Raw genomic sequence first — 57,671 nt, 5'->3', positions numbered from 1 at the left:
TGAGCCCGTTTTCTGTATATTTTACTTCCGTACTCCTGTAATTGTTCATTGTAAACACTTAAAGTGGTCTTGTCAAACGTATGATTTACGGCGAAGTATTTTAATAGCGAATTTCTTTGGGCAAGTGTTTTGTTATACTTGATTAGATTTTGGAGGTATTCCTTGTCCGATTGGGAAATGACCCCATCCATGAATTTTCTACGGGTTTCACTGCCTTCAATAATAAGGTCTCGATCTGCTGGAGATATAATGACCAAAGGAAGGAAGCCTATATGGTCCGAAAATTTATCATAGGCCTTGCCATTGCGTTTGATTATTTTTTTCATGCCTTTTTTAAGGCTACAAAGAATTTTTTCTTCCCGGTCATTCTTTAGGAACTCTCCGTCAATTACAAAGAAATCTTCCCCATGTCTAATATTTTGTGTGGCAACTGGGTTAAAATAGCTTTTGCCAAAGGCCAAATGGTAAATAGCGTCCAGAACATTGGTTTTGCCAACCCCATTATCCCCTACAAAACAGTTGATTTTGGAATCGAATTCGAAATTTTTCGAAGTAAAATTTTTGTAATTAATCAGGGATAATTTCTTTAGAAACATTTGGGCTCGTAAAATATTTAATTTCTATTTGGTCCAGTAAACTATAAAATATCCAAAAATAACGAATAAATACACGTTTGGTTTTGGATAAAAACTTTATTTTTGCGCGATTAATAAAATTCAAAAATGGCAACTTACAAGAAAAGAGGTTTTAAACCAAAAAATAAAGAGGAGGAGATTTTATTGGATGAGCAGGAAAGTACAACTGCAGAAGTCTTTAGTTCATTGGATGAAGGAGCGTCCAGGTCTGAAGAGTGGGTATCCAAAAATCAGAATTACATTCTTGGAGTAATTGGGGTAATTGCCGTTGCCGTTTTAGGGTATATGGCATATTATCAATTTGTAGAAAAGCCTAAAGAGGCAAGTGCTGCCAATGAGATGTTATATCCACAACAGTATTTTGATGAGGCATTGGCTGCTACGGCCCAAAAGGATTCTTTGTTTACGCTGGCCTTGAACGGAGCAGAGGGTAAATATGGTTTTCTGGATATTATTGAGGAATATAGTGGCACTTCGGCTGCAAATTTAGCCAAGTATTCGGCAGGAATGGCTTATTTGAATATGCAACAGTATGATGAGGCTATTAAGCATTTGGAAGGATTTTCCTCTGATGATCTTATATTAGGGGCCATTGCAAAAGGCGGACTTGGTGATGCCTTTCTACAACTAAACCAGCCTGAGGATGCCTTGGGATATTATGAGCAGGCCATAGCCCATAGTTCCAACGACTTTACGACCCCTAAATTTTTATACAAGGCCGGTGTAACTGCCTTGGAGTTGGATAAGAAAGATAAGGCCTTGGGCTACTTTGAAAGAATTAAGGAAGAATTTCCTACAGCTGATGAGGCAAGGACTATAGATGCTTTTATAGGTAAGGCAAAAAAAGACTAACATATGGCTACGGCTAACAAGAATTTATCGGCTTACGATAAGACGACAATCCCAAATGCGAAAGACCTTCGGTTTGGGATTGTTGTTTCTGAATGGAACGAAAGTATTACGGAAGGACTGTACCAAGGGGCTATAGAGGCTCTTTTGGATTGCGGTGCCCAAGAAGGGAATGTGCATCGATGGAATGTCCCTGGAAGTTTTGAGCTTACCTTTGGGGCAAAAAAAATGATTGAAACCATGGAATTGGACGCCGTTATAGCCATTGGTAGTGTAATTCAGGGTGAAACCAAACATTTTGATTTCGTTTGCGGCGCAACTGCCCAAGGTATAATGGACCTGAACGTACATACCAAAGTGCCTGTTATTTTCTGTGTGCTTACGGACAATACGATGCAACAAGCCATTGATCGCAGTGGTGGTAAGCATGGTAACAAAGGTGCTGAAGCCGCTATTGCAGCCATAAAAATGGCCAGTCTGGGTAAGTAGCTCCATCTTTTTCCTAAAATATTCTATTTTGAACTCCCCATTGATGTGTGCAAGTTGATTGTTAACATTTTTTGGCAGGGGATTTAGCGCATTTTTTTTGAATTTAAGTAACTTTGAAACAATAAGGATTATGGGAAAGTTTTCAAAATTACGTAAAAACAAAAAGTTTAATTACAAGCCTCGTTACTTTGATGATAAAGGTGAGGGGAGTCCTTTTAAAATAGAGCACAAACTGGATAAGTATAGGCCCACTATGGATGGGCGTAGAGGTATTAAGGGTAAGTTTGGCAGGGCTATGGACGACCTAAAACGAGGTGGCACCCAAAATCAAAATATAAGGACCATTATTATAGTGGCGATTTTAATTCTTATTTTTCTATATATCATAGATTTCGATCTATCTATTTTCATACCTAAATAATGGCGGATATTATAAAACTTTTGCCAGACCATGTAGCAAATCAGATTGCTGCAGGGGAAGTGGTACAACGTCCAGCATCGGTTGTAAAGGAACTTATGGAGAATGCCATAGACGCAGGAGCATCCACCATTAAATTGATTATTAAGGACGGTGGTAAAACACTAATCCAGGTTATTGATGATGGGGTGGGCATGAGCGCTACCGATGCCCGATTGAGTTTTGAACGGCATGCTACCTCCAAAATTCAAAAAGCCGAAGACCTATTTAATCTGCACACAAAAGGGTTTAGGGGAGAGGCATTGGCCTCCATTGCGGCTATAGCCCATGTGGAAATGCAGACAAGGACAGAAGCGGATGAAGTGGCCACTCATATTAAAATAGAAGGTGGCAAGGTGGTTTCCCAAGAAGTTACCGTTGCCCCAAAAGGGACTTCCATGATGGTGAAGAACCTGTTCTTTAATATTCCGGCCAGGCGTAACTTTTTAAAGTCCAATCACGTAGAACTCCGGCATATAATAGATGAATTTCAGCGGGTGGCCTTATCACATGCCACTATTGGCTTTCATTTGTACAATAATGGCAGCGAACTTTTTAACTTGCCAGTAAGTAACATTAGACAGCGAATTGTTAATGTTTTTGGGGGGAAGACCAATGAAAAACTGGTTCCTGTTACGGAGGAGACACAAGTGGTGCAAATTAATGGTTTTATCAGCAAACCACAATTTGCCAAAAAGAGTAGAGGAGAACAATTCTTTTTTGTAAACAATAGATTTATAAAAAGCCCCTATCTACACCATGCCATTTTAGGTGCTTTTGAGGGGCTAATAAAAAAGGAAAATCACCCTGGATACTTTTTGTATTTAAACGTGGATCCAGGCTCTATAGATATTAATATACACCCTACCAAAACAGAGATAAAATTTGATGACGAGCATACGGTTTACGCTATTTTGCGGTCTACCGTTAAACATAGCTTGGGACAGTTTAATGTAATGCCTTCCTTGGACTTTGAGCAGGATCAAAATCTGGAAACGCCCTATGGTTATAAGGATAAATCCGTTGAGCCGCCCAAAGTAATCGTAGATGCGGGTTTTAATCCGTTTAAGGAAGATGTAGGTGCTGTCAAGAAATCAAGCTTCCAAAAACAAAATAATAAGGATTGGGAAAGCCTATATGTAGGTATGGAATCCAATATTGGCAAGAATTCTGATTTTAGTAGTGTTAGTTTTGAATCGGACACCATTACAGGTTCTATATTTGAAAATAAAAAAGAGTCCGTTGATACAGGGTCCACCACTTTTCAATTAAGGCGAAAGTATATTGTGACCACCATTAAATCTGGGATGGTTGTCATAGACCAAAGTAGGGCACATCAACGTGTGCTTTATGAAAAGTTTTTAAGAAATATAACGGTTAAGGAGGCTGTGAGCCAACAATTGTTATTTCCGTTATCTTTAACCTTTTCAAAAACTGATTGTGCTATTATTGAAGAAATTCAAGATAGCTTAACCACAGTTGGTTTTGTTTTTGGAGGTATTGGGGATGAAGAGGTTACAGTTACCGGACTGCCCCTGTCTGTGCCCGAAAGTGAGGTGGGGATTATTTTAGATCAACTTATATCGGACTACCAACAAGATTACGTGGTAGAAGGTTTTTCCCAGACCGATATACTTTCCAAGACCTTGGCCAAATCCCTGGCCGTAAAAACAGGGGAGCTATTGGACAGTGATTCCCAATTGGCGTTGGTGAACGATTTGTTTGCCTGTAAGGAATCAGAAGTTAGTCCGTTTAATAAACCAATATACGTCACCATTACGGAAGACGACATAGATAAAAAATTTATATAAATGGGTAGAATTACCGACGCAGTAAAGCATTTGATAATTATTAACGTTCTGTTTTTTGTGGCAACACAACTATACGGGGATCAAATGTACCAATGGTTCTCGCTGTGGTTTCCCAAGAACCAAAATTTTGGTTTTTGGCAAGTGGTATCCCATATGTTTATGCACGGCGGATTTATGCATATTCTATTTAATATGTATGCGCTTTGGGCATTTGGCTCGCCATTGGAGCGGATGTGGGGCAGGAATAAATTCTTCTTTTTCTATTTTTCCGCAGGAATAGGGGCTGCATTGATCCATAGTGGGGTCAATTATTATTATGTGAACCAGGGAGTAGAGGCTTTGGTAAGTTCTGGTGTTCCCAAGGATCAGATCATGGAAATTATTTCGGCTGGTAAGTACAGCCCTGATTGGTATAATTTGGCTCCAAAAGATATCATTGATAACTTTTTGTCGGCTTTTAACACCCCTGCAGTTGGGGCTTCAGGAGCTATATATGGGGTTTTGGTGGCATTTGGAATGTCTTACCCCAACAGTGAACTGTTTTTAATGTTCATTCCTGTGCCGGTAAAAGCTAAATATTTTATTCCGGTGCTAATTGGTCTGGATTTGTTCTCTGGGGTTACAGGTTATTCTATTTTTGGAAACGGCATAGCGCATTTTGCCCACGTAGGGGGAGCCTTATTTGGGTTCGTTATGATGTGGTATTGGAAAAAAAATCAATTTAACAACAATAGATGGGATAGGTAATGGGCAATCAAAGTATTAGATATTATTACAATAGGCTAAACATTGCAGAAAGGATCATAGCCCTTAACGTTGTGGTGTTTATTGCAAACGGCCTTCTTAAAATACTCTTTGGGTTTTCTGGTATTGCCCAATGGTTTGAACTGCCCAAAGACTTTTTCCACTATCTGGGACAGCCCTGGTCCTTGGTGACCTATTCTTTTTTTCATGCGGGCCTCGGTCACATTTTTTGGAATATGCTGATGCTTTATTTTGCAGGTAGAATATTTTTAAACCTCTTTGATAACAAGCGGTTTCTGAATGTATATTTCCTAGGAGTTATCCTAGGTGGACTCATCTTTTTATTGAGTTATAATATATTTCCTGCCCTATTGGGGATCAATACTTCTTTGATTGGGGCATCTGCCGGGGTAACGGCTGTACTTATATTTGTTTGTGCCTATTTGCCAAACCAAGAGGTGCGGATTGTTTTTTTTAACGTTAAATTGTGGCATATAGGGGTCTTTGTGGTGTTGTTGGATTTGATCCAAATCTCGCTGGGTGGAAATGTTGGCGGGCGATTGGCTCATCTGGGTGGAGCCGCTTTAGGTTATTTTTATGCAAAACAGCTTATGAAAGGAAACGATATTGGTAGCGGGTTTGCCAAAATGGTAGATGCTGTGGCCAATTTGTTTAAGCGAAGTGAGCGAAAAGCCCCTATGAAAACGGTATACCGCAAAGAAAAAAAAGGTGCTGGCAGGAGCGAAAATTATGATAAGGAAAGTCGGCAACGTAAGATAGACGCCATTTTGGATAAGATAAGCAAGTCTGGCTATGAAAGCCTTTCCAAGGCAGAAAAGGATTTTTTGTTCAAAGCCGGAAAAGAATAATTTGTGAAGGGTCTAAATATTCTAGATAGATTCCTATTTTTCCTTAATGCGGTTTTGGCCCTATTATTACTTATTTCCTGTGCGGTTCCCCAGATACCGGTAGCCCAATTTCCATACTTTTCCATACTTAGTTTAATGGTGCCTTTGCTGGTACTGTTCAATATTGCTTTCCTAATGTATTGGGTTTTAAAACGCAAGAAACAATTGTGGTTATCGGCTGTGATATTGTTTTTGGGGTATACCTTGCTGGGAACCTTTTTTAAGTTTAAGCTGTCCGAGGTCCCTATCCAAAATGGAGACCTTAGTATAATGACTTTTAATGTTAGAGGCTTTAATAAGTATGAATGGATAGAGGATTCATCCATAGGGGATCAGATATTGGACCTGATTGTTTCCGAAACCCCAGATATTTTATGCATACAGGAATTTAGTAGAATTCGGCATAGACAACTAAAGAAGACGTACGATTATATCTATACCACCGATTACAAATTGGCTAGAAAGAAGACAATCCAGGCCATTTACTCTAAATATCCCATTGTCCAAGGTGGATCATTGGATTTTCCGGATAGTTCCAACAATGCGCTGTTTGCAGATGTGGTGGTGGATAAGGATACACTAAGGGTGTATAACCTTCATTTAGAGTCACACAAAATAATACCCAGTGTAGAGCGAATATCGGGCGAGCCTAAAATGAGGTTGTTCAAAAGGCTTAGTAAATCCTTTGCCAAACAAGGGCAACAGGCAACCATAATTAACTCGCACAGAAAAGCATCTCCCTATAGGACCATTGTCTGCGGCGATTTTAATAATACGCAGTTTTCAAATGTGTATAAGGTGATTAAAGGAGATATGCTGGATTCCTTTATAGAAAAGGGTACGGGTTATGGAAGAACCTTTAACTTTAAATATTATCCGGTTCGTATCGATTTTATTATGACCGATAAAACGCTGGAAATAGTGGCGCACAAAAACTATGATGTAAAACTATCCGATCACTTTCCGGTAATGGCATCGGTGAAATTGGACTCTGTATTGCCCTAATCCAAATGTTTTACAGTCTGTGAGGTCGTAGTCACTCCGGGAGGCAGTTCTATAATTTTAAAATTACGAAATTGGATTTCGGCTCCTTCGGACTCAAGACAGAGATATCCTTTTTTTATGGAAGACCGACTAATGCCATTCACAAATTTCCCGTTAACGGATAATTTGATGGTCCCGTCTACACAGACCACTTTGTAGGAATTCCAAAGTCCTTTTCCCAGGGCCCGGTTTTCAACAGACTTGCTTCTACTCCCCCTAGGGTTGTCAGGGACGGTATTTACGCCTCCAACCCCAAAGAGTTCACCATGGACATAGGCTATAGGTGGTTTTTTGCCGTTTCTCGTATTCTGGTTTACCCAGTCCAGTTCCAGCATTTGTACTTCTACGCCTCCTGGTAGGCGGTTTTCCTTTCCGGGTATGGCATCACTCCAAACAAATACGCCCGAATTGCCTCCTGCCTCCATATGCCGCCATTCTACAAGTAGGATAAAGTTTTCATATTGTTTTTCAGAGCGCATAACCCCTATTGGTAAACCTTTGCAAATAAGGGTGTCTCCCTCTTTTTTCCAAGTGTCCTGGTACGTATTTACATTGATCCAATTTATAGGTTTTTCCGTCATGGATCCTTGTTTGGACAAGTCGTCCAAGTTTATTTCCGTACCAAAGGACAGTGTTGTATCCTGGGCATGGAGTTTGGGAATCATGCTAAAGAGCAGGGTGAGTACGGCGAAATATGTAATGGACTTCATGGTATGATGGTTATGTTTATTAGGTCGATTTTTCAGAGATTTGGGCCTTATTCATCATTAGGGTTCTAAGGCTTCGCTATGCCCGGCCATTACAATTAGATAAAAGTCGTCTGGCCCGGTATGGCTATTGGTGGTGTAGGCCAATTTAGGTCCCAATGATATTGGTCTACACTGGGGCCTAGGACTTCTTTGGAATTAAAGGCCTGGTCCCAGCTAATGGTTTGCCCTGTATACCCTACCATTCTCGCCCAAATGGCCAGCATGGTACTTGTGGCCATCCAATCACCATTGTTTATGGGCTCTCCTTTTCGGATGGAGGCAAAGAGCTCATCATGTTCTGTTTGAAACATATTGTTGCGTTCTCCTTCAAAGCTCCATTTGTTCTTGCCTGTAATATCATATCGGCGTCCTATATGGACAATGGCCGTACCTTCGCTTCCAAATACTTCCACACTATTTTTATGGGAGGTATGGCTTTGTTGTCTTGTAAAGTGATAACCCTTTGCTCCGTCTGCATATTCAAACTCTACGGCAAAGTGGTCAAATATATTGCCATATTTTTTATCGGTACGTACCTGTCTGCCACCTGTTCCCGTTGCACTTACAGGCATTTTGTCGCCCATTACCCAGGACATCATATCCAAACTATGGACTGCCTGTTCCACTATAAAATCGCCCGACAGCCAATTGTAGTAGTACCAATTTCTCATTTTGTAGGTCATATCGGTCCAATGCGGTTGTCGCTCCTTATACCAGGCTTCCCCTCCATGACGGAAAGTGGTAACTGTTCTAAGGTCTCCTATTGCACCGTCTAGTACACGACCAAATATGGCCCTATTGGCATAATCGTATCTAAAACAAAATCCGGATACCAGGGATAGCCCCTTTTCCTTGGCTTTTTTGGCCGCTGCCATTACCTTATGTATTCCCGGGGCGTCTACGGCAACCGGCTTTTCACAGAATACGTGTTTCCCAGCATCTACAGCGGCTTTTAAATGATCCGGTCTAAACGCAGGGGGCGTGGTTAGGAGTACTACGTCTACGTCTGTGGCCAATACCTTTTGGTAGGAGTCAAAACCAATAAACTTGTTTTTCTTTTCTACTTTAATTTTTTCTGGGGCCAATTTGGATAAGGCTGCGTGAGCCTGTTCCAAGCGGTCTTCAAAAACATCTCCCATGGCGTATAAAATTACATTGGGGTCGGCCTCCAAGGCCTGTGCCGCAGCTCCTGTACCGCGCCCTCCACAGCCTATTAGGCCAACCCTGAGGGTATTGTCTTTTTTAAGGCCTGTAGTGGCCATGGACACAGAAGGATAGGCCAATGTGCTGCCTAATAGTGCAATTCCCGATTTTTTTATGAATTCCCTACGTCCGCCTTGAAGCGATTCCTCTAATGTATTATCTGTCATGGGTATAGAATAAGATTAAAGCTTTAGTCTTTATATTTAGAATCACCTAAGCGGGATAAAGACCTTGGATCTATGTTTATTTTGTTTATTTAATATAATTGCTATACAAAATAGTGATAATATTTTAAATTTTCTAGGCTGATAAATGGCACTGATAAAAGATGTGCAGATAAGGTAGACAAGGGAGTTTTTGGTTGATTGCCATAGAAATTGGTTGCATGTATGGAGGGGGGATTACTTTGGCGAGTCCAGGTTTACATGAGGTAACAGTCTGCAGTATCTGCCAAGATATGGATCATTAGGGCTATACCAAATACCCTAGTTTTATTGGGTATAAGCATAATAAGATATAGAGCTATTGCCCAATAGGTGTGCAAGGGATGAAAATTGATGCTACAGCGGTCAGGGGAAAATATGGGATTGGCCAATAGGTGGTCCAGGTCTATTAAGATCCCGGCCAGAAGAATAATTGTAATTTTTAGGCGGTTTTTCTTATAAAAAGATAAACCAATTATAATAGGCACTATAAAATGAATTCCGTAATGCACAAAAAACCTAAGCATTTGGAAAGTCTATTTTTAGGTCTTTTAGGTAGCTAAGGGCATTGGTGCCCTCATTAAAAAGTAGGTCTAAGACACTTAGGTTGGGCACAAAGTTGTTCCTGTCATTAAATACTTGTACATAGGGAGGTTGGTCTATTGTAGATTTGGTTTTGGAATTTACCAAATGTCGACCATCAATCATGTCTACGGTATGCAGCTCGTAGGTTTCCGTCCTATCCATGGGCATACTTATCTGTAGGCACGCACAGATAATCTCGGTACTCCGTAGGTTAAAATCCATCAAGGACTCTACTTTTGTTTGGTAAAGCGGGGCAATGTCATCTTCATAGAACTCAAAAAAAGGGGAGGTCCGGTAAGCCGTTTCCAAGGTGCGCCAGTGTTGTCGTTGCCATGGGTAATCGTTGTCTACCTGTACTTCTGCATACTTCTGCTTGCCCTTTTTTTTGCCAATGTGCTTAATTGGAATATTAAGCATGTGTGCTCCCTGATCGGTACAAATATAACATCGGTTGCGATAGGTTTGTTTTTGGTAATTATCATGTACCTCCCAACAAATATCGTGCTGTACAATCGCGGCAAAATTGGCGATATTGAGAAAATAACCAGGGTGAAGAAGTAGTTTCATGGCGTAATTTGAAAATGTATCAATTTATAAATTGTTTACTATAACAATTGGATGTATAAAAACCAGAATCGTCTAATTGATGCACTCAATACTTGCTAGATTAGTTACTTTCCACCTTCTTCTTTTTTCTAAAGAAGTCATAAGCAAACCATGCGGCCAATACTATTAGGAAGTACTTAAAGTAGGAGGTAGGTTCCCCGTCGCCGCTGACAGTGGTAAAAACCCTGTCCCAGCGAACCTTCCAATTGGACATTCCATCGTTGATACCGTCAATACTCATCCATATAAATATGGGTGTGCCAACTATGTGGTCTTCGGGGACATAACCCCAAAATCGGCTATCTTCAGAACGGTGTCTGTTATCACCCATCATCCAATAATAGTTTTGTTTAAAGGTATAGGTATTGGCAACCTCCCCATCTATTAAAATTTGATTGCCGTTTACCTGAAGTGTGTGCCCTTCATATTCCTTTATGATTTTTTCATAAATAGGTAGTACCTCAATGTTTAAGGGTACTGTCTTTCCCTGCTCGGGAATATATAAGGTGTTCATGTTGTCTACAGTACCGGTATGGCTGGCATCTTGTGGGAAAACAGAAGTATCGGGATTTTTGTAGGCAAATTTATCAATAGCGCTAATGCCGGCCTGTCCGGTATAATTTTTAGCTTCCTCTTCGGTCAAGTTAAAGAGGGCCATATTTTTCATGTCCTCGCTCTTTAAATATTCTGCTACTTTTTGATTGCTTATATTTCCGGCATAATAGGTATAGGAAGAATCGGATTTAATTCTTTCCAAGCCCATGGCATGAATAACTTCGGTTGCTCTTTCTTGTTCCAAGGAGCTGTTGGGTAGCCTAACTACGTTTCCAGACAAATTTTTTCTTCCCAGCAGTTCTATGGCATCATTGGAAAACTGTCCCTCTACCGTAACCGTATGCAGAAATTGTGGTTTAGCCCTATAGGGTAAGACCGTTTTTTTGCCGTTGATATATACATATCCGTCTTTGATGGATAGGGAATCACCAGGAACCCCAACACATCGTTTTACATAGTTCGATTTTTTGTCTATGGGCTTTCGTACCCCTTTTTGTTTTTTAAAGAATTGATATACGGTATCTGCTGGCCAACTAAAAACAACAATGTCGTTCCTTTTAATTTCTTTAAAACCAGGCAGCCTCATATAGGGTAACTGTAGTTTGTTCCAGACAGAAGTCCTGTAGGTGGCAGGGTCTACGTCGGCAATATAGGATCTTGTTTTAAATATGGGCAGGGTGTCGTGTACCATGGGAGCTGCCACAGTGGTCATGGGTACTCTGGCGCCATAGTGGAATTTGCTCACAAATAAAAAATCGCCTACCAAAAGGGTTTTTTCCAAAGAACTGGTGGGAATCACAAAGGGTTGAATCAGGTAAGTATGCACCAAAGTGGCTGCAACGATGGCAAAAACTATGGAGCTCACCCATTCCCCCAAAGCAGTTTTGGGATGTATGTCCCTGTTTTCAATATAATTAACCTCCTCAAAGTAGTTTACATAGTATATGTACAATCCCAAGGTCAAAATGGCCAGCCAAGTGTCCATTAAACTGTTTTTGCCAAAACTTCTAAGGGTTTCTACCCAGACTACAGGGAACATCAATAGATTAATAATGGGGATAAACAGCAATATGACCCACCATTTGGGCCTATTTATTATCTGCATCAGTACAATGGCGTTATATACGGGAATTGCAGCTTCCCAAGCCTTTCTTCCTGCTTTTACATATAATTTCCAGGTGCCTAAAAAATGAATAAGTTGAATAATTAGTATAAAAATAATCCACTGTGTGCCGTTCATATTGGTATTTATTATTTAATAGTCGTTGGTAAGAGAATCTTCATCAAAGGTTAAGTCAACCTAAATGGCGTATTGTTACGGTCTTTAACTAAGGTTTAACACGTCTTTCATGGTGAAAACCCCTGATTTGCCAACAATCCATTCAGCGGCTATGACTGCTCCCAGTGCAAAGCCCTCCCTGTTATGGGCGGTATGCTTAATCTCTATGCCGTCCACTTCACTATCATAGGATACGGTGTGGGTTCCCGGAGTATCGGCAATACGTTTAGCTGTTATGGGTATTTCCTGTTCCCCGGCTTCATCCAACTTCCAATTGGTGTAATCAGTTTCATTTATTACGCCTTCAGCAAGGGTAATAGCCGTTCCGCTTGGGGCATCCAGTTTTTGGGTATGGTGAATTTCCTCCATGCTAACGTTGTATTGTTTTAATGGGGCCATCATTTTGGCCAAATAGGAATTGAGCTCAAAAAATAGGTTGACACCCAAACTAAAATTGGAAGCATAGATAAAAGCACCATTTTTTTCTTTACAGAGGTCCACGGCATTTTGGTAGTCCTGCAACCATCCTGTAGTACCCGATATTACAGGGATATTATGCTCCAAGCAGTTTTTTATATTACCATAGGCCGCATTGGGCATACTAAAATCAATGGCAACGTCAATTTCGGAATAATTTATTTCCGTAGTGTCTACATCTACTTTGGCAACAATGGTATGGTTTCTTTTTAGGGCGATCTGTTCAATCATTTTTCCCATTTTCCCATATCCGAACAAGGCAATATTCATAAATTAAAACTTAACGGTTAATGCCATTCCATAAATAGGCTTGGCGGTTATTGGATCCAAATCCAAAAAGGGCTTGAAATCCATACTTAGGTCGTCGTCAACGTTAAATTGCTTTAGATGGGCATCAACATTGGCATCAACAATATTTAGGGCATACATGCCTATAGTGATCAACAACCAAAGGTCGCGATCCTCTTGATATCTTTCTTGGGCATCTTCCAGGGCTTCGTCCGAAAAGTCGGGATCGGAGCCTGGTTCATTGGGAGCTCCCAGGTCGTAGAATTCATCATCGGTAAATCCGGCCTGTCTGCGTTTAAACGCCGTTCTAAACCTGTCGTAGAGGTCGTCGTTGTATATGTAGGCGTATACTCCGGTTCCCATTACGGCGTATACAATAGGTACTTTCCAATAGCGCTTATTATATATTTGTCCTAGACCAGGAAATACTGCCGAATAAAAAGCGGCTTTGCTGGGAGCCAATGGATTAATGGCCTTTTTCTTCACTTTAATCGTATCCACTACGGAAACGCCCTCTTTTTTCAGGGCGGTTTGCACGGAGTCTGAAGCCTGGGTATTATTTTCTTCTTCCTGGGCTAGTCCTACGGATATGACAAGAAAACATATGGCCAGTGATACAAAAGATTTATTCACCCGTAATCAATTTTTTTAATCGATCAAATTCTTCTTTGGAGTGGAAGGGGATGGTAATTTTTCCTTTACCTTTTTCAGAAGCCTTAATATCTACTTTGGCAGATAAATACTCGGTAAAGGTTCCTAGGTTCTTGATTACGAAATCTGGGTTTGAGGTAGATTTTTTTTGATTTTTTCCCGATACAGAATCGTTTTGGTTCGTATCGGTCTTTCCCTCTTGGTACTCTTTGACGGCTTTTTCCGTATCTCTCACCGAAAGGTTTTCCCCAACAATTTTCTCATATAGGGCAATCTGGTCTTGCTTTTCTTCAACATTTACCAAGGCCCTACCGTGGCCCATACTTACAAAGCCGTCCCTGATCCCTGTTTGTATGATGGGGTCTAAACGCAATAAGCGCAAGTAATTGGTAATGGTAGACCGTTTTTTGCCGACCCTTTCGCTCATCTTTTCCTGGGTCAGTTGAATTTCATCTATCAGTCGTTGATAGGATAATGCAATTTCTATAGGGTCTAAATCCTGTCTTTGAATATTTTCAACCAAGGCCATCTCAAGAGATTCTTGGTCATTGGCAATACGGATATAGGCCGGGATGGTTGCCAAACCCACCAATTTGGAGGCCCTGAACCTACGTTCCCCGGATACCAACTGATATTTGTTGAAATCTAATTTCCTTACTGTGATAGGCTGAATAACGCCCAATTCACGAATAGAGGAGGCAAGCTCCTGTAATGCATCATCATTAAAGTTTGAGCGGGGCTGAAAGGGGTTCACATCAATGGACTCCATTTCCAATTCCACAATATTGCCCACTACTTTATCGGCGTTCTTATCCGTAGCCGATTGTATATCGTTGTTAGGGTCTTTTAATAGGGCCGATAAGCCGCGGCCCAACGCTTGTTTTTTTACTGCTTTCGCCATTATACTGTCTCCTTGTTTTTCACAACTACTTCATTGGCCAAATTTAAATAATTGGCAGCTCCTTTACTACTGGCATCGTACTTAATAATGCTTTCTCCATAACTAGGCGCTTCACTAAGCCTAACATTTCTTTGGATAATGGTGTCGAATACCATTTCGGAGAAGTGCTTCTTTACCTCTTCCACTACTTGATTGGATAGCCTTAACCTGGAATCGTACATAGTAAGTACCATGCCTTCAATGTCAAGTGCTGGATTATGGATTTTTTGAACACTTTTAATGGTATTCAATAATTTGCCCAATCCTTCCAAGGCAAAGTATTCACATTGAATGGGAATCATTACAGAATCTGAGGCAGTAAGCGCATTCAATGTAAGCAGTCCAAGTGAAGGGGCACAATCTATTAAGATATAGTCGTATTTATCCTTCAACTCTTGCACCGCATTTTTCATCATATATTCCCTATCGTCCTTATCCACCAATTCAATCTCAATAGCTACAAGGTCTATATGCGCAGGGATTAGATCCACATTGGGAGAGGTGGTCTCAATAATTAGGTCTTCGGCAGGGGTGGTATGCTCCAGAAGTTGATAGGTTCCCAATTCAATACTTTCCACATCCAAACCTAATCCTGAAGTTGCATTAGCTTGGGGGTCGGCATCAATTAGCAACACTTTTTTTTCCAAAACACCTAAAGAGGCGGCCAAGTTTACCGAAGTAGTCGTTTTTCCAACGCCTCCTTTTTGATTAGCAATAGCAATTATTTTGCCCATTATCATAGTAAGTTAGGGGGTAAAAATACGATTATTTACGTTGTTATAAAATGTATTTTGTTAACACAGGGCAAATAACTCTTCTCTTTTCGTTAAACTGCGTTAAAGTTTAAGTGGTTTTACCACCAACCTATTAAAAATAAGTAGTTTTTTCAGGCCAATGAGATATGTATTTAGTAGCCTGTGTAAAAGTTGGTGTTAAAGCTTTAAGATATCCAAAATTTGGATGGCCGTGTCACTTATTTTTGTACCTGGCCCAAAAACGGCCACAGCACCTGCTTGGTATAAATATTCATAATCCTGTTTCGGAATTACTCCACCCACAATAACAATGATATCTTCCCGTCCATAGGCTTTTATGGCTTCTACAACCTGTGGCACCAAGGTTTTATGTCCGCCTGCCAAGGATGAGATTCCCAAAATATGGACGTCGTTTTCAACGGCCTGCTTGGCAGCCTCTTCCGGGGTTTGGAAAAGTGGTCCTATATCCACATCAAAACCTAGGTCGGCATAGGCAGTAGCCACCACTTTAGAGCCTCTATCGTGTCCGTCCTGACCCATTTTAGCAATCAGGATGCGCGGTCTACGGCCTTCCTGCTCGGCAAAGGCATCTGCCATTTGCCTAGCCTTGCCAAAACTATCGTCTTCTTTTATTTCTTTTGAATACACTCCACTAATAGAATTTATGCTTGCCCGGTGTCGTCCAAAGGCATTTTCCAATGCGGTGCTTATTTCCCCTAGGGTAGCCCTTGCCTTAGCTGCTTTGATGGCTAAAGCTAATAAATTTTCTTCATCTGTTGTAGTGTGGGTATTGGAATCAATTCTGGACTTGGCTACTTCTGTAAGATTATTCAGTACCTCTTGGACTTCCTTGTCATTCCTGTCCTTTTTTAACTGTTGTAAACGTTCAAGCTGTTGATTCCTTACTCCGGCATTGTCAACTTCCAGTATTTCCAGATTGTCGTCTTCCTTTTTGGGCCTATATTTATTGACACCGATGACTGTTTCCCTGCAGCTGTCTATTCTTGCCTGTTTTTTTGCAGCAGACTCCTCAATTCTCATCTTTGGGATTCCGGCTTCAATTGCTTTGGTCATTCCCCCTAGGGATTCAATCTCATCTATAAGCGTCCACGCTTTTTCGGCCAAGTTGTTGGTTAATTTTTCCAGGTAATAACTGCCGCCCCATGGATCTACCGTTCTTGTTATTTCGGTCTCTTTTTGAAGGAACAATTGGGTGTTTCTGGCTATGCGGGCAGAAAAATCGGTTGGTAGGGCCATGGCTTCGTCCAAGGCATTGGTATGCAGGCTTTGAGTGCCGCCAAAAATAGCCGCAGCCGCCTCTATAGTGGTTCTGGTAATATTATTGAAAGGGTCCTGTGCTGTAAGGCTCCAGCCACTGGTTTGGCAATGTGTCCTTAGGGCAAGGGATTTTGTGTTCTTAGGGTTGAATTGCCTTACCAATTTGGCCCATAGCATTCGGCCGGCCCTCATTTTGGCAATTTCCATAAAATGATTCATTCCTATTCCCCAGAAAAAGGATAGTCTGGGGGCAAAGTCGTCAATATCCAATCCTGCTTTTAGTCCAGTTCGTATGTACTCCAGCCCATCGGCTAAGGTATAGGCCAATTCCAGATCTGCCGTGGCCCCTGCTTCGTGCATATGGTAGCCAGAGATGCTAATGCTGTTAAATTGGGGCATATACTTACTGCTGAAGGCAAAAATATCGGCAACGATCTGCATGGAAGGGGTAGGGGGATAGATATAGGTGTTCCGGACCATAAACTCCTTTAAGATGTCGTTCTGTATGGTTCCGGAAAGCTCTTTGGCCGGTACTCCCTGTTCCTCTGCCGCAACTATAAAAAACGCCATTATGGGGAGTACTGCACCGTTCATGGTCATGGAGACCGACATTTTATCCAAGGGAATGTCATTGAATAAAATTTTCATATCCTCCACACTGTCTATGGCTACACCGGCCTTGCCTACATCGCCCACCACTCGTGGATGATCACTGTCATAGCCCCTATGGGAAGGAAGGTCAAAGGCCACGGAAAGTCCCTTCTGGCCTGCCTTTAGATTTCTTTTGTAAAAAGCGTTGCTTTCTTGGGCTGTAGAAAATCCTGCATATTGCCTTATGGTCCAAGGCCTACCTACATACATGGTAGCATAGGGTCCCCTGAGATATGGGGGGGTACCGGCAGCAAAATTAAGATGATCCAAGTCTTTAATGTCCTCTTTGGTATATTCCTTTTTAAGATTGATGCCTTCGGCAGTCTCAAATGGCACATGGGAATTCTGGCCTGTAGGTTTTTGTCCCCGAACAGACTTCAGTACAATGTGTTGAAGATTTTTCCTTGCCATGCTGTCTTTTAGTTTAATGCCGGTCCTTGACCCTATCCTATTTAAATATGGGAATTGGTCTGTAGGCCCCATATGTAAGCAACTATTCTTGTTTTAAGCGTTCTTTTTCCCATTCCTCGGCCAACCTTCTTGCAATGATGGGCTCTATGAGGGTTTTACGGGTATTTGTTTTTACAAAGGGGTATCGCTCCAGCTTGTTTTTCATTTTGTCCTTTCTAGTGGCGTGTTTATTGGTCCCCACCAAAATTTTCCTCTGTTCTTTAAAAAGTTGCTGTTCTTTGGCTGCGGTTTCTTTTATTTTTTTCTGAATGATGTGTTCCTTTAATTGCACCAAAAACCCTCCGCCAGTTTCAATTTGCTTGAAAAGGTCCAAGGCCTTGGACGCCAGTTGCCGCGTGATGGATTCAATATAGTAGGCACCGTCTGCGGGATTGTTCACCTTGTTGAAAAAACTCTCTTCCTTTAATATCAGTAGTTGATTCCTTGCCAACCTCTTGCTAAATTCATTATCCTTATTGTAAATGTCGTCATAGGGCATATTGCATAGGTTATCGGCCCCACCTATAATGGCCGACATACATTCTGTTGTAGTGCGCAATAGGTTGTTGTTATGGTCGTAAAGCGTTTTGTTTCTTCTGTTTGGAAGGGCAATGACATGGCATTGGTCCAAAGCTCCGTACTCAGTGCTCAGGGTTTGGTACAATATCCTTAGGGCCCTTAGTTTGGCTATTTCAAAGAAATAATTGGAGCCAACCGCAACCTTGAATGTAATCACTGCCTTTTTTAGGTAATCTTTATGGGAGTTGTCCAAGAGGTTGAGGTATTCGTTGGCATGGGCCATGGCATAGGCCAATTGCTGAACCATATTGGCGCCGGCGTTTGCATAAAGGGATGCATCAACGCTTAAAGTATAAGGATGCCCCTCTTTAATGATCTCCGCCAAAAGGTTATGATCTTTATTTATGTTGTTGTACCAGTTGCCAACTTTGGCCAAGTGTCCAACAATATCAATATTTAAAAAAACTTGTCCCCCTTGTTCCTCTGTGGTATCCAAAATAGATTTTACATAGGTGGGGGATAGGAACTGGAGATCACAATAGAGCGCTGTTTTTTGTAGATCAATATCCTTTACCAGGGTGTGGAAGGCTATGTCTTGGGAGGGAATTGTAAAATGTAGGCTTTCTGCACCTTGTTCCAGGGCCTCATTAGCTTTGATGTTTGTTTGTTCCGCATCTCCAGCATATAGGAATTCTCCAATTTTCCAGTCGGTTTCCCTGCTTGGATTATATTGTTCATCCACAAGTTGTTCATCCCGATGGTAGAACGGCTTTACTTTAATCCCTTCCGGGGATTCCCATACCAGACTTTGGCTATAGTCCTTGCCTTGAAGATCGTATTGGATCTTTTGTTTCCAAGCCTTGGAAGATACCTCAGGGAAATCGCCAAATAGTCCGGAGCTACTCATCTTTACTGGTTTTTATGCTGTCCTCATATTCGATCAAATAAATTTCTTCGTTTTTCTTTTTTAAATAGTATTGTTCCCGGGCAAATTTCTCCAGTTCTTCCGGATGGGATAATTTTTCTATTATTTTTTTATCCTTTTCTATTTCTTCGTGTAGAAAATCCCGTTGTTTTTCAAGGTTGTCTATTTGCTTTTGAAGTTCCCAGTGGATCAAGAGCGAATTGGTGTCAAAGAAAAGCATCCATACCACAAATACCGTCAAAACCAAGACGTACATATTGGTGACGACCCCAAACCATTTTTTCTTTCTTATGCCTTTGATTCCCATTTTTGGTTATCCTAATTTCTCGTTGATAATAGTCCTTACAATATCTACGGCTACTGTGTTGTATTTATTATTAGGGATAATAATATCTGCATATTCTTTTGTAGGTTCAATAAACTGGTTGTGCATGGGTTTTAAGGTGTTTTGATAACGCGTCAAAACCTCGTTTAAGTCCCTGCCCCGTTCATTGATGTCCCGCTTTAACCTTCTGATGAGTCTCTCGTCCGAATCGGCATGTACAAATATTTTTATGTCGAACATTTCCCGTATTTTGGGGTTGGTCATGATAAGGATTCCTTCTACAATCATCACCTTCCTGGGGTGGGTAAGGATAGAATCCTTTGTACGGTTGTGTTTTACAAAAGAATACACGGGTTGATGTATGGGATTACCATTCTTTAATTCCTGCAAATGCCCGCACAGCAGTTCAAAATCTATGGCACGTGGATGGTCGAAATTAGTTTTGGTACGTTCGTCAAAAGCCAAATGCGACAGGTCATTGTAGTATGAATCCTGAGAAATTACCCCCACTTCCTCATCGGGCAACTCATTTATGATTTGGTTTACGACCGTGGTTTTGCCACAACCTGTACCACCTGCAATTCCTATAACCAGCATGTATCTTTAATTTGTTTCAAAAATAACAATTTGCTGTCAAACCAACGGGATTAATATGGAGGATGGTGGAATAAAGAGGTGAAGTTTTACGTAATAATGGGTGTGGCTGTAATGGGAAATTGTGACAGGGATGAGCTTTGGTGCGTTAGGAGTGTTCTTTAGAGTCTATAATATTGGGTATTGCCCCGATTCTTTATGATTATTTTTATTGAAACGTTTCATTTCTGGGTATTTAGCCTTGTTCTGCTACAATTGGCTTAATAGATGTTGGTATAATGTTAATTAATGTTGATAAAATGTTATTTAATACAGGAAAGTAGTTTCCCTTAGACCATATGGTTACTTTTGCACAATGCAAAAACCGCAACAAAGGCCTCAATTTGAATTTGTTGCCATAATGGCCTCTTTAATGTCCATTGTGGCCCTGACTATCGATGCCATTTTGCCGGCAATGGCCACTATTGGCGTGGCTATCAACAGTTTGGATCCTACTAGAAATCAGCTGTTGATAACGATGATTTTTTTGGGATTGGGAGTGGGACAATTGGTTTTTGGTCCATTGTCGGATAGTTTTGGTAGAAAGCCCATAGTTTATATTGGTTTTATTCTATTTAGTATTGCTAGTGTTATCTGTGTACTGTCACCCTCCCTTGAATGGATGATTTTTGGAAGGATACTGCAGGGAATAGGCCTATCTGCTCCAAGGACCATTAGCATTTCTATGATCCGGGATTCTTACAAAGGGGATTATATGGCCAAAATTATGTCTTTTGTAACGGCATTTTTTATTCTGGTTCCCATTGTGGCACCTGCCATGGGTAAATTTTTCTTGGATCATTTTGGGTGGGAGGCAATTTTTTACATGCAGTTGTTTTTTACCATGGTGGTAGGAGTATGGTTTTGGAAAAGACAGCCCGAGACACTGAAACCCGAATTTAAGGTTAAATTCTCCAGTCGTGTGTTTATAGATGGGTTTAAGGAGCTTATCGGATACCGTGAAACGGTGGCATTTACTATAGTGTCAGGTCTTATTACAGGGGCTTTTATGGTTTATTTGAGTGCCGCACAACAGATTTTTGAAACCCAATACGGTTTAGCTGATAGTTTTCCATTTATTTTTGCCGGATTAGCTATATCGGTGGGACTATCCACATTGATGAACGGTACTTTGGTTGTTAAATTTGGAATGCGGAGATTGGCATTGGTATCCTTGATTTTATTCTGTGGCATTTCCATTATTTATGTTGTCTTGTTCCATAATACCCAAAACCCTAGTTTACCTATACTGATTAGTTTTTTGTCATTGCAGTTCTTTACTTTGGGGTTCCTGTTTGGAAATCTAAGGGCCATTGCAATGGAGCCAATAGGGCATATAGCTGGGATTGGGGCTGCCATTACTGGTTTTGTATCTACCTTGATCGCTATACCTATTGCCACCTATATAGGTAGTTTTATATTGGGGACAACACTTCCGCTTTTTGTTGGGTTTGCTATTTGCGGACTTGCTTCCCTAGGTATTTTTATGCTGATGAGAAAACGTTCGGTCGTGGTAAGGGTATGGCAAAGGGCAAGAAGTTTCAGGTAAATCAAAACACTGTTTTCGGTAATCTAAAATTTCCTCTTCGCGATTCATCTGCTTTTATGTTCCAGGAGCCTTTGCTTTGATGAATCACCTGCTAGTAGCGGTTGGGTATTTTGGAACCAAGAACGATTAAGTTATTGTTTTTTGGAGCAGATAGACAAGTAGTAACCATCAATATCTCTTACGGAAAATTCCCTACGTCCCGAATTGGGGTTTATTTGTGGTGTGTTTTCTATTGTAGCATTTAGGGATTCAGCATTTTTCCATATTAGATCCAGGTCGTCTACCACAAAATATAGGATCAATCCATTTCCTACTGTTATATCTGGATTGGAAAGGGTAGGGTGATCGTGGTCCCCCCATTTGTGAAGGGACAGGATCTGTTCCTCCTGCTCATTTAATAGAATTTCAAATGTTGGCCCACCGTGACCGCTTTTACATTGTAGAAGCCTTTGGTACCAATTGGAACTTTTTTTCACGTCTTCCACGGCAATAATGGGTTGGGTTCTTATCATGTTTATGAGGTTGAAATAGGGTTGTGTCTTGCGCTAATCAAAATCCAATTTTAGTCCGCCGAACCATTTGGCATATAGGTTGTATAATACTGCCTCAACAATTCCCAGTACAAATCCTAGCCCGGCGAAAATAAGGGGCATCCCCAAGAGTGCTCCAAAAGCCAGCAGGGTTCCCACACTCAATCCTGGTGTAGACATGGATTCAGGGTTAAGTAGGCCTAAACTTACCCCAATATCAATGAGGAGTCCGCCGAAGGCGTACAGTATTCCGCAGAGCAGGCCAATTAACAGTCCCAGAAAGGCTTGGAAACAGGCAAAGGGGATTAGCTTTAGTCTTTTTATTGGTTTCATAACAGTTATTGCTACTACCTACCAAGTTAAGCATTTTCCACCAAGGTATTGCAATTGACAATTGATGTACTATTACCCAGGAATCAGGTACGGGTCATGAAAGGATTAAACTCCTAGGTCAACAATAGAATTCTTTTGGTGTGTTAAATCTGAGAGCTGTAATCAGCTATGGCGTTATACGTTAGATATAGAGGTTATTTTATCAATTGGAAGGGTGAGGACCTATTTGGGAGTTTTGCTAGATTCATAAAAGTATTCAATAAATTAAAATAGGACCTTTTGTATGGACATTGATGGCTCCAATAGCCCAAAAGCCAATCCTGATTTAGGCATTGGCTTTTAGGAAATATTTCTTGCGCAAGCCAAAGGCTACCCGGACCAATAAAATTAGGGCCGGCACTTCAACCAACGGACCAATGACCCCTGCGAAAGCCTGTCCGGAATTTAATCCAAAGACCGCTATGGCAACGGCGATGGCCAGTTCAAAATTGTTTCCCGCCGCAGTAAAGGCCACCGAGGCTGTCTTGTCATATTCTGCTCCCATAGCTTTAGTGAAGAAAAACCCTATGATAAACATTAGGCTGAAATATAGTAGTAAGGGTACGGCTATGATCAGAACATCCAAGGGAATCCCAACAATCATTTCGCCCTTTAAAGAAAACATGACTACTATGGTAAACAATAAAGCAATCAATGTCATAGGGGATATGGTAGGAATAAAGGTGTTGGAATACCATTCCTCACCCTTCATTTTAACCAGTATTAATCTGCTTAAAAAACCCAAGGCAAACGGAATGCCTAAATAAATGGCTACACTTTCTGCTATGGTGGCTATGGAAATATCTACTATTGCCCCTTCAAACCCAAAGTAGGGAGGGAGTACGGTTATAAAGATCCAGGCATAAAAACTATAGGCAAATACTTGAAATATACTATTAAGGGCTACCAAACCGGCACCATATTCACTGCTCCCTTCCGCAAGGTCGTTCCAAACAAGTACCATGGCAATGCAACGTGCCAAACCTATAAGGATGAGGCCCACCATATATTCTGGGTAGTCCCTTAAAAAAGTAATGGCTAGGGCGAACATCAAAATAGGGCCAACAATCCAGTTGAGAATCAATGAAATGGATAAAATCTTGGTGTTTTTAAAAACCTTGGGCAAAAGAGAGTAGTCTACCTTGGCCAAAGGAGGGTACATCATTAAGATGAGTCCAATGGCAATTGGTATATTGGTGGCCCCACTACTAAAACTGTTGATCCACTCTGGGAAAGTAGGTGTAAAATAGCCTATACTTACCCCTAAAGTCATGGCTGTAAAAATCCATAAGGTAAGGTAGCTGTCCAGAAAGCTTAATTTTTTGTTCGAAGCCATTTATAGAGGTTTTATTTGGGCAAATACGTATAACAATTCCGTTGCAATTTGAAGGCTTCTTTCCTGATATTTTTCAGCCTGCTGTGGCGTATTGTCAAATGCCTTAGGGTCATCAAAAGTAATAGGGAAACGTTTTTCAGCTCCTGAGATAAATGGGCATCCCCCGTCTGCCTGTGAACAGGTCATAACTGCTGCAAATTCAGATTTGGGATTAAATTCATCATCCAATTTCTTTGAAAACCCTATGACGGGAGGCTCGTTCTCGGCATATTTTATACTGTAAATGGGGTTTTTGCCTTCAGAAATGGTTTTTATTTGGAATCCAGTATTTTTAAGGGTTTGTGCCACCACAGGGAATAAGGCAGTGGATTCTGTTCCGCCGGAATAACACTGTACATTCTTAACCTTAAAATAGAAGGCCATAGTTTGTGCCCAGACTTGGGATAAGTGGCTCCTTCTGGAGTTATGGGTACATATGAAATTAATTCTAACTGCTTGTTGAGTATTTGCCTTATGCTGAATATAATCCGCTAAAGGCTGTAGAATTTCTTTTCGCTCCTCACTAATATTAGCAGTACTAAGTTGAGAGATAGCCAGATCTATTTGGTCAAAGATCTTCGTTTTTGCGTCTGTCATAAAAAAAGGTATGTGAAGATATTATTCAGTTAGCAGCATCCAGAGTTAGGCGCACAACAATTGGCCGATGCCTCTTGTAGTTGGGATAATTTTATTTTTGGTTTTTCAGTCGGGATCCCACAGTTATCCTTTGCCAAACAATCTGTATGCTTGGTGGCCAAAAGAAAGTTGGTGCCATCAAAGTCCAATCCAAATTTTTGAATCGTTTCCCCTTGATATTCCACCTCAATTTCCAAATCCCCAATTTCCAAAGTCCTTTCCGATAGTTCTATAATGTGTACCAACTTCTCAGGATGTAATCGGTGGTCATAATCGTTTGAATCCCATAGTTGAAAATTTACAACCTCTTCTTTGCGTACGGTACCACCGCAGTCAATAAAGTTTTTGGTAACTTTTCCAACCTCAGTAACATGAAAATGATTGGGTACTAAATTGCCGTTTGGCAATTGGAATGCAATAGTTTCCAATTTTCCTAAAATTGTCTTTATTTCTGATAGTTTCATGATAAAATAAATTTATTGTAATAATGCGATTAATGTATTCAAATTTTTTTAGCAGCAATCTCCTTGTGAAGTTAGATCTTGATTAAGAAAACTATTTAAGATTTCCTTCATTTCCTGCCATTTCTCTATGTTGATGCAATAGCATACGCTGGTACCCTCTACATTTCCTTTTATAAGTCCCAGTAGTTTCAACTCCTTCAAGTGCTGGGAAATGGTGGGTTGTGCCAGGCCTATTTCGCTTACCAGATCACCACAAACACAGGTGTCCAGTTTAAATAAATGTTGTAATATGGCTACTCTGGCCGGATGACCAAAGGCTTTGGAAAAACTGGCAATTGCATTCTGTTGATCAGAGAATATTTCTGTTTTAGCTAATCCCATGATTTATTGAATTTGTATATTGCAATATTACGATTAATAGTTTTTTTATCCTATGCTTTTGTTTCTTTTTTTAAAGTTGTCCCTTTAGTCTTGTTTTTTCCGAGTTAATAGAACTGTATGTTGTTCCAGATGGCTGTGGGTTCTTTTAAAATCTATGTGATAAACCTCAGGTTCCATGAATGAATTAAGGTGTAATAGTGCTCTTAGCGTATCCAATTTATGATAATTGAAATACACTCTGTTGCCATTACTACCTGTTATAAAACCCGATTTATTTGGTTCGCCCTCTACAAAACTTATATAGAGCAAGCCGTTGTTGGAAAGTAATTGGTGGCTGTCTTTAATAAATTGAACACAATTTGCAGCAGAAAGGAAGGGTAGGCAAAACCCTGATACTATGCCGTCATACTGGGAGGTTAGTAGGTTAATGTCCCTACAGTCCATAACCTTGAAGGTGGCGGTTGGATTGTTCTTTTTGGCCAAGGTTATCATATTTGGTGCAATATCTAGCCCCAGAATATTAAAGTCGGGCCTTTTGGATAAAAGATATCTAGTAATGTTTCCGGGGCCACAGCCTATCTCCAAAATTCTTGCATTTTTTAATGATATGGATTCACAAATAAGATCATAGCTAGTGTTGTACAAGTCCAGATCCATAAACTTGTCTTGATATAGGGAAGCTATTTTGTTCCAGGTTTCAAATGTTTCCTTGTTGTGGTCCATTGGTACATTTCATTTCAGAAATAGGGGGTATGAATTATAAATATCGATAATAATCTTCAACTTCTTGGCTGTTTATCAAATCAATTTTTTGAATAATTGGGATATAGTGTTGGAATAGGAAGGTTATAGAGTGTAAGTAAAAACCTACTGCCATCGATAAAATACAACTTTTAATCGCTGAAGTGTTTTGGCGGCCTGATACGTTTGTCGGGATTTTTCTGCACTTAATCCAAATTCTATCAACTTAACGAGAAACAGTGTTATTCATCGAATCAGAACCTAGTGAAATACACTTGCTGGAGTTATATATATAGTAAAACGCAAGTCATGAAAACTATTTTAACTTTAATTTTTGTCCTTTTTATCGGAGTAGTTGCACAAGCTCAAAACGATGCTGTTGAAGTTAAGGTTGAAACTGTAACCATGGGTATTGCAACTGCTACTTCTAAACAAGAAGTGGCTGCTGAAACAAACAATACAGTTGCCCGTTTATATATGTTCAAAAATTCTAAAGTAACCAAAGAATTGTCTTTCTCTACCAAATTGAACAGGGCTAAATTGGCTTAATAAGTGTATTAAATAATCACATTAGGGCAATTGGGCCCTATTTCATAAGAGAATACTATGATATTGATCGCTATTTTATTTCCATTGTACATACTACTTTATTTCAGGGTGGTTTATCTTAAATTAGTGAAGAACATGAAAATATTAAAAGTAGTGACAAAACATGGGAATTGATGCAGCATTCCCTTTAAGTGCTACAATTTGCTTTGCTAATTGTATTTAGTTCCGTATTAGGAAGTGAATTGGGCTTCCGATTACCAATTTAGGTTTTAAATGGATGTTGGATATCTGAAAACTCAACAATATAGTTGGTGCCTTTCTTGGAAAAATCCCTTTTTATAGATCCTTTTAATTGTCGGGACAAATTGTAGATAAGTTTTAGGCCAAGAGACTTGGTGTTCTTATGGCTAATAGTTTCTGGATAGCCTTCCCCATTATCGCCTATATATAAAATATAATCTTTGTCGTTGGACTTTTGCAGGTTGATATATATTTCACCTGGTTCATTGTCTTTTATTCCATATTTGAGTGCATTGGTGACTACTTCATTGATCAATAGTCCCAAAGGAATGGCGGTATCTATACCAAGTTTAACATCTGGAATATTTATTTTTAGGGAAATATTGTTTTCCGAGCCTTTAAAGGATCTCACCAGATAATCGGTTAATTCCTCCACATATGACTTATATTCTATCTTAGATAGGTCGTGGCGCATATACAGCATCTCATGGACCATGGCCATGGAAATAACCCTGTTTTGGCTACTTTTGATCATGTTTTTCATTCTGGGCTCCTCAATTACCCTGGATTGTAGGCTTAGTAGGCTCGATACGGTTTGGAGGTTGTTCTTTACCCTATGGTGGATTTCTTTCAATAGGGTATCTTTTTCTTTTATTCGGGCCTCATTTTCATTTCTGATCTTATGTAGTTCATGGTGGGCTTTTAGAAGGTTCTTGCCAATCACCCCGCCCAAGAGATAGACAGAGAAGAGTATACTAAAAAGGCCAAAAATATTTCTACTTTCTACAGGGACAACATTATGGGTGAAACTAAAATCGGGTAGGCTTTGCGAATATATTAGAATAATTACAACCAAGTTTAGGTTTAAATAAATACGTCCGTACCCTCTAGTGCTAATATATCCGGCAAATACAATTAGGGCCAGGACAAAGATAAAGGGGCTGTTGATGCCTCCGCTGTACAGGGTAATGATGATAGAAGCCAAAAGGCCCGAAATAGAGGTAATGTTATAGGTTAAGGTAAGTTTTCTGTGTTTGTGGAACAATAGGGTGTTTACCAAGTTCAATAGCCCGAAAGTGATAAACGAAACCGGAATTATTTGAGTGATTTTTAGATAATAAATACAGAGAATACCAAAAATAATGGACAGGGCAGAGGAAATATAGTTCACCCTCAGCATTAAATGCACTTTGTCCTTTAGTTGGTACTGATCCTGATTGGGTATTCGCATTAAAAAAAATGGTTAATGGTTATATTCTAACCGTAAATATAATCGTTTGAATGTAAGCACGATATATTTTAAGGTTTAAAACAATTTATACGTGGAATTAAATTTTAAGTAAATCGTTAACATTGCTTAATAGGTTTTATGGTGTTAATTAAGTAGGAAAAAACCCCAGTGTAATTATAAATATATTAATTTTTGGGCAATAAAAAAGCGGCGTTCTTTGGGGGACGCCGCTTTTCGGTACTAAAAATCCTGTTATTTTTGGAATGGAATGTGTTTTATTCTTCTATTAATACCCATTCTCCCTTATCCAAAAGAGGTTCTGCTTGCTTGTATTTTACAGTCTTGCTTTCGCCAGACATTACATGCTTAATGGTCACCCTTTCGTTTCTTCCAATTTTGGCTTTTTCCCTGACAATAGTTTCCGTGACCTGTGGTCTACCTCCTTGGTTTTGGCCAGCGGCCCTATTCTGGGCAGACAACTCATCGCTATTGGGAATTTCTTCTTTGGTAGTCTTTAGGTTTTCCTTAGGTCTGCGAACATTGCGTGCCTCCTGAATTTCAGAACTTTGGTTGGGCAGTTCCCCTTTGAATAAAAAGGATACGATCTCTTTGTTTACTTTATCTATCATGCCTTTGAAGAGTTCAAAAGCTTCAAATTTGTAAATTAGGAGTGGATCTTTTTGTTCGTGTACGGCCAATTGAACAGATTGCTTCAGTTCGTCCATTTTTCTTAAATGGGTTTTCCATGAATCATCAATGATTGCCAAGGAAATATTTTTCTCAAAATCCGTTACCAGTTGCTTACCGTTGGTTTCATACGCATCTTGAAGATTGGTAACCACATTAAGTGATTTTATTCCGTCTGTAAAAGGTACAACAATTCTTTCAAATTTATTTTCGCTGTCTTCATACACCTTTTTAATAACGGGGAATGCCGTTGCGGCATTTCGTTCCATCTTGTCCTTGTAATGGGAAAAGGCCGTTTTATAAATAACATTGGCCATTTCCTGTACCCCCATTTTGGAGAATTCTTCCTCGCTTATAGGGGAGGTGATGGAAAAATATTTGATCAGTTCAAATTCGAAGTTTTTGTAGTCGCTGGCAGCTTTGTTGGTCTCCACAATTACCTCACAGGTATCGTAGATCATATTGGCTATGTCCAACTTAAGACGTTCTCCTTGCAGGGCATGGCGTCTTCTTTTGTAGACCACTTCCCGTTGGGCGTTCATTACATCATCATACTCCAATAACCTTTTACGTACACCAAAATTGTTTTCCTCTACTTTTTTCTGTGCTCTTTCAATAGATTTGGTCATCATGGAATGTTGTATGACCTCACCATCTTCCAGTCCCATTTTATCCATCATTTTGGCAACTCTGTCCGACCCGAACAATCGCATTAAATTGTCTTCTAGGGAAACGTAGAATTGTGAGCTACCAGGGTCTCCTTGTCGCCCTGAACGTCCTCTTAACTGTCTGTCTACCCTTCTGGAATCGTGTCTTTCCGTACCAATAATTGCCAGTCCGCCAGCTTCTTTTACTTCCGGACTAAGTTTAATATCCGTTCCACGACCGGCCATGTTGGTGGCTATGGTCACCACCCCTGCATTACCGGCTTCGGCCACGATATCGGCTTCTTTTTTGTGTAATTTGGCATTAAGAACATTGTGCGGAACCTTCCTAATAGTCAGCATTCGCGAAAGCAATTCCGATATCTCTACCGAGGTGGTACCAATAAGTACCGGTCTTCCGGATTTAGATATTTTGGTAACCTCGTCTATGATGGCATTATACTTTTCCCGTTTAGTCTTATAAATTAGGTCCTGCCTATCATCACGGGCAATAGGTCTGTTGGTCGGGATTTCCATCACGTCCAACTTATAGATTTCCCAGAATTCCCCGGCCTCGGTAATAGCTGTACCTGTCATCCCTGCCAGTTTGCTATACATTCTAAAGTAGTTCTGCAAGGTAACGGTGGCAAAGGTCTGGGTCATGGCCTCGATCTTTACATTTTCCTTGGCCTCTATAGCCTGGTGTAGTCCGTCTGAATAGCGACGACCATCCATGATACGGCCCGTTTGTTCGTCCACGATCATCACCTTGTTGTCCATCACCACGTACTCTACATCCTTTTCAAAAAGGGTATAGGCTTTTAAAAGTTGGTTCATGGTATGGATACGCTCACTTTTAATGGCAAAATCCTTAAACAATTCCTCCTTTAATTCGGCTTCCTTGTTAATTTCCAACTCTTGATTTTCAATTTTGGCTATCTCACTGCCGATATCAGGCATTACAAAAAAGTCCTTTTCGCCATCGCCGGAAAGATATTCCACACCCTTTTCAGTAAGTTCTATTTGATTGTTTTTCTCATCTATTACAAACCATAGATCCTCATCAACCTTGGGCATTTCCCGGTTGTTGTCCTGCATATAGAAGTTTTCGGTCTTTTGGAGCAATTGTTTTACGCCCTCTTCACTAAGAAACTTTATCAATGCCTTGTTTTTGGGAAGTCCCCTGTGAACTCTTAGCAATAAAAAGGCGCCCTCTTTGGTGTCCCCTTCCTTGATAAGTCTTTTGGCCTCGGCCAGTACACCGGTAAGGTAAGCGCGTTGTTTGTTTACAATGTCTCCCACCTTGGGTTTAAGCTCGTTAAACTCATGACGGTCCCCCTCGGGTACCGGTCCAGAAATGATAAGTGGGGTACGTGCATCATCTACAAGAACTGAATCTACCTCATCCACTATGGCGTAATTATGTGGCCTTTGTACAAGGTCTGTTGGGGTGTGGGCCATATTGTCCCGCAGGTAATCAAAGCCAAATTCGTTATTGGTGCCATAGGTGATATCAGCATTATAGGCGGCCCTTCGCCCATCAGAATTGGGTTGGTGCTTGTCTATACAATCTACCGAGAGGCCGTGAAATTCAAAAATAGGTGCCATCCAGGCACTATCCCTCTTGGCCAAATAGTCGTTCACAGTTACCAAATGCGCCCCGTTGCCGGTAAGGGCATTTAAATAAAGAGGTAGGGTAGCTACCAAGGTTTTTCCTTCCCCAGTTTGCATTTCTGCAATTTTTCCTTGGTGGAGTGCAATACCTCCAATTAACTGTACATCGTAATGTACCATGTCCCAAGTAACTTGTTTTCCGGCTGCGTCCCAAGAGTTCTTCCAAATAGCATTATCCCCATCCAAGCTAACATAATCTTTGCTGCCCGAAAGTAATCTGTCGTTTTCAGTGGCTGTAACACTTAGGGTTTCATTATTGGCAAAACGCTTAGCTGTTTCCTTTACCACGGCAAATGCCTCTGGTAGCATTTCGGACAGGGCCTTTTCTGAAATGGTGTATGCCTCCTCTTTTAATTTGTCTATTTCCGCATAAATATCTTCATTCTTATCTATATCGGTAGACGTCTTTACCTCATTCAGCAACTCCTCTATTTTGTCGTTGATGGCCTTGCAGTCTTCCTTTATTTTATTCTTGAAAAAAGAGGTTTTGGCCCTAAGCTCGTCATGACTTAATTTTTCCAGTTCCGCTTCAAAAGATTTTATTTGATTTACCAAAGGCTGAAGGATCTTAACATCTTTCTTGGATTTGTCCCCTACAAATACCTTTAATACCGAATTTAAAAAACTCATAATGTTTTCTGTTGTTTATAAATGACCGTGTTTAGGCCATAAAGTACGTATATGCCCTAACGGATGTTAGGAGCAGTGTTATATTGTCTTTTGGTATTGGATTTACCAAAGTCAAAATTACGTAAAAAAAAAGCCTCATATGAGACTTTTTTGTTGAAATTCCGTTAATATTTTAATACTCATCCTCGTTCCAAAGATAGTCCTCTTCGGTAGGATAGTCTGGCCAAATCTCTTCAATAGATTCATATATTTCCCCGCCTTCTTCCTCCATGGATTGTAGATTTTCCACAACTTCCAAAGGTGCACCGGTTCTAATAGAGTAATCTATCAATTCGTCTTTTGTGGCGGGCCAGGGCGCATCACTAAGGTAGGATGCTAATTCTAATGTCCAATACATCGTAATTAATTGTTTTTAATATTTTGCAAAAGTAATTTTTAAACTGAAATAGCCAAGTTTTTTCTAATAAAATTCAACTATTATATGCTGTTTTTTAGGCTTTAATAATTTGATAACGAAGAATTAAGCAATTTATTGGTTCCCTTTCTCAGGAACCCACTTCATTTCTTCTACCTTATAAATATGGGACAATTTTCGTGCCAATACAAATAAGAAATCAGAAAGCCTGTTGATATATGATAAAATTATAGGATCTACAGGCTCCAGTTCATTAAGTTGGGCTGCCATTCGCTCGGCTCTGCGGCATATAGTACGCGCAATGTGACAATATGACACGGTGGTGTGCCCCCCAGGCAGTACAAAATGGGTCATAGGCGCCAAACCCTCCTCCATATGGTCAATTTCGCTTTCCAACTGTTCAATATCACCCATGTTGATTTTGGGTATGTTTAAACGATCCTTGCCATTTTTTAACTTTTCTTTTTTAGGGTCAATGGCCAACAATGCCCCAGCTGTAAATAAACGGTCCTGAATGTTCAACAAAACCTTTCTTGAGCGTTCGTCAATGTTCTGGTCCCGGATAAGTCCTATCCATGAATTAAGCTCGTCCAAGGTTCCATAGCTTTCTATCCTTATATGATGCTTGGGTACACGTGTGCCTCCAAACAGCCCGGTAGTGCCATCATCACCTGTTTTCGTATATATTTTCATTAATGTCAGGGTAATTATTATATTATGGAGCTTGTTTACGTGTACTTTTAAAAGATGGGTCAAGGCAACCGACCCATAAGGGGGGGTAACTGTTGAGACCCATTCAAAGGACTTTATTGGTCCGATGTCTCCTTACTTTCCTTTTTTTGGTAATCTTCCATGAATCGCCTAGACTTTCTTTCCCTAGATTTCTTTTTAGCAAATCCCTGTCCAATAAAGTAAATAACGCCTAGAATAGCAAGTACAATGTAAATAATATAGTCCATTGACCAATTTTAATTTTTATGGTTTTTCTTTTACCTACCTTAAAAATACGGGATTAAATCCGGATTTTAAAATGTTCCTTCACCTGCTCCTTTCTAAAAAACACCAGGCCTCCGTAAAACATATCTATGGTGACCCTTACTTTTTCCAGATTTTTGATGACTTTCCATTGATTATAGGTGGCTTTGTTTTTGTACAAGTTGTGTACATAAACTATGCTGTTGTTGTTTAGTGCATTGTTTTTAACTATAAAATGCATTATGGTCTCTTTGTCCAAATTTTCCAGATAAAGTATTTCGCTGGACGTACTGCACAGTTCTATATCCCTAACTTTTTTTTTAATGGCCCTAGGTAAGTCGGTATCATTGGTTACTAACTGTATGCTGTTTTTTTTAAAGTATAAAATGGTTTTTAATAAGGTGTTCAAGGACTTGTTGGAAGTAAAACTAGGTGGGGAATACAGGCATTTGGTGACAAATTTGTATACAAAAGGCGAGTGTACCCCATGCTGATTGGTAGCTGTAACCCAAAAGTTGAGGAGGGAAAAAAATCGATAGAACATGTGTGCCTAAATTTTGTTGAGACTAGTCGTCCATTGCCATGGAAAGCTCAAACCAGCGTTCTGTTTTTTCTTCTATGGCGTTTGTAATTTCTTTTAGTTCTATAGACAACTTGGCAATATCGTCACCGGATAGGGAGGTGTCCGTAAACTTGTTCTGCAGCTCTTCTTTTTTGGTTTCCAGTTTTTGAATTTCTTTTTCCAGTTGTTTGTACTCTTTCTGTTCCAAAAAGGAGAGCTTTTTGCCTGTTTCCTCCTCTTTCCAAGTATTCTTAGTGTTTTTTGTTTCGTTATTCTTCTCTTTTAAAGCGCGACTCTCTTGTATGTTACTATCCTCATAGGTGCGGTAATCGGAGTAATTTCCTGGGAAATCCTCAATTTCGGCGTTTCCTCTAAAAACAAAAAGATGATCTACGATCTTATCCATAAAATAACGGTCGTGGGACACTACTATAAGACAACCAGGGAAATCTAGCAGAAAGCTTTCCAGTACATTTAGGGTAACTATATCCAGGTCGTTTGTAGGTTCATCCAAGATCAAAAAGTTGGGATTTTGGATCAATACCGTACATAGGTAAAGGCGCTTACGCTCCCCTCCACTCAATTTTTCAACGTAATCATATTGTTTTTTGCGATCAAAAAGAAAGCGTTCCAGTAATTGCTGGGCAGATATTTGTTTCCCCTTCATAAGGGGTATGTAATCCCCAAATTCGCGTATTACATCAATTACTTTTTGCCCCTCTTTTGGGGTTATCCCTTTTTGAGTGTAATACCCAAATTTTATGGTTTCGCCAATGACCACTTTACCACTATCCGGTTTAGTGGCTCCGGTCAATATATTGAGAAAGGTAGATTTCCCGGTACCGTTTTTTCCTATGATCCCAATACGTTCGCCCTTTAAAAAGTTATATTCAAATTTATCCAGAATAGGCTTGTTAGGGTAGGATTTGGAAATTTTATGGAGCTCAACAATTTTGCTGCCCATCCGTTCCATATTGATTTCTAGCTGAACCTCGTGTTCTTTTCTTCGTTGGTTGGCCTTTTCCTTTATAGTGTGAAAATCGTCTATCCTGGACTTTGATTTTGTGGTTCTGGCCTTGGGTTGTTTTCTCATCCAATCCAGTTCCTTCTTAAAAAGTATCTTGGATTTGTGCTGTTCTACCGCCTCCTGTGCCAAGCGGGCCTCTTTCTTTTCTAGGTAGTAGGAGTAATTTCCTTTGTAGGAGTACAGCTGTCCATTGTCCAGTTCAATAATCTCATTACATACGCGCTCCAAGAAGTATCTATCATGGGTCACCATGAACAGGGTCATGTTTTCCTTTGCAAAATACTGTTCCAGCCATTCTATCATTTCTAGGTCCAAGTGGTTGGTAGGTTCGTCCAATACAAGGAGGTCTGGGCGGTTGATCAAGGCATTTGCCAAGGCCAATCGCTTCTTTTGTCCCCCAGAGAGCAGTCCGACCTTAACGTTTAGATCGTCCAATTTTAATCGGAACAGTATTTGCTTGTACTGGGTTTCAAAATCCCAAGCGTCATATCGTTCCATGGCTTCAAAAGCCTTTTGATAAGCTTTTTCGTCCTCTGGATTTAATAGGGCATGCTCATAGTTTTGAATAACCTTGAGCACTTCATTGTCCGAAGCAAATATGGTTTCTTCTATACTAAGGTTTTGATTTAAGTCCGGCTCTTGTTCCAAAAAAGATATTCTAATGCCTTTGCGGGAGTTTATTTGTCCGCTATCTGCCGTATCCTTACCCGAGAGGATATTTAAGATGGAAGTTTTGCCACTGCCATTTTTGGCAATAAGGGCTATCTTTTGGTCTTTGTTGATGCCAAAGGATATATTGGCGAACAGTGATAATTCACCAAAGGATTTGGATATGTTTTCTACAGTAAGTAGGTTCATTTAAGGTCTTATTTTAAACTTGTTCGTTTCTGGAAGTACTTCCATAAAAAAAGATATCTTACCCCTAGCATAGGCCATAGCGGTATAGTTAATGGGGAGAATACTTGTATTTGAAAAATACCCAAAATTATGGTAATTCCAAGTAGTCCCAAAAGAAATAACAGGTATTTGGGCAACCAGCTGGGAGTGTTGTTCTTTTTAAGGAGGACAAATCCAATAGCTAAGTTTAAAGGAAATGCCCAAAGTGTATTATAGTTTTGTACGGTTGCAGTGTGGTCAGTAAAAAACCAAAGAAATACCAATAAACAGCCTGCCAGGCCGGTAACAAAAAAAACAAAGGAATCCAATACCCTACTGCGTATTTTGTTCTTATGGTCTATATAGGTAATGGTGAGTACAAATAATAACAGGGCAGTGTTCCAAAAGAGGGGGGAGGCAAGGAAGTAAGTTTCTTCGTCCTGACTTGTAGGTTTTAAAATTGTTCTTTCCCTCTCTACCAGGTCGCTGCCCGATAAAGTTGTGTTATTAAATTGTTCCATGACATATTGAGGCAAGAACATGTGTTCTTTTACAGTGGCCGTTTTGTCTATTACGGCACCTAAAGCCAAATCTATCCCGAAACTGGACCACGTATTGGTGTTGAGGTTTTGATGGATCAGCTGGCGGAAAGTATATTGTTTTTCCAAATGCCCTGGATGAAACTGTAGGCTGTCTCCCAGTACCTTTTTTAAAACATCACCAATTTTAGTGGCGCAATTATTGTAAAAGAAGTCGTATTTGTAATCCCTGTTCTGGGGTAGGTAGTTCCTCTCCAAAAAGTGGAACAATGAATTTTTTTCTTCTGGGCTAAGTTTTAAAAGTTGTTCTTTTACCCATCTATTCTCTAATTCATAAGCATACAAAAAATTGGGCATGCTCTGTTTGCTTAAGGAGTAGTATAGTTTTCCCATAGCAAATTCTACATAAAACATGGGTGGGTCAAAGTTAAAGGTCCCGTAGTTATATACCCAATCAATGCCCTGTGAGGGGTCTTGTATTCTAAATGCACTATGTCCGAAGGTGGTGTATAGGTCGCTGCCGGAACCACATGTTAAAACGCTTATTTGTGCTTTTGGGGAGAGCAGCCTTTCTTGTGCATGGCCAAGGAACAATAGACTCAGAAAAAATGTAGTAAGAAGAATCTTTAACCTCATATGCTTTAGGGTGCCAAGCTTTAAAAAAATCAACGCAAATATCGAATAATTTATAGGATTAGCATACAATAGCCCGGGCTAATATAAAAAAGGGGATTTAATTTAACAGCATTTTTTAATAATTGGTATTTTTACATCTCCATATCGGGATAAAGCTGCAGCTGTTTTGGAGCTAAACCCATTAAACGATGCCCTATGAAACGCCATATTCCAAATTTTATAACCTTGTTAAATGTTCTCTGCGGATGTATTGCAACTGTATTCGCTGTTCTTAACAAGTTGGAGCTGGCCGCGACCTTTGTTTTTTTAGGTATTTTTTTCGATTTTTTTGACGGATTGGCTGCCCGCTTATTGGATGTAAAGAGCGAATTGGGGCTTCAGCTAGATTCTTTGGCAGATATGATTACCAGTGGCCTTGTTCCTGGGATTGTTATGTTCCAGTTATTGAGTATGTCCTATAGTGGGGGGTGGAACATTGGTTTACATTCCGATACTGTAGTGGGTACGGGGTCAAATATGTTGGGTTTGCCTATATTGCCCTTTTTTGGGTTCCTTATAACCCTTGGATCTGCTTATAGGTTGGCAAAATTTAATTTGGATGAAAATCAGGTGTCTTCCTTTATGGGGTTGCCAACTCCAGCCAATGCCTTGCTCATCCTCTCTTTTCCCCTTATACTCCTATACCATAACAACGATTTTTTAAATACGCTTATCTTGAATAAGTGGTTTTTAATAGGTACCACATTGTTAAGTACTTATTTGCTCAATGCCCGCATACCTTTGTTTGCCTTAAAATTTAAAAATTGGGGTTTTAGGGACAATGCGCTCCGCTATGTTTTTATTGTAGTGAGTTTGGTTCTGCTTTTGACCATGAAGTTTATGGCTATCCCTGCCATTATTGCTATCTATGTAATTAGTTCTTTGGTAAATACGCTGAAAACCAAAAATATGGCATAGTCCAAAAAGACTGTGAAAAGTTTAAAGCAAGTGATTTCTTTATTAGAACAAGGGAATGGTATGGCCTTTAGAAATCCAATTTCTTTTTGCGAAGTTCAAAATTTTGGCCAAGATATACCTTTCGCACCATTTCGTCTGCAGCCAAATCCTCTGGTATCCCAGATTTTAAGATGCCCCCTTCAAACATAAGATAGGAACGCTCTGTTATGGCCAATGTTTCCTGAACATTATGGTCGGTAATAAGTATACCGATATTTTTATTTTTAAGTTGGGCTACGATCCGTTGAATATCTTCTACTGCCACGGGGTCTACCCCGGCAAAGGGCTCGTCCAATAGAATGAACTTGGGGTCAGTTGCCAATGCCCTGGCAATTTCGGTTCTTCTTCTTTCTCCCCCAGACAATAGATCACCTCGGTTCTTGCGAATATGGCCTAGCCCAAATTCTTCAATCAGGGATTCCATTTTCATCAATTGCTCTTTTTTACTGAGCTTGGTAAGCTGCAAAACACTGAGAATATTTTTTTCGATACTCAATTTTCTAAAAACGGAGGCCTCCTGAGCCAAATAGCCGATACCGTTTTGGGCTCTTTTGTACATTGGAAATTTAGTGATTTCCATCTGGTCAAGAAAGATATTACCGCCATTGGGTTTAATCAATCCCACAATCATATAGAAGGAGGTGGTTTTTCCGGCACCATTGGGACCCAAAAGACCAACTATCTCACCTTGGTTTACCTCCAGTGAAATACCTTTGACCACCTGTCGCCCTCTATAGGACTTCATTATATTCTCTGCTCTTAACTTCATAGTATCCTGTGCTATACCCCAAAACTAAACCTTAAATTAGTTTAGAGAAAGATATTGTAGTTTTTTTAACCTTCCTGCTTTTCCAATTCTTCCCAATATTCATAGGCCCTTCTTAGGTGGGGTACTACTATGGTGCCGCCCACAAGAGTAGCTATACTTAGTGTTTCCATGACTTCCTCCTTGGTGGCCCCTTCGTTATAAGAGCTTTCCAGGTGGTATTTTACACAATCGTCACACCGAAGTACTGCCGAGGCCACCAGTCCCAATAGTTCCTTGGTCTTTACATCCAAGGCCCCTGCCGAATAGGCATTGGTATCCAGATTAAATATTCTTTTTATGACCTTGTTGTTGTCGGCCAAAATCTTTTCATTCATTTTGGCCCTATAGTCATTGAATTCCTTAACTTGATTAGACATTCTTTTTCTGTTTTTTAGCTTCTCTCTTTAAGACTATCTTGGAGATATAAATACTTATTTGATATAAAATAAGGATAGGAACCGCAACAATAATCTGACTGGCCACATCTGGAGGGGTAATTACAGCAGATAGGATCAGGACCACAACCAATGATATTTTTCTGTACTTACGTAGCACCTCCGGGGTTACCAAACCTATTTTGGTCAAGAAATAGACAATTATGGGCAATTCAAATATGAGTCCACAGGCTATTACTGCGGCACGTACCGTAGAGATGTAGGAAAGCAAATCTATTTCCCTTACTACGGATTCACTAATTGAATAGCTCCCAAGGAAGTTTATGGATAAAGGTGCAACTACGTAGTATCCAAATAAAACACCCATAAAAAAGAGGGAAGAGGCTATAAAGATAAAGCCCTTGGCGTTCTGCCGTTCGTTGTCATACAGTCCTGGGGCAATAAATTTCCACAATTCATACAGTACATAAGGAAATCCTATGATGAATCCTGCCCAAATGGAGGTCCAGATATGGGCCGAAAATTGCTCGGACATCTGCCTACTTTGTACCGTAAACTGGGGTTCGGTATTACAAAAGGCCTCACTGAATCCCAATAGCTTGGAAAAGTCGCAGAATACATGATAGGTTGGAAAATCGGGCATCATGGGCCCAAAAATAACCACATCAAAAATAAAGCCTTTCAGTAAAAAGGCCACACTCCCAATAATAACTATAGCTAAGGTTGATCGGATTAAATGCCATCTAAGTTCTTCCAAATGGTCTAGGAAAGACATTTCATCAGGTGTCTTTATTTTTTTTGTCATTATAATATGCCTTCTTTTATTAAATTATGTAAATGTACTATTCCTTTGTAATTGTCGCCCTTCACAACCAATAATTGTGAAATATTCTTAGACTGCATTAATTGCAGTGCTTTAACGGCCAAGACATCTTCGGCAATGGTTTTTGGACTGGGGCTCATAATGTCCTTAGCAGTTAATCCATTGATGTTGTCGTATTTATTGAGCATTCGCCTAATGTCACCGTCTGTTATGATTCCGGCTATCTTATTGTCTTCGATCACCGCGGTTGCGCCCAACATTTTTTCGGAGATTTCCAAGATGACGGTTTTTACGTCACTACTGGAATGTACCTGGGGTATTTCATTATAATTTGCGATGTCGCCCACTCTTAAATATAATTTTTTGCCCAAGGAACCGCCGGGATGGTATTTGGCAAAATCCTTGCTGCTGAAGCCTTTAAGTTCCAATAAACAAATGGCAAGGGCGTCACCAATGACCAATTGGGCAGTGGTGCTGGTAGTGGGGGCCAAATTGTTGGGACAGGCCTCTTTTTTTACATGGGTGTTTAATAGGTAGTCGGCCTGTGAAGCCAAAAAAGAATCGGGGCTTCCGGTCATGCCAATCAATTTGTTCTTACCGCGCTTTATCAAGGGGACCAACATCTTTATCTCTGCGGTATTCCCACTTTTGGAAATGCAGATAACCACATCGTCTTTCTGCACCGTACCTAAATCCCCGTGGATGGCATCCGCAGCATGCATAAATATGGAGGGGGTGCCCGTAGAGTTTAGGGTTGCCACAATCTTGGAAGCTATAATGGCACTTTTTCCAATGCCCGATATGATAACCCTTCCTTTAGATTGTCTTATGCACTCCACGGTATTGGCAAAATCGTCATTTAAGAGAGAGCTTAAATGCAGTATTGCTTCGGCCTCAGTTTCAATAGTTTTCTTCGCTATGGCCAATATAGCTTTGGTATCGCTCAAAGTAATTTAAAATTAAGTGATGATTTTCCTAAAAGAAAGTCTTATATTTATTCTGCAAAATTACATAAACTTAAGTTTATAGAATATTTTATGTTGGAACAAATTTATTTGCAATAATTACTATTTAAAAATATAAAAATTCCTTATCTTAAGGAATTTGGTTTTAAATTATTGCCAATAAATACAATTTAATAATGGTGAAGAACGGTATGGGTAGTATAGATGGGATTGATTTGCATGCCTCTCTAAAAAAGTATTTTGGATTTTCTCAATTCAAAGGTTTACAGGAAAAAGTAGTTAAGAATATTGTACAAGGGAACAATACCTTTGTGATTATGCCCACCGGAGGGGGGAAATCACTTTGTTATCAACTACCGGCATTAATGCAGGAAGGAACGGCTATAGTGGTATCGCCATTGATAGCCTTGATGAAGAATCAGGTAGACGCCATAAGAGGTTTGTCCAATGAAATTGGTGTGGCGCATGTATTAAATTCGTCCTTGACCAAAACAGAGATTAGACAGGTGAAGAGCGATGTGGCCAGTGGTGTTACAAAGTTGTTGTACGTTGCTCCCGAATCGCTGACCAAGGAGGAATACGTGGACTTTTTACAGGAACAAAAAATATCCTTTGTGGCGGTAGATGAGGCACACTGTATATCGGAATGGGGACATGATTTTAGACCTGAATACCGTAATTTAAGGTCTATTGTAAGTAGGTTGGGAGATGGTATACCATTGATTGCCCTTACGGCCACAGCCACTCCCAAGGTACAGGAAGATATTATTAAAAACTTGGGAATTGGTGATGCCCAAGTGTTCAAAGCCAGTTTTAACCGCCCCAACTTGTTCTATGAGGTAAGGCCCAAAACCCAAAATGTAGATGGCGATATTATTCGGTTTATCAAACAAAACCTTGGGAAATCGGGTATTATTTATTGCTTAAGTAGAAAGCGGGTAGAGGAGTTGGCCCAAGTATTACAGGTAAATGGTGTTAGTGCAGTGCCCTATCATGCCGGATTGGATGGTAAGACCAGATCCAAGCATCAGGATATGTTTTTGATGGAAGACGTGGATGTGGTGGTAGCGACCATTGCATTTGGAATGGGGATAGATAAGCCAGACGTACGTTTTGTTATTCACCATGATATTCCTAAAAGTATTGAGAGCTACTACCAAGAAACGGGAAGGGCCGGTAGAGATGGGGGAGAGGGTCATTGTTTGGCTTTTTACTCTTATAAGGACGTGGAAAAACTGGAAAAGTTTATGTCTGGAAAGCCCGTTGCCGAACAGGAGATAGGAAACGCCCTGTTGCAGGAAATTGTGGGTTATGCAGAGACTTCCATGTCACGAAGAAAATTTATCCTACACTATTTTGGAGAGGAATTTGACGAAAAGAACGGGGAGGGTGCCGATATGGATGACAACACCAGAAACCCCAAGGAGAAGCAAGAGGCAAAGGATAATGTGGTTAAGCTGATCAAAGTAATATCCGGCACAAGCGAAAAATTTAAATCCAAAGAAATAGTCCTGACCCTTATCGGGAAGGTAAATGCCTTAATTTCTTCACATAAGACCGATGAAAAGGAATTTTTTGGGATCGGAAAGGATAGGGATAAGGCGTATTGGATGGCATTGATCAGGCAAACGCTGGTGGCGGGATTGCTTAAAAAGGAAATTGAACAATACGGGATATTGCATGTAACCCCAAAGGGCAAAGAGTTTTTGGAGACCCCAAATTCCTTTATGATGACCATTGACCATGTTTACAACAAACAAACCGACGATGCCATTGTTAGTGCAGCAAAATCCGCTGGCGGGGTGGCAGATGAGAAGTTGTTAAAACAATTAAAGGACTTGAGAAAGAAGGAAGCCCATAAACTTGGGGTTCCCCCATTTGTGGTCTTTCAAGATCCCTCCTTGCAGGATATGGCCTTGAAATACCCAATATCTATAGAGGAACTGGTAAATATTTATGGAGTTGGTGAAGGGAAAGCCAAAAAGTACGGGAAGCCATTTGTAAAACTTATAGCGACTTATGTGGAGGAGAATGATATATTAAGACCAGAGGACCTTGTCGTAAAAAGTACTGGTGCCAATTCTTCTTTAAAATTATACATAATTCAAAATGTAGACAGAAAATTGCCACTGGATGACATTGCCTCTGCCAAAGGATTGGAATTACCCGATTTGATTAAGGAAATGGAGCAGATTGTTTTTAGTGGGACCAAATTGAACATTGCTTATTGGGTAGATGAAATTTTGGATGATGATCAGCAAGAGGAAATCCATGAATACTTTTTAGAGGCGCATACAGACGATTTGGAAGTGGCGCTAAAGGAATTTGATGGTGAATACGAAGATGAGGAACTTAGGCTGTACCGATTAAAATTTATTAGTGAGGTGGCCAATTAAATAGGATTAAAGAGTATAAATAAGGCCCCTGACATACATTGTCTAGGGGCCTTATTTTATATCTTGTAAAAGGGCTGCGAGGTTGTTTGACTTTCTTTATCGTACCGCCTTTTCCAACAGTTTTAATGTCATTTTATTGGCATCAAATTGGGCGTTTATCCCAATTGGAAGGGTGAAATTGTTTTCAATATGGCCAAAGGTCATACCGTAAGCGGCTGGTATTCCCAGTGGCTTTATTCTGTCCATTATAACCTCTTTTAGGGTAAATGTTGAGGGGTCTGGCTCACTGTCGCACCCTTTAAAAACACCCAAGATCAATCCGGCAGCATTTTTAAAGGTCTTTCCCTGTATCAACTGTGTCAACATCCTGTCTATTCGGTAGGGGGCTTCCTCTATGTCTTCAAGAAAAACTAGGGCGTTTGTAAAATCCGGTTCATGGGCAGTGCCCATCAAGGAGGCTACCAAGGTTAAACTACCACCTATTAATTTGCCATTGGCTGTGCCTGGGGTTATGCTATAGCGTTCAAACTCTGGTTTGTAATATTCCTCCTGTTGTGTGATACCTATATTGGTAATGGTAGGTATCCTTTTTGTTTTCATTACCACATTTTGAAGCTGGTTAATGCTGTAGGGGTCATTTATAGTGCTTCCTACCGGACCGTGAAAGGTAACCAATCCGGTTTCTTGATAAATGCCATTGAGCAGAGCAGTAATATCGCTAAAGCCTATAAATATCTTGGGGTTTTTTCTAATTAGGTCGTAGTCTATCATATGCATAATCCTAGTGCACCCATAGCCACCCCTGGCACAAAGAATAGCATCTATTTTTTTATTGGCAAACATTTCATGTAAATCGGCCACCCTTTCTTGGTCGGTATTGCTGAAGTATCCATGGTTTTTTAGTATTCGGTTGGTGTGCACAGGTTTAAAGCCCATATTTTTAAGGGTGTGTTTTGCCTCTTCCAATATTTCGGGCTTAATGGCGTAACCTGGGGCAACCAATCCTATGGTATCCCCTTTCTTTAACGCTCTTGCCTTTATCACATCCGTGAGATAGTCTGTTTTAAGAGGGCTTCCAAGAAGGGTTGAAGGGACTAGTGCGGCCATACTGGCCCCGAGCGCGGTCTGAAAAAACTTTCGCCTATTGTTCATTAGAGCTTGTATTGTGTTTAATGGCCTAAAAATAGCACAAAAAAAATCCGCCTTAAAATAGGCGGACTTTAAAATTATGGGTCTACTGCATTACATGCCCAAAGATGTACCGTCATCTTTGGATTTGGCTCTTCTTAATTGTCTTTGGATTTTCTTTATGGCAGACTCTATGGATTTTTCCGGTTCAATGATATTGTATTCTCCCCAGAAATCCGGGTCCGAGAAGCCTACAGCTTCATCTTCCAATATTATGGATGATTTAATACGATCCTTAAACCTAGGGGTAGTTCCGTCTATGTTCTTTTCCCAGTCTGTTATGGCCATTTCACAGGTCATACTATAGACAGAATTGAAAAGTCTTTTATCCCAGTTTATTTTGAATTCCAATTGTACATTGCTATAACCATAGTACCATTTGCCATTTCTTTCCCTATAGTCTACCCGGTATGCAATATTTGTTGGCCATACATTGGCATTGGCCGGTTTTTTTCGTACAAACATTTTGGAGGCTTTCTCGCGATTGGTTATGTTTAGGGTATATATGGCACTGGTCAGGATTTTGTTGTCTGGATCAATATATAGTTTTCCTTGGTATAAAGGGTCTGTAATATATTCCTTTTGTTTAAAATTGATGACAAAAATGAGTCGATTATTGACCTTGGTAGAGTTTTCAAAACTAAAGTCATAATCCTCAAAGGTTTCTTCTGTAAAGATATATTGGGGGTATTTTATCATGTCCACAAAAAGTGTATTAAAGGGGCCTCCCTGTAATTTTATGGCCAAAGTGTCCAATTTACTGTAATCTGTACTTTTGCGCGCCTTATATAGCTGCAAGGCATCCCTGCGGTCTGTGTTGTAAGGTGATTTGTATATGTTTACCACGGCTTCCGATAGGGATACATTTTTCCTTCTTTTTTTAATGGTCTCTCGGTAAAAAGCGGTCATTAGAGTAGGGTCGTCAAAATAATTGTCACCTTTCCTAAGCAATGTTTCCTGTACCAAAGCTTTGGCGTCTTTGGGTGCTGCTATGTTCACCTCGGACAATTCCGTATAGGAAGTTTCTAGAGCTATCTTATTCTTGTCTTCCTGTAATTGGTTTAGAGGAATGGACTTGGTCTCATAGCCCAAAAAGGAAATCATAACATTGCCCTGGGCCATGTCATTGGGGACCTTTAAAGAAAATTCACCCTCGGTATTGCTAACGGTACTGATATTGGTGTTTTCAATGGAAAGTGTGGCAAAGACCAAAGGTTTATTGGTTTCGCTGTCTACAATTTTTCCTTGATATTGCTTATAGGATTCTTGTTGCTCCTGCAAATCTTGGTAAAGGTAAGAGGCCGTTGCGGTCTCTGTAACCCCAATGAACGACAAAAGCAAGAAAGCCGTCATAAGGGATTTTTTTGTGAAATGAATATTATTGAATTTCATACGCTATAATTTATTAGTTATTATCGTCCATTGCTTTTGATGTCGGGGGAAATTTCCAATAAATTTCAATTGTATTTTTCTATGCGTGCAAGTCTCCTTCTGCATAGATGAAAATAAAGCTGTCAATGAACGATTCTCTTCCTAAGTTAGTGATTTTAAGTGATATAGTCTATTAAAATTTTGTTTAAATTTTTTAGTGCTATGCTTCTTTTATGGGTGCTTTGGGGCTTTTTGATTATTGTTGGTAGGGTGTAAAATGCTTTATTTCAGTCAGTTGTTGAGGGGAAGGGGGTAAATTGGTGGGATCGTAAAAGTAGAGATCTCCTAGGTTTGGGGATAGAAAGGATATGAAGATCGTTCTAGACTCCATTGGCTTTAACGCCGTAGGAAATTAGGCTGTTGGGGTGCAGATTATTATTTTATCTATGGGAGTATGGGCGGTATTTAGCTGCCGTGCTTTTCGCTATGGATTAATGTCTTATTGTACCGCAGGGAACTTAGGTTAATTTTTTGTTTTACCGTCTTTGCGTCTTACTTCAAAAATATCGGTTCTTCTATCCTTTAGGTTTCTAACGCTTCCAAATTGGTTTAGTTCCCTAAGTAAATCTATGTCCAGATCAACGATCAGTATCATTTCGGTATTGGGCGTGGCCTCTGCTTTAATGCCATTGGCGGGGAAGGCAAAATCACAAGGGGTGAATACCATAGATTGGGCATATTGAATGTCCATATTATGTACTTTTGGCAAATTGCCCACACTTCCGGCAATGGCTACATAGCATTCATTCTCTATGGCCCTGGCCTGAGCACAGTTCCTGACCCTTGAAAAGCCATTTTGGGTATCTGTCAAGTAGGGGACAAACAAGATGTCCATTCCCTCATCGGCCAATAATCTACTGAGTTCCGGGAATTCGGAATCGTAGCAGATTAGTACTCCTATTTTTCCGCAATCTGTATCAAATACTTTTAATTCAGAGCCTCCCTGAAGTCCCCAAACCTTGGCTTCATCCGGGGTTACGTGGAGTTTTTCGTAACGCTCTTTGGTACCGTCCCTCTTACAGATATACCCAACATTATACAGGCTGCCATCCTTTACCTCTGGCATGCTTCCTGTAATAATGTTAATGTTGTATGTAATGGCCAATTCGGAGAACCGCTGTACTATGGTTGTCGTGTGTTTGGCCAGTTCCCTTATGGCTGCGGGCTCTGATAAATGATTGTTCTCTGCCATGAGAGGGGCGTTGAAGAATTCAGGAAAGAGGGCAAAATCCGATCTATAGCCCGATACGGCATCTACAAAGTACTCTGCCTGTTGCAGTACATCGTCCAAATTTTTATAGGGTCGCATCTGCCATTGAATTAATCCAACACGAACCACTTTTTTAATAACACTGGCCTTTTTGTTTTTCTTTTCGTAATAGATGTTGTCCCATTCCAAAAGCACCGCATAGTCGTCAGAAGCGGCGTCTCCTTCCAAGTAGTTTTTTAAGATTTTACTGGGGTGAAAATCGTTGGATATTTGAAAATTAAGTACGGGGTCATTTATTTCCTTGCGCTTAACTTTTTCTATATAGGCTTTAGGGGATATACTGTCTTTGTATTTGTGGTAGTTGGGAATTCTGCCACCAAAAGCAACGCCTTTTAGATTTAAGCGCTCGCAAAGGTCCTTTCTGTAATCGTACAGCCTTCTGCCCAGTCGCATCCCCCTAAATTCCGGTTTTATAAAAACTTCTATGCCGTAAAGCATATCGCCATCCGGTGTGTGGGTATTGAAGGTGTAGTTACCGGTTATTTTTTGATAGGTATGGTTGTCTTCAAACTTTTCGTAATCTACTATGATGGATAGGGCGCAACCTGCAATATGGTTGTTTACTTTAATTACCACTTGGCCCTCTGGGAATTTGGAGATTAAGTTGTCTATCTGGTGCTCCCTCCAATAGGCATCGGGCATTGAGGTATACGAGGCTATCATGGCTGTTTTAAGCTCTTGATAGTCGTCCACGTTCAAATACAACAACTCAATATTTTCTATATCTTCCATCTTCATGGCCATGCTGTTGGGATTAGTAAGAGGTGAATAATGGGTAAATGCTAATTGTGGGTCTTAGAGGAACCTGAGATCATTTCATTTATTTCTCTCAATTCTTCTTTGGATAAATACCGCCATTTTCCAACAGGTACATCCAAGGATATGTTCATAATTCTGATACGCTTAAGGGCCATTACTTCATAGCCAAGATATTCGCACATTCTCCTAATTTGACGGTTAAGTCCTTGGGTTAGGACTATTTTAAATTGATAGGTGCTAATCTTCTCTATTTCACATTTTCGGGTTACACGATCCAATATAGGGACCCCATTGCTCATTTTATCAAGAAAGGTCTTGGTAATGGGCTTGTCTACTTTAACAATATATTCTTTTTGGTGCTTATTTCTGGCCCTTAGGATTTTGTTCACAATATCCCCGTCATTGGTCAAGAGGATTAAGCCTTCACTGGGTTTGTCCAATCTTCCAATAGGAAAAATACGACTGGGGTAGTTAATGTAATCTATAATATTGTCTTTTTCTACCCTTGTATCCGTGGTGCATACTATGCCTATAGGTTTGTTAAAAGCAATATATATAGGTTTCTCCCTTGCTTCAGAAATAAGTTTTCCGTCTACGTGGACCTCGTCGTCTACAGTGATTTTGGTGCCCATTTCAGGAACTTTTCCGTTGATGGTAACCCTGCCCTGTTCAATAAGTTTGTCCGCAGCCCTACGCGAACAATACCCCATTTCACTTAAAAATTTGTTTATCCGGGTGGCATCTTTCTCTTTCATATACGCGCTCCTTTTCCCTGTTTTTAATAATGGTTTTTAGGACCGAAATATACTTAAATAAACACTAGGTTGGTAAACATTGGCAGAAGATATTTCCGCTGCCATGTTTACACCATTTATATACGACCTTGGATTCTGAGGACAAGAGCTATTTTTTAAGCGGGTCGGCATTTTCCATATAAACTTCCTTCGCCATTTCATTATTAAGTTTTTCAAAAAACAGCATTTCGGCGTAAAATTGCCAGTCGAAATTTTTGGTCTGATTGGCCAGGTGCACATGGTGGTCCTGATCCAAAATATAATTATCCGGTTTGTTTAAAATACGGGTTTTGCCATATACTGTCTCCAATTCTTTTCTAATGGTGTTGAATTCAGATTCCAGATCTTTTAATTTGCCGGCTGCAGCAGTTATTTCTTCCCTATTATCAGCCAGGTCATATTCTTTGAGTGTCAGTAATATCTTTGGACTATATTGTGCCAGCTTGTTTACCTGCTCGTAGACCTGTAGGTTGTGGTCATTTCTCAAGGCTATAGATCGGGCATCTGCTATTGCCTGGGCAATACTATCTGTTGTCTTCAATACTTGGCTGGCTTTCTTAAGTCGTGCCTCATGCTCCAAAGTCCAGGCACCAGTATTGTCTTTGTCCGGAAAATTGATTACAGCTTCTTCCAGGGGATTGTTTATTGTATGTAGAAAGTTACGTTGGTTCTTCTTTAGCAGTGCATTTTTCCAAAAAGCCACTGGTTTTTCCAATTTCGTAATGAAGGCATTTTTTTCTTCGGCCATGGTATAACCATATTGTCGTTGTCTAAAGGCCGATTTAATCTCATCCTTACTTCGTTTGTCACCAGCCCATGAGTACTCTGCAAAGGCTAATATACCGCGCATATATAACTCAAAATGTGGGGAGTCGTCATCCCATAAGGTGAGCAGTAACCCTTTGAGCCCACTTTCTATAGAACTTAGGGCGAAAGATTTAATGTTTTCCATATTACTTTCTTCCTGTGGCATCAATACCCATCTGGTCTGGCCCGCAGTGGCTCCCATAACCTCCATACCATGGTCTGTAAACCATTTCATGGCCTTAATATTTCCTACTGCCTGTGGCGATTCGTAATTCCACCTCATATAAATACAGTTTCTGGGGAAAATGTCCAGAAACTCCAATAGCTTGTGCTCATTATTGGCCCATATCCGATCCACTTCTTCTTCCGTCATTTCTTTTTTGAACATTGGAGCATAAACATCGGCCTGTTTTAACGGCATATCATCCCAAAAAATAGGTGTTTTTCCATGTTCCTCAGCAAAATTGGCAACCTTGTTCAGCCACATTAATTGAAGTTTTAATGGTGATTCTTTACTTCCTCTAGCTGTAGTGTGCACCTCGTCACCCCCAACATGCAGGTATTTTCCGTAAGGGAAGGCTTCCATGGCATCCAAATAAAGGTCAAACTGCACCTCATAGGTTTTTGGGTCCAAGGGATTAAATGCCCAATCACTCTCAACATTGTCCCGTAGTTCTTTGTATTCGGGGTGTTTTAGGATAAAAGAGGCGTGTCCCAAACCTTGTACCAATGGGCTTATCTCTATATGGCGTTCCTTGGCATATTCACTTATTTGTTTCCATTCCTCTATACTTAGTGCGTCCTCAGAAGCAATTACTGGTTGTCGTTTAAATTTTAGTTTGTCTTCTATTTCCAGGATAATGCCATTAATTTTATAGCTGGCCAGTTTATCCAATAATTGGTAATAATAGGACGTCTTTTCCAAATGATGTTTCACGTCCAAATGTACCGATCTATACGATAATAGTGGGAAATCCTTTATTTGGCAAAGCGGTAGGTTCACCTTTTGGTCCTTGGCATCCTGAACAATTTGTTCCAGTGTTTTGAAAGCATAGAACAACCCTTGGTCATCCTTTGCGGTTATTTTAATTTCGCGGTCGGAAATGGCTAGGGAGTAGCCTTCGGCAGGAGTGTCCAATTGGTTGTCTACGGCATAGGAAATGGAAATCTTACCTTGGTCAGGATTAATATCCAATACCTCCTTGTTAATAATAGGTAGCTGATCTTTCGCTTGGCTGTCTACCTTAAAAGTTTCATTATGGGTTATAGCACTCACTCCCGTTATACTGTACTGCTGTGGTTGGGGCAATAATTTAAAGTCGCCCATCTTATACTCTTTCTGGGAACAAGAGAAAAGTAGGAAGGAGAATACCAAAAGATAAAGACCTGTAATGTTTTTCATAAAGGTTGGTTTTAATTCTAATGTTTTGATGATGTTAGTTTTAGTAATTGGCAAAAATATTGAATATTATTCACATTGATAATATTTTTTTTGAACAATTCAGGGATTGTGGTTGGGGGAGGGATATCAAGGGAGGGGTTTGCTTATTGGTTATCGTGCCTATACCCTAAATTGTACCAAATGGTGGTTAAGGTGTTTGTAAAAGAGATTGTTCCATTCTTCTTTGGTGAGGGGGCCAAAGGAATGTGACTCCTTGTTGTGGAAGTGCGCTTCCCCAAGTTCCTGTGTTTTTTTTAGGTGGTCTATGAGTCGCTTTCTTTCTTTTTCAAAGTCCCTTTCATCAATGATTAAAAATGCAGGTGCAGTTCTACTATTTTTTTTATAGGGTTTTTCACTGACTACTGATTTTTTTACAAAAAGTTTGAGCATCAGTTTCATAAGTCCCTTTGGTTTGGGGTGTTTGTCGGTATAGACCATTTCATAGGGAACGTTGCAGTGTGCTAGCATTTGGGCTACGTTCATTTTGCCCCATTCCGGGGTGCTTTTTGGACTTAATTGGTTGATGCGATCAATTACTTTGGCAACTACTTCTTCCTTAAATATATTTTCCATCTAAAATACTGTGTTTAGTAAGTTATTCATATCCTATCCAAATGATATTTTATTTTTATTGCACCATAAAGAGGGCATTCACGAAAAATAGTTTTCCGTTCTCCCAAAATCCTCTAAAAAGGGGGTTGTCTACCATATAAACAACCTGTCCATTACCGTATTCTTCTACTCCAAAAATAAGGGTGTTTGCTACTTTTTTCTTGGCTTTACTCCCGGCAAAACCAGAAATAGGATTGCTGTCCCCGTTTAAATATGCCACAGTTCCGGTAGTTAATTTTTCAAACGCATTAGTACTTAATTTAAGAGTGAAATAATGGTCTCCATATCCGTAGGCCAAAGGGTGGGTTGGATCTACCTTGGCTTTAAAAATAGCACCTGTTATAGCATTCTTAATGTCTTCGCGCTCGGCCTCTTCATAAGGAAGTATGTTTTCCAAACTGTCTGTTTTTATTTTCTTTTCTTTGATGGTAAAGCCATTTTCACCTTTTAAACCCTTGATGGCTCCTTGCAGGGCAATTAATTTTCCTCCATTTTTCACAAAGTCTTTTAAACCACTTAATTTACTTTCGCTCATAAATTCTGTATACCAACCATTGGGCAGGATAAGGATATCATAGTCGCTTAAGCTTATATGATTGTAATATTCTGTGTCCAATATGGTGACCGGATATTTCAATTGCTGTTCAAAAAAATGCCATATTTCTCCAAACTGCAATGTGTTGGTGGGTTCGCCAGACAATATGGCTATTTTGTAATCGGAAATTAAAGGAACATAACTGGAGCCAAAATCCTTTCCCTTGTCTACAAATCCAGTACTGGAAGCTGTTAGGTCTACCTTGTGTTCATAAGCTATCCTCGTTAAGCTTTCAATAAAATTTTTATGGTTTTTGTTGTCCCCTTTGGTAATGATCAAACTGCCCCTGTCAAACTTTTTACTTTCAATACTGAACGGTTTCTGGGCAAAGCGTACCCGGATTTTATCTTTCAGTAAGGCTGTTAAGAAACGGGCATCTTCCATGCTGGCCCAATCGCAGACAAAGGCATATGCCGCTTTGGAAAGTGGACCTTGGCTGGTGTGGGGAATGCGGTCCTGGCCAATTGGATTTGTCTTAACCAAGCTTTGGGAGGCAATGGCTTGCAGGCCATAGGCATAGGGTAGGGACCATGCGGTAATGTCATAGGTTAGGGAATCCGTTAATTTGGTTTTGGGTTCCATTAGTACTTTTACCAAGGTTCCTTTGGGCTGATCGGTAGAGACTACAAGGCTATTTGTCGTGGTCTTAAGGGTGCCCAATTTACCTGAGCCATAGTGGTAGCCCTTTGCCAGGCCTTCTTGTGCCCATCCATACTTAATGTCATGTGCCTGAAGTAAGGAGGTCAGCGCATTTATTTTATCTGCTTGCCCGTTGAGAATATAGCTTTTGTATTTGTAATCTTTCTCTTGGTAGAATTTTTTAAACTCCTTGTTTAATTTGTTGGTATTCATGGTTGCTACTTCTATAGTAGATAGGCCGGTAGTGAGGTGATGGGCAATACGGTCGTGCAGGGTAAGGGTGTCACCAATAATGGTCATGACCCCCAGTCCTGCCCGGCCACTGCCTCCTTGTTCATAGGTCATGCCTATACCCCCATTATAGGTTGGGTAGGTGTCGCCATAACTGGGGTACAAAAGGTCAAACACTTCTTTGGTAAAGTAAAACCAGCCGTTTTCGTCAAAGTATTTCGCATGGTTTTTTCCTATAGTGCCTTGGAATTCGCGTTGAAAATTGGTTACAACCTCATGAAAAGGCTCTGCCGCCGGCGCAAAATAATAAGGGTTGTTTACGCCTTGCTCATGAAAATCTACATGAATATGGGGCAGCCATTGGTTATAGATTTTTATACGTTGCCGACTCTCTACTTGGGTGAGCCAAGCCCAATCCCTATTCAGGTCGAACATATAGTGATTGCTCCTGCCGTTTAGCCAGCCCTCGTGATGTTCCTTGCTGTTGGGGTCTATGTTGTTGGGGGTGTTTTTAAATTGATTGTACCAGTTAACATAACGGTCCCTGCCGTCCGGATTAACACAAGGGTCTATAATAACAACCGTATTCTCCAAATAGGAGGATTTACTGGTTAGTAGTTCGTATATGGTCTGCATTGAGGCTTCTGTGCTTACGCTCTCATTGCCGTGTACGTTATAGCTTAGCCAAACTATTGCCTTGGTGGGGGAGCCTTTGCCTAGAGTGTTTTTAAGGTGCTCGGTTCTTATAGATTCCAGTTGGGCTATATTTTTGGCCGAGGAAACATAGGCCAGTATCAAGGGCCTTCTCTCATTGGTTTTCCCGTATTCCACCAGTTTAACGCGTTCGGGGGCATTTTCCTTCAGGTGATAGTAATAGTCCACCACTTGATGGTGTCTGCTAAACTCTGACCCCAATTCATAACCTAAGAATTCAGATGGGGACTTTATGGATTGGGATAACCCGATGGCACTGGCAAGAAAAGTAATGACGGGTAGAAATTTTTTCATAGAACTGGAATCTTAGGTTTTAATCAAATCTAAGGAATATTGACGATATAATAGAAATGATAAAAAGTGCAGCAATGAATTTCAACATCCTGGATCCTAATAAAATTTTTGAACAATGGAAAATTAAACTTCTTAACGTATTTTTGGGATTAGAAAAAGGGGATAATTTTATCTTTACGCCCCTATTACCAATTTTTTATGGAAGTTGAAAGCATACCCTTTAAAAATACCGGTTATTTTTCAGATTTAATTTGTGATTATCTAGAGGGCAAAGATTCCCTGCAACCTTTTTACGAAAGGCTTCCGGGTATAGAACAGTTTAAAGAGCAGATAGCGGTTAAGCAAAGTTTTCCAGACACCCATAGAAAGGTTTTGTACACAGTGCTTGGGGATCAGTATAAAGGGATTCAGATGTCCGGGAATACAAAAGTAAATATTTCCCTACTGCAGGAATCCTCTACTTTTACCGTGGTAACGGGGCATCAATTAAATTTATTTACTGGGCCCTTATATTTTTTGTACAAAATTATATCGACCATTAATCTCACCAAACAGCTTAAATTTTCCAACCCGGAGAGTAATTTTGTGCCCATATATTGGATGGCGACAGAGGATCACGATTTTGATGAGATAAATTATTTTAATTACAAGGGTAAAAAATTGCAATGGAACAAGGAGGTTTCTGGGGCAGTAGGTCCTTTGTCTACAGATGGTTTGGAGGCTATTTATGATGCTTTTTCCAATGAAATGGGGAATAGTGTCAATGCCAATAGGTTAAGGGAATTGTTTAAAAAGGCTTATCTGGAACACGATAATCTTACAGAGGCTACTCGGTATTTGGCCAACGAATTATTTGGGGAATACGGTTTGGTGATTTTGGATGGGAACAATCCTGAGCTAAAGCAGTTGCTGGTTCCCTATGTAGAGAAAGATTTGTTGGAAAACAAGTCGTTTAAAAATGTTTCCTCTACTATTGGTCAACTTCAAACCTTATCCGAAAACTATGGTATTCAGGTGAATCCTAGGGAGATAAATTATTTCTATTTGATAGATGGAGTCCGTGAACGTATAGTAGAGCGGGATGGTATGTATTATGTAAACGACACCAATATATCTTTTAGTAAGGAGGCTATACTGGATGAGTTGGCAAAACACCCGGAACGTTTTTCTCCAAATGTTGTGACCAGGCCGCTATATCAGGAAGTTATTCTTCCAAACCTTTGCTATATTGGCGGTGGTGGCGAATTGGCCTATTGGTTGCAATTGAAGGAAATGTTTATGGCAATGAAAGTGGCTTTTCCAGTTCTGTTATTGCGAAATTCGGCCTTGGTGATAACAGGAAAGCAGAAGGAGAAACTTCAGAAAATGAATATTGGGTTATCCGATCTTTTTTTGAAACAAAGCAGTTTTATTAATAAAAAGATTCGGGAAATTTCCAATATCGATATAGATTTGTCTGCGCAAAGAAAGTGTTTAACAGATCAGTTCAAGGATTTATATGAGTTGGCATCCCAAACAGACGCATCTTTTTTAGGGGCTGTAAAAGCTCAGGAGGTTAAGCAGTTAAAAGGTTTGGATAAACTGGAAAAAAGACTGTTGAAAGCGCAAAAAAGAAAGCTTAGGGACCAAGTGTCAAGAATGACCGATATTCAGAATCAGCTTTTTCCCGGCCAATCCCTACAAGAGCGAAACCTTAATTTTTCCGAGCTTTATTTGGAGTATGGTCAGCGGCTGATACCAAACTTAATGAAGGCCTTAAAGCCCCTTTCTGGAGATTTTACCATTATAGAAATGGAATAGCTCCGGTTTTGCCCTTGATTGGGAGTGGAGTCCTTTACTATTTCAAACCTTATTTTTAACACCTAAAAAACAGATCCTATGTCCATGCATAAAGTAGATTTTGATATGGTAGAAATGACCTTGGATGTCATGAAATATGCCATTGGGCGTATTACCCACCCAGCGCCGGAATTGGGTAAGCCCAAGAGAGAAGTAGAGTTAAAAGCTTTGGTAGGGGATACGGTAACCCCTGAAGGTATAGGAGGGGAAAAGGCCTTTCAGCTTTTTAAGGATGTACTTATTAAAGCTACAGTACCCATTGATCATCCGCGGCATTTGGCCTTTGTTCCCGCTTCACCTACCAGGGCTGCTGTAATGTTCGATTTGGTGACCTCGGCCTCTAGTATTCACGGGGCGTATTGGATGGAAGGTGCCGGCGGCATTTTCTGTGAAAATGAAGCCATGAAATGGTTGGTGTCCCTAACTGGGATGCCCTCTGGTTCTTTTGGGGTTTTTACAAGTGGAGGAACTGCGGCCAATTTATCGGCCATGGTCACGGCACGGGAAAATTGGCGCAAGAATCCCATGAACGAAAATAGAAAAGGACTTATAATTACTTCTTCGGGAGCCCATTCATCTGTAAAGTCAATGGCCAAGGTCATAGACTGTGATGTGCTTTTGGTGGAGACCGAAGATCGCTTAACGGCTGCAGCCCTAAGGAATAAAATAGAAGGCTTGGGCAAGCAAGAAAGAGAAAGGCTGTTCGCTGTTGTAGGAACCGGAGGCACCACTAATGCAGGAATAATAGATGATTTAAATGGTATTGCGGAAACCTGTGAAGCCCATAAATTATGGTTCCATGTAGATGCGGCCTATGGGGGAGGGGCCTTAGCTTCCAAAACTGTCCGACATTTGTTTAAGGGCATAGAAAGAGCGGATAGTATCACCATTGATCCGCACAAATGGCTTTTTTCGCCTTATGATTGTGGGGCAATATTGTATAAAAATCCGGACTTGGCCAAGGAGGCCCATTCTCAGGAAGGATCTTATTTGGATATTTTTAAGGACGAAGGGGCTGTTGGTTTTAATCCTTCGGACTATCAAATTCAATTAACGCGTCGGGTAAGGGGTTTGCCGCTCTGGTTTTCCTTGGCCATGCATGGTACAGATAAATATTCATGGGCAGTGGACCAAGGTATAGCCTTGGCAAATTCTGCAGCATCCATAATACAGGACCACCCCTGTGTGGAGTTGGTCAGGGAGCCCAGTCTTTCTTGTGTGCTGTTTAGGAGAAAGGGATGGTCTCCAGAGGAGTATACCAATTGGACCTATAAAAACCATAGGGAGGGTTTTGCCTTGGTAACCCCTACCAAGTATAAGAACGAGGGTGTTTATGAAACGGTTGCCCGCTTCTGTTTTATTAACCCGGATACTACAGAAAAGGATATTGAAATGATCTTGGACTCAATGAAATAAAGTGGATAATAAGGGAAGGTGATAGGTGTTATGGTACCAAATATTCACTCTCCCATTCTGCGCCCACTTTAGAAAAGCGCACCCTAGTGTGATGGGGTTGGCTCAACTTTAGGAATTCTATTTTGTAGGGAGTGATCTCTACCGTGCAAAAATGGTTTTCCTCATTTAGGTATTCCAGATGGTCTGGATGAATAAGGTTGCTGCCAGGAGATCTGCTGGTGGTGTATTGTCTTTTTGCCTTGGGGTCTAGCTGCTCATAGTACTTTTTCTTGGTGTCCTCATCATCCTTGTAGGTAGCTGTTCCCAGAATCTTTATCTGAAACATTTTGGTTGGATGGTACATTAGTAGACTTACCCTTTTGTTTTCTTTAATATGGGTAATTTTTTTTGAGCGCCTGTCTGTATAGAATGTAAGTTTTAAGTCTTCTGAAACATGGCGTAACACCACGGTACGCAATCTGGCTACCTGATCCAGGCCAACGGTTGCCAAAGTGAAGAACCGAAAAGGATGGCCTG

At 40.3% G+C, this 57,671-nt stretch carries 54 protein-coding genes (1 of these 54 running past the window's edge); 13 read left to right on the top strand and 41 right to left on the bottom strand.

Annotation, left to right across the window (positions count from 1 at the left end; translation table 11 throughout):
- Nucleotides 1–596 carry the 5' portion of a DNA replication/repair protein RecF gene (gene recF / locus EHW67_RS10790; RefSeq protein ID WP_126162388.1) on the bottom strand. 484 nt of this gene lie to the left of the window's left edge, so 596 of the gene's 1,080 nt are visible here — the first part of the coding sequence; the start codon lies at nucleotides 594–596; its stop codon lies off the left edge, out of view.
- A 126-nt stretch (nucleotides 597–722) separates the two neighbouring features.
- On the opposite strand from recF, the gene EHW67_RS10785 reads away from it, so the two are divergent.
- From EHW67_RS10785 to EHW67_RS10755, 7 genes are all read left to right on the top strand, one after another.
- Nucleotides 723–1,487, top strand: coding sequence for a tetratricopeptide repeat protein (locus tag EHW67_RS10785; RefSeq protein ID WP_126162387.1), 765 nt, complete (start codon nucleotides 723–725; stop codon nucleotides 1,485–1,487).
- 3 nt (nucleotides 1,488–1,490) lie between these two features.
- Nucleotides 1,491–1,973: a 6,7-dimethyl-8-ribityllumazine synthase gene (gene ribH, locus EHW67_RS10780; protein WP_126162386.1), complete on the top strand. Its 483-nt coding sequence runs from the start codon at nucleotides 1,491–1,493 to the stop codon at nucleotides 1,971–1,973.
- Nucleotides 1,974–2,103: 130 nt separating this feature from the next.
- Nucleotides 2,104–2,394 carry a riboflavin synthase subunit beta gene (locus tag EHW67_RS10775; RefSeq protein WP_126162385.1) on the top strand — a complete coding sequence of 97 codons (291 nt, stop codon included), beginning with the start codon at nucleotides 2,104–2,106 and terminating at the stop codon, nucleotides 2,392–2,394.
- Nucleotides 2,394–4,241, top strand: coding sequence for a DNA mismatch repair endonuclease MutL (mutL, locus tag EHW67_RS10770; protein WP_126162384.1), 1,848 nt, complete (start codon nucleotides 2,394–2,396; stop codon nucleotides 4,239–4,241). The genes EHW67_RS10775 and mutL overlap by 1 nt, the downstream gene beginning before the upstream one ends.
- Entirely contained in the window at nucleotides 4,242–4,988 is a 747-nt protein-coding gene (locus tag EHW67_RS10765) for a rhomboid family intramembrane serine protease (RefSeq protein ID WP_126162383.1), read from the top strand.
- Entirely contained in the window at nucleotides 4,988–5,854 is an 867-nt protein-coding gene (locus tag EHW67_RS10760) for a rhomboid family intramembrane serine protease (RefSeq protein WP_126162382.1), read from the top strand. The genes EHW67_RS10765 and EHW67_RS10760 overlap by 1 nt, the downstream gene beginning before the upstream one ends.
- 3 nt (nucleotides 5,855–5,857) lie before the next feature.
- Nucleotides 5,858–6,898 (top strand): endonuclease/exonuclease/phosphatase family protein, encoded by a 1,041-nt coding sequence (locus EHW67_RS10755; RefSeq protein ID WP_126162381.1) that lies wholly within the window; start codon nucleotides 5,858–5,860, stop codon nucleotides 6,896–6,898.
- Here EHW67_RS10755 and EHW67_RS10750 read toward each other — a convergent pair.
- From EHW67_RS10750 to udk, 13 genes are all read right to left on the bottom strand, one after another.
- Nucleotides 6,895–7,647, bottom strand: coding sequence for a 3-keto-disaccharide hydrolase (locus EHW67_RS10750; protein WP_126162380.1), 753 nt, complete (start codon nucleotides 7,645–7,647; stop codon nucleotides 6,895–6,897). The genes EHW67_RS10755 and EHW67_RS10750 overlap by 4 nt on opposite strands.
- Nucleotides 7,648–7,742: 95 nt before the next feature.
- Complete coding sequence (locus EHW67_RS10745; protein WP_126162379.1) at nucleotides 7,743–9,056, bottom strand: Gfo/Idh/MocA family protein; 1,314 nt, start codon at nucleotides 9,054–9,056, stop codon at nucleotides 7,743–7,745.
- 254 nt (nucleotides 9,057–9,310) lie between these two features.
- Nucleotides 9,311–9,619 (bottom strand): DUF6122 family protein, encoded by a 309-nt coding sequence (locus EHW67_RS10740; RefSeq protein WP_126162378.1) that lies wholly within the window; start codon nucleotides 9,617–9,619, stop codon nucleotides 9,311–9,313.
- Nucleotides 9,612–10,244, bottom strand: a complete 633-nt coding sequence (locus EHW67_RS10735; RefSeq protein ID WP_126162377.1) for a WbqC family protein — start codon at nucleotides 10,242–10,244, stop codon at nucleotides 9,612–9,614. Before EHW67_RS10735 ends, EHW67_RS10740 begins: the two co-directional genes overlap by 8 nt.
- Nucleotides 10,245–10,344: 100 nt before the next feature.
- Nucleotides 10,345–12,078, bottom strand: a complete 1,734-nt coding sequence (gene lepB / locus EHW67_RS10730; RefSeq protein ID WP_126162376.1) for a signal peptidase I — start codon at nucleotides 12,076–12,078, stop codon at nucleotides 10,345–10,347.
- 84 nt (nucleotides 12,079–12,162) lie between these two features.
- Nucleotides 12,163–12,864, bottom strand: a complete 702-nt coding sequence (dapB, locus tag EHW67_RS10725) for a 4-hydroxy-tetrahydrodipicolinate reductase (protein ID WP_126162375.1) — start codon at nucleotides 12,862–12,864, stop codon at nucleotides 12,163–12,165.
- Between the two features lie 3 nt (nucleotides 12,865–12,867).
- Complete coding sequence (locus tag EHW67_RS10720; protein ID WP_238389897.1) at nucleotides 12,868–13,515, bottom strand: DUF5683 domain-containing protein; 648 nt, start codon at nucleotides 13,513–13,515, stop codon at nucleotides 12,868–12,870.
- Complete coding sequence (locus EHW67_RS10715; protein ID WP_126162374.1) at nucleotides 13,508–14,434, bottom strand: ParB/RepB/Spo0J family partition protein; 927 nt, start codon at nucleotides 14,432–14,434, stop codon at nucleotides 13,508–13,510. The genes EHW67_RS10720 and EHW67_RS10715 overlap by 8 nt, the downstream gene beginning before the upstream one ends.
- Nucleotides 14,434–15,207, bottom strand: a complete 774-nt coding sequence (locus EHW67_RS10710) for a ParA family protein (RefSeq protein WP_126162373.1) — start codon at nucleotides 15,205–15,207, stop codon at nucleotides 14,434–14,436. Before EHW67_RS10710 ends, EHW67_RS10715 begins: the two co-directional genes overlap by 1 nt.
- Before the next feature lie 198 nt (nucleotides 15,208–15,405).
- A complete protein-coding gene (scpA, locus tag EHW67_RS10705) occupies nucleotides 15,406–17,568 on the bottom strand; it encodes a methylmalonyl-CoA mutase (protein ID WP_126162372.1) in 2,163 nt (720 codons plus the stop codon).
- Nucleotides 17,569–17,650: 82 nt separating this feature from the next.
- Nucleotides 17,651–19,033 carry a methylmalonyl-CoA mutase subunit beta gene (locus EHW67_RS10700; RefSeq protein WP_126162371.1) on the bottom strand — a complete coding sequence of 461 codons (1,383 nt, stop codon included), beginning with the start codon at nucleotides 19,031–19,033 and terminating at the stop codon, nucleotides 17,651–17,653.
- Nucleotides 19,026–19,358, bottom strand: a complete 333-nt coding sequence (locus EHW67_RS10695) for an FtsB family cell division protein (protein ID WP_126162370.1) — start codon at nucleotides 19,356–19,358, stop codon at nucleotides 19,026–19,028. Before EHW67_RS10695 ends, EHW67_RS10700 begins: the two co-directional genes overlap by 8 nt.
- A gap of 6 nt (nucleotides 19,359–19,364) precedes the next feature.
- Complete coding sequence (gene udk, locus EHW67_RS10690; protein WP_126162369.1) at nucleotides 19,365–19,973, bottom strand: uridine kinase; 609 nt, start codon at nucleotides 19,971–19,973, stop codon at nucleotides 19,365–19,367.
- Nucleotides 19,974–20,325: 352 nt separating this feature from the next.
- Here udk and EHW67_RS10685 point away from each other — a divergent pair, with 352 nt between their 5' ends.
- Nucleotides 20,326–21,558: a multidrug effflux MFS transporter gene (locus tag EHW67_RS10685; protein ID WP_126162368.1), complete on the top strand. Its 1,233-nt coding sequence runs from the start codon at nucleotides 20,326–20,328 to the stop codon at nucleotides 21,556–21,558.
- A gap of 131 nt (nucleotides 21,559–21,689) precedes the next feature.
- On the opposite strand, the gene EHW67_RS10680 is transcribed toward EHW67_RS10685, so the two are convergent.
- The 7 genes from EHW67_RS10680 to EHW67_RS10650 all read right to left on the bottom strand — a co-directional run bounded on the left by EHW67_RS10680 (nucleotide 21,690) and on the right by EHW67_RS10650 (nucleotide 26,039).
- Complete coding sequence (locus EHW67_RS10680; protein ID WP_126162367.1) at nucleotides 21,690–22,070, bottom strand: VOC family protein; 381 nt, start codon at nucleotides 22,068–22,070, stop codon at nucleotides 21,690–21,692.
- A 33-nt stretch (nucleotides 22,071–22,103) separates the two neighbouring features.
- Nucleotides 22,104–22,421 (bottom strand): hypothetical protein, encoded by a 318-nt coding sequence (locus tag EHW67_RS10675; protein WP_126162366.1) that lies wholly within the window; start codon nucleotides 22,419–22,421, stop codon nucleotides 22,104–22,106.
- 325 nt (nucleotides 22,422–22,746) lie between these two features.
- Nucleotides 22,747–23,796, bottom strand: a complete 1,050-nt coding sequence (gene arsB / locus EHW67_RS10670) for an ACR3 family arsenite efflux transporter (RefSeq protein ID WP_126162365.1) — start codon at nucleotides 23,794–23,796, stop codon at nucleotides 22,747–22,749.
- Nucleotides 23,797–24,432: an arsenate-mycothiol transferase ArsC gene (locus EHW67_RS10665; RefSeq protein WP_126162364.1), complete on the bottom strand. Its 636-nt coding sequence runs from the start codon at nucleotides 24,430–24,432 to the stop codon at nucleotides 23,797–23,799.
- A gap of 29 nt (nucleotides 24,433–24,461) precedes the next feature.
- Nucleotides 24,462–24,935 carry a DUF6428 family protein gene (locus tag EHW67_RS10660; RefSeq protein ID WP_126162363.1) on the bottom strand — a complete coding sequence of 158 codons (474 nt, stop codon included), beginning with the start codon at nucleotides 24,933–24,935 and terminating at the stop codon, nucleotides 24,462–24,464.
- A gap of 48 nt (nucleotides 24,936–24,983) precedes the next feature.
- Nucleotides 24,984–25,316, bottom strand: coding sequence for an ArsR/SmtB family transcription factor (locus EHW67_RS10655; protein ID WP_126162362.1), 333 nt, complete (start codon nucleotides 25,314–25,316; stop codon nucleotides 24,984–24,986).
- Nucleotides 25,317–25,400: 84 nt separating this feature from the next.
- On the bottom strand, nucleotides 25,401–26,039 hold the full coding sequence (locus EHW67_RS10650; protein WP_126162361.1) for a class I SAM-dependent methyltransferase: 639 nt from the start codon (nucleotides 26,037–26,039) through the stop codon (nucleotides 25,401–25,403).
- A gap of 327 nt (nucleotides 26,040–26,366) precedes the next feature.
- On the opposite strand from EHW67_RS10650, the gene EHW67_RS10645 reads away from it, so the two are divergent.
- Nucleotides 26,367–26,606, top strand: coding sequence for a hypothetical protein (locus tag EHW67_RS10645; RefSeq protein WP_126162360.1), 240 nt, complete (start codon nucleotides 26,367–26,369; stop codon nucleotides 26,604–26,606).
- A 262-nt stretch (nucleotides 26,607–26,868) separates the two neighbouring features.
- On the opposite strand, the gene EHW67_RS10640 is transcribed toward EHW67_RS10645, so the two are convergent.
- The 8 genes from EHW67_RS10640 to EHW67_RS10610 all read right to left on the bottom strand — a co-directional run bounded on the left by EHW67_RS10640 (nucleotide 26,869) and on the right by EHW67_RS10610 (nucleotide 36,742).
- Nucleotides 26,869–28,077, bottom strand: a complete 1,209-nt coding sequence (locus EHW67_RS10640; protein WP_126162359.1) for a sensor histidine kinase — start codon at nucleotides 28,075–28,077, stop codon at nucleotides 26,869–26,871.
- A gap of 275 nt (nucleotides 28,078–28,352) precedes the next feature.
- Nucleotides 28,353–31,712: a preprotein translocase subunit SecA gene (gene secA, locus EHW67_RS10635; protein WP_126162358.1), complete on the bottom strand. Its 3,360-nt coding sequence runs from the start codon at nucleotides 31,710–31,712 to the stop codon at nucleotides 28,353–28,355.
- A 172-nt stretch (nucleotides 31,713–31,884) separates the two neighbouring features.
- Entirely contained in the window at nucleotides 31,885–32,109 is a 225-nt protein-coding gene (locus EHW67_RS10630; protein WP_013994285.1) for a DUF2795 domain-containing protein, read from the bottom strand.
- 132 nt (nucleotides 32,110–32,241) lie between these two features.
- A complete protein-coding gene (locus EHW67_RS10625) occupies nucleotides 32,242–32,820 on the bottom strand; it encodes a cob(I)yrinic acid a,c-diamide adenosyltransferase (RefSeq protein WP_126162357.1) in 579 nt (192 codons plus the stop codon).
- 113 nt (nucleotides 32,821–32,933) lie between these two features.
- The gene (locus EHW67_RS20485; protein ID WP_202911957.1) at nucleotides 32,934–33,086 is read right to left on the bottom strand and encodes a hypothetical protein; all 153 of its coding nucleotides are present in this window, start codon (nucleotides 33,084–33,086) and stop codon (nucleotides 32,934–32,936) included.
- A 53-nt stretch (nucleotides 33,087–33,139) separates the two neighbouring features.
- On the bottom strand, nucleotides 33,140–33,646 hold the full coding sequence (locus tag EHW67_RS20480) for a hypothetical protein (protein ID WP_202911956.1): 507 nt from the start codon (nucleotides 33,644–33,646) through the stop codon (nucleotides 33,140–33,142).
- 22 nt (nucleotides 33,647–33,668) lie between these two features.
- Nucleotides 33,669–35,549: an ABC-F family ATP-binding cassette domain-containing protein gene (locus EHW67_RS10615; RefSeq protein ID WP_126162356.1), complete on the bottom strand. Its 1,881-nt coding sequence runs from the start codon at nucleotides 35,547–35,549 to the stop codon at nucleotides 33,669–33,671.
- 8 nt (nucleotides 35,550–35,557) lie between these two features.
- On the bottom strand, nucleotides 35,558–36,742 hold the full coding sequence (locus tag EHW67_RS10610) for a lipoprotein N-acyltransferase Lnb domain-containing protein (RefSeq protein ID WP_126162355.1): 1,185 nt from the start codon (nucleotides 36,740–36,742) through the stop codon (nucleotides 35,558–35,560).
- 195 nt (nucleotides 36,743–36,937) lie between these two features.
- Here EHW67_RS10610 and EHW67_RS10605 point away from each other — a divergent pair, with 195 nt between their 5' ends.
- Complete coding sequence (locus tag EHW67_RS10605) at nucleotides 36,938–37,699, top strand: CDP-alcohol phosphatidyltransferase family protein (RefSeq protein ID WP_126162354.1); 762 nt, start codon at nucleotides 36,938–36,940, stop codon at nucleotides 37,697–37,699.
- 67 nt (nucleotides 37,700–37,766) lie between these two features.
- Here EHW67_RS10605 and lptB read toward each other — a convergent pair whose 3' ends face one another.
- The 4 genes from lptB to EHW67_RS10585 all read right to left on the bottom strand — a co-directional run bounded on the left by lptB (nucleotide 37,767) and on the right by EHW67_RS10585 (nucleotide 40,711).
- Entirely contained in the window at nucleotides 37,767–38,507 is a 741-nt protein-coding gene (gene lptB / locus EHW67_RS10600; RefSeq protein WP_126162353.1) for an LPS export ABC transporter ATP-binding protein, read from the bottom strand.
- A 65-nt stretch (nucleotides 38,508–38,572) separates the two neighbouring features.
- The gene (locus EHW67_RS10595; RefSeq protein WP_126162352.1) at nucleotides 38,573–38,923 is read right to left on the bottom strand and encodes a carboxymuconolactone decarboxylase family protein; all 351 of its coding nucleotides are present in this window, start codon (nucleotides 38,921–38,923) and stop codon (nucleotides 38,573–38,575) included.
- Nucleotides 38,916–39,746, bottom strand: a complete 831-nt coding sequence (tatC, locus tag EHW67_RS10590) for a twin-arginine translocase subunit TatC (protein ID WP_126162351.1) — start codon at nucleotides 39,744–39,746, stop codon at nucleotides 38,916–38,918. The genes EHW67_RS10595 and tatC overlap by 8 nt, the downstream gene beginning before the upstream one ends.
- Nucleotides 39,746–40,711, bottom strand: coding sequence for a KpsF/GutQ family sugar-phosphate isomerase (locus tag EHW67_RS10585; RefSeq protein ID WP_126162350.1), 966 nt, complete (start codon nucleotides 40,709–40,711; stop codon nucleotides 39,746–39,748). The genes tatC and EHW67_RS10585 overlap by 1 nt, the downstream gene beginning before the upstream one ends.
- Nucleotides 40,712–40,905: 194 nt before the next feature.
- Here EHW67_RS10585 and recQ point away from each other — a divergent pair, with 194 nt between their 5' ends.
- On the top strand, nucleotides 40,906–43,125 hold the full coding sequence (gene recQ, locus EHW67_RS10580) for a DNA helicase RecQ (RefSeq protein ID WP_394343587.1): 2,220 nt from the start codon (nucleotides 40,906–40,908) through the stop codon (nucleotides 43,123–43,125).
- A 96-nt stretch (nucleotides 43,126–43,221) separates the two neighbouring features.
- Here the strand turns inward: recQ and EHW67_RS10575 are convergent, their stop codons facing one another.
- From EHW67_RS10575 to EHW67_RS10545, 7 genes are all read right to left on the bottom strand, one after another.
- Nucleotides 43,222–44,277, bottom strand: coding sequence for a S66 peptidase family protein (locus EHW67_RS10575; RefSeq protein ID WP_126162349.1), 1,056 nt, complete (start codon nucleotides 44,275–44,277; stop codon nucleotides 43,222–43,224).
- A 90-nt stretch (nucleotides 44,278–44,367) separates the two neighbouring features.
- Nucleotides 44,368–45,705 (bottom strand): carboxypeptidase-like regulatory domain-containing protein, encoded by a 1,338-nt coding sequence (locus tag EHW67_RS10570; RefSeq protein ID WP_126162348.1) that lies wholly within the window; start codon nucleotides 45,703–45,705, stop codon nucleotides 44,368–44,370.
- 502 nt (nucleotides 45,706–46,207) lie between these two features.
- The gene (locus EHW67_RS10565; RefSeq protein WP_126162609.1) at nucleotides 46,208–47,752 is read right to left on the bottom strand and encodes a carbon-nitrogen hydrolase family protein; all 1,545 of its coding nucleotides are present in this window, start codon (nucleotides 47,750–47,752) and stop codon (nucleotides 46,208–46,210) included.
- Nucleotides 47,753–47,796: 44 nt separating this feature from the next.
- Nucleotides 47,797–48,528: a 23S rRNA pseudouridine(2604) synthase RluF gene (gene rluF / locus EHW67_RS10560; protein ID WP_126162347.1), complete on the bottom strand. Its 732-nt coding sequence runs from the start codon at nucleotides 48,526–48,528 to the stop codon at nucleotides 47,797–47,799.
- A gap of 148 nt (nucleotides 48,529–48,676) precedes the next feature.
- Nucleotides 48,677–50,776, bottom strand: a complete 2,100-nt coding sequence (locus tag EHW67_RS10555; RefSeq protein WP_126162346.1) for a beta-N-acetylhexosaminidase — start codon at nucleotides 50,774–50,776, stop codon at nucleotides 48,677–48,679.
- Between the two features lie 159 nt (nucleotides 50,777–50,935).
- Entirely contained in the window at nucleotides 50,936–51,388 is a 453-nt protein-coding gene (locus EHW67_RS10550; RefSeq protein ID WP_126162345.1) for a DUF1569 domain-containing protein, read from the bottom strand.
- A gap of 55 nt (nucleotides 51,389–51,443) precedes the next feature.
- Complete coding sequence (locus EHW67_RS10545) at nucleotides 51,444–53,900, bottom strand: M14 family zinc carboxypeptidase (protein ID WP_126162344.1); 2,457 nt, start codon at nucleotides 53,898–53,900, stop codon at nucleotides 51,444–51,446.
- A gap of 198 nt (nucleotides 53,901–54,098) precedes the next feature.
- Here EHW67_RS10545 and bshC point away from each other — a divergent pair, with 198 nt between their 5' ends.
- Together bshC and EHW67_RS10535 are read left to right on the top strand one after the other, a co-directional pair.
- Nucleotides 54,099–55,700, top strand: a complete 1,602-nt coding sequence (gene bshC, locus EHW67_RS10540) for a bacillithiol biosynthesis cysteine-adding enzyme BshC (protein ID WP_126162343.1) — start codon at nucleotides 54,099–54,101, stop codon at nucleotides 55,698–55,700.
- 84 nt (nucleotides 55,701–55,784) lie between these two features.
- Nucleotides 55,785–57,155, top strand: a complete 1,371-nt coding sequence (locus tag EHW67_RS10535; RefSeq protein ID WP_126162608.1) for a pyridoxal phosphate-dependent decarboxylase family protein — start codon at nucleotides 55,785–55,787, stop codon at nucleotides 57,153–57,155.
- A 28-nt stretch (nucleotides 57,156–57,183) separates the two neighbouring features.
- Here EHW67_RS10535 and EHW67_RS10530 read toward each other — a convergent pair.
- Nucleotides 57,184–57,671, bottom strand: a 488-nt coding sequence (locus EHW67_RS10530; RefSeq protein WP_126162607.1) for a pyridoxamine 5'-phosphate oxidase family protein, incomplete at its 5' end; no start/stop codon positions are given.

It is taken from the genome of Arenibacter aquaticus, assembly GCF_003957295.1.
Taxonomy (GTDB): Bacteria; Bacteroidota; Bacteroidia; order Flavobacteriales; family Flavobacteriaceae; genus Arenibacter; species Arenibacter aquaticus.
Note: the sequence above shows the minus strand (reverse complement) of the source record. Positions and strands in the feature narration are given on the sequence as shown.

Excerpts from the sequence above, each read along its gene's own strand:
- EHW67_RS10785 (WP_126162387.1), top strand. The coding sequence starts at position 723 with ATGGCAACTTACAAGAAAAGAGGTTTTAAACCAAAAAATAAAGAGGAG.
- ribH (WP_126162386.1), top strand. The coding sequence starts at position 1,491 with ATGGCTACGGCTAACAAGAATTTATCGGCTTACGATAAGACGACAATC.
- EHW67_RS10775 (WP_126162385.1), top strand. The coding sequence starts at position 2,104 with ATGGGAAAGTTTTCAAAATTACGTAAAAACAAAAAGTTTAATTACAAG.
- mutL (WP_126162384.1), top strand. The coding sequence starts at position 2,394 with ATGGCGGATATTATAAAACTTTTGCCAGACCATGTAGCAAATCAGATT.
- EHW67_RS10765 (WP_126162383.1), top strand. The coding sequence starts at position 4,242 with ATGGGTAGAATTACCGACGCAGTAAAGCATTTGATAATTATTAACGTT.
- EHW67_RS10760 (WP_126162382.1), top strand. The coding sequence starts at position 4,988 with ATGGGCAATCAAAGTATTAGATATTATTACAATAGGCTAAACATTGCA.
- EHW67_RS10750 (WP_126162380.1), bottom strand. The coding sequence starts at position 7,647 with ATGAAGTCCATTACATATTTCGCCGTACTCACCCTGCTCTTTAGCATG.
- EHW67_RS10745 (WP_126162379.1), bottom strand. The coding sequence starts at position 9,056 with ATGACAGATAATACATTAGAGGAATCGCTTCAAGGCGGACGTAGGGAA.
- EHW67_RS10740 (WP_126162378.1), bottom strand. The coding sequence starts at position 9,619 with ATGCTTAGGTTTTTTGTGCATTACGGAATTCATTTTATAGTGCCTATT.
- EHW67_RS10735 (WP_126162377.1), bottom strand. The coding sequence starts at position 10,244 with ATGAAACTACTTCTTCACCCTGGTTATTTTCTCAATATCGCCAATTTT.
- lepB (WP_126162376.1), bottom strand. The coding sequence starts at position 12,078 with ATGAACGGCACACAGTGGATTATTTTTATACTAATTATTCAACTTATT.
- dapB (WP_126162375.1), bottom strand. The coding sequence starts at position 12,864 with ATGAATATTGCCTTGTTCGGATATGGGAAAATGGGAAAAATGATTGAA.
- EHW67_RS10715 (WP_126162374.1), bottom strand. The coding sequence starts at position 14,434 with ATGGCGAAAGCAGTAAAAAAACAAGCGTTGGGCCGCGGCTTATCGGCC.
- EHW67_RS10710 (WP_126162373.1), bottom strand. The coding sequence starts at position 15,207 with ATGGGCAAAATAATTGCTATTGCTAATCAAAAAGGAGGCGTTGGAAAA.
- scpA (WP_126162372.1), bottom strand. The coding sequence starts at position 17,568 with ATGGCAAGGAAAAATCTTCAACACATTGTACTGAAGTCTGTTCGGGGA.
- EHW67_RS10700 (WP_126162371.1), bottom strand. The coding sequence starts at position 19,033 with ATGAGTAGCTCCGGACTATTTGGCGATTTCCCTGAGGTATCTTCCAAG.
- EHW67_RS10695 (WP_126162370.1), bottom strand. The coding sequence starts at position 19,358 with ATGGGAATCAAAGGCATAAGAAAGAAAAAATGGTTTGGGGTCGTCACC.
- udk (WP_126162369.1), bottom strand. The coding sequence starts at position 19,973 with ATGCTGGTTATAGGAATTGCAGGTGGTACAGGTTGTGGCAAAACCACG.
- EHW67_RS10685 (WP_126162368.1), top strand. The coding sequence starts at position 20,326 with ATGCAAAAACCGCAACAAAGGCCTCAATTTGAATTTGTTGCCATAATG.
- EHW67_RS10680 (WP_126162367.1), bottom strand. The coding sequence starts at position 22,070 with ATGATAAGAACCCAACCCATTATTGCCGTGGAAGACGTGAAAAAAAGT.
- EHW67_RS10675 (WP_126162366.1), bottom strand. The coding sequence starts at position 22,421 with ATGAAACCAATAAAAAGACTAAAGCTAATCCCCTTTGCCTGTTTCCAA.
- arsB (WP_126162365.1), bottom strand. The coding sequence starts at position 23,796 with ATGGCTTCGAACAAAAAATTAAGCTTTCTGGACAGCTACCTTACCTTA.
- EHW67_RS10665 (WP_126162364.1), bottom strand. The coding sequence starts at position 24,432 with ATGACAGACGCAAAAACGAAGATCTTTGACCAAATAGATCTGGCTATC.
- EHW67_RS10660 (WP_126162363.1), bottom strand. The coding sequence starts at position 24,935 with ATGAAACTATCAGAAATAAAGACAATTTTAGGAAAATTGGAAACTATT.
- EHW67_RS10655 (WP_126162362.1), bottom strand. The coding sequence starts at position 25,316 with ATGGGATTAGCTAAAACAGAAATATTCTCTGATCAACAGAATGCAATT.
- EHW67_RS10650 (WP_126162361.1), bottom strand. The coding sequence starts at position 26,039 with ATGGACCACAACAAGGAAACATTTGAAACCTGGAACAAAATAGCTTCC.
- EHW67_RS10645 (WP_126162360.1), top strand. The coding sequence starts at position 26,367 with ATGAAAACTATTTTAACTTTAATTTTTGTCCTTTTTATCGGAGTAGTT.
- EHW67_RS10640 (WP_126162359.1), bottom strand. The coding sequence starts at position 28,077 with ATGCGAATACCCAATCAGGATCAGTACCAACTAAAGGACAAAGTGCAT.
- secA (WP_126162358.1), bottom strand. The coding sequence starts at position 31,712 with ATGAGTTTTTTAAATTCGGTATTAAAGGTATTTGTAGGGGACAAATCC.
- EHW67_RS10630 (WP_013994285.1), bottom strand. The coding sequence starts at position 32,109 with ATGTATTGGACATTAGAATTAGCATCCTACCTTAGTGATGCGCCCTGG.
- EHW67_RS10625 (WP_126162357.1), bottom strand. The coding sequence starts at position 32,820 with ATGAAAATATATACGAAAACAGGTGATGATGGCACTACCGGGCTGTTT.
- EHW67_RS20485 (WP_202911957.1), bottom strand. The coding sequence starts at position 33,086 with ATGGACTATATTATTTACATTGTACTTGCTATTCTAGGCGTTATTTAC.
- EHW67_RS20480 (WP_202911956.1), bottom strand. The coding sequence starts at position 33,646 with ATGTTCTATCGATTTTTTTCCCTCCTCAACTTTTGGGTTACAGCTACC.
- EHW67_RS10615 (WP_126162356.1), bottom strand. The coding sequence starts at position 35,549 with ATGAACCTACTTACTGTAGAAAACATATCCAAATCCTTTGGTGAATTA.
- EHW67_RS10610 (WP_126162355.1), bottom strand. The coding sequence starts at position 36,742 with ATGAGGTTAAAGATTCTTCTTACTACATTTTTTCTGAGTCTATTGTTC.
- EHW67_RS10605 (WP_126162354.1), top strand. The coding sequence starts at position 36,938 with ATGAAACGCCATATTCCAAATTTTATAACCTTGTTAAATGTTCTCTGC.
- lptB (WP_126162353.1), bottom strand. The coding sequence starts at position 38,507 with ATGAAGTTAAGAGCAGAGAATATAATGAAGTCCTATAGAGGGCGACAG.
- EHW67_RS10595 (WP_126162352.1), bottom strand. The coding sequence starts at position 38,923 with ATGTCTAATCAAGTTAAGGAATTCAATGACTATAGGGCCAAAATGAAT.
- tatC (WP_126162351.1), bottom strand. The coding sequence starts at position 39,746 with ATGACAAAAAAAATAAAGACACCTGATGAAATGTCTTTCCTAGACCAT.
- recQ (WP_394343587.1), top strand. The coding sequence starts at position 40,906 with ATGGTGAAGAACGGTATGGGTAGTATAGATGGGATTGATTTGCATGCC.
- EHW67_RS10575 (WP_126162349.1), bottom strand. The coding sequence starts at position 44,277 with ATGAACAATAGGCGAAAGTTTTTTCAGACCGCGCTCGGGGCCAGTATG.
- EHW67_RS10570 (WP_126162348.1), bottom strand. The coding sequence starts at position 45,705 with ATGAAATTCAATAATATTCATTTCACAAAAAAATCCCTTATGACGGCT.
- EHW67_RS10565 (WP_126162609.1), bottom strand. The coding sequence starts at position 47,752 with ATGAAGATGGAAGATATAGAAAATATTGAGTTGTTGTATTTGAACGTG.
- rluF (WP_126162347.1), bottom strand. The coding sequence starts at position 48,528 with ATGAAAGAGAAAGATGCCACCCGGATAAACAAATTTTTAAGTGAAATG.
- EHW67_RS10555 (WP_126162346.1), bottom strand. The coding sequence starts at position 50,776 with ATGAAAAACATTACAGGTCTTTATCTTTTGGTATTCTCCTTCCTACTT.
- EHW67_RS10550 (WP_126162345.1), bottom strand. The coding sequence starts at position 51,388 with ATGGAAAATATATTTAAGGAAGAAGTAGTTGCCAAAGTAATTGATCGC.
- EHW67_RS10545 (WP_126162344.1), bottom strand. The coding sequence starts at position 53,900 with ATGAAAAAATTTCTACCCGTCATTACTTTTCTTGCCAGTGCCATCGGG.
- bshC (WP_126162343.1), top strand. The coding sequence starts at position 54,099 with ATGGAAGTTGAAAGCATACCCTTTAAAAATACCGGTTATTTTTCAGAT.
- EHW67_RS10535 (WP_126162608.1), top strand. The coding sequence starts at position 55,785 with ATGCATAAAGTAGATTTTGATATGGTAGAAATGACCTTGGATGTCATG.